Source organism: Lactococcus sp., assembly GCF_036648155.1.
In the GTDB taxonomy this organism is placed as follows: Bacteria; Bacillota; Bacilli; order Lactobacillales; family Streptococcaceae; genus Lactococcus; species Lactococcus cremoris.
In genome coordinates, this window is record NZ_JAVXIY010000001.1 from 1 (window position 1) to 57,671 (window position 57,671).

The 57,671-nt window shown below is 35.0% G+C and carries 47 protein-coding genes, 8 tRNA genes, 1 rRNA gene and 1 pseudogene (1 of these 57 running past the window's edge); 45 read left to right on the forward strand and 12 right to left on the reverse strand.

The genetic code is table 11. The features are described 5' to 3' along the window. The first annotated feature begins 834 nt into the window (after positions 1 to 834). The 5 genes from dnaA (at position 835) to RSC39_RS00025 (ending at position 10,742) form a co-directional block, all read left to right on the forward strand. Entirely contained in the window at positions 835 to 2,199 is a 1,365-nt protein-coding gene (dnaA, locus tag RSC39_RS00005; protein ID WP_063281598.1) for a chromosomal replication initiator protein DnaA, read from the forward strand. Between the two features lie 156 nt (positions 2,200 to 2,355). Beyond that, positions 2,356 to 3,498, forward strand: coding sequence for a DNA polymerase III subunit beta (dnaN, locus tag RSC39_RS00010; protein WP_063281597.1), 1,143 nt, complete (start codon positions 2,356 to 2,358; stop codon positions 3,496 to 3,498). Between the two features lie 105 nt (positions 3,499 to 3,603). Then, complete coding sequence (gene rexB / locus RSC39_RS00015; protein WP_332534201.1) at positions 3,604 to 6,903, forward strand: ATP-dependent nuclease subunit B; 3,300 nt, start codon at positions 3,604 to 3,606, stop codon at positions 6,901 to 6,903. Next, positions 6,896 to 10,507, forward strand: coding sequence for a helicase-exonuclease AddAB subunit AddA (addA, locus tag RSC39_RS00020; RefSeq protein WP_332534203.1), 3,612 nt, complete (start codon positions 6,896 to 6,898; stop codon positions 10,505 to 10,507). The genes rexB and addA overlap by 8 nt, the downstream gene beginning before the upstream one ends. 34 nt (positions 10,508 to 10,541) lie before the next feature. Continuing rightward, complete coding sequence (locus tag RSC39_RS00025) at positions 10,542 to 10,742, forward strand: DUF951 domain-containing protein (RefSeq protein ID WP_011675082.1); 201 nt, start codon at positions 10,542 to 10,544, stop codon at positions 10,740 to 10,742. 7 nt (positions 10,743 to 10,749) lie between these two features. Here RSC39_RS00025 and RSC39_RS00030 read toward each other — a convergent pair whose 3' ends face one another. Further along, positions 10,750 to 11,307 (reverse strand): helix-turn-helix domain-containing protein, encoded by a 558-nt coding sequence (locus RSC39_RS00030; RefSeq protein WP_063281594.1) that lies wholly within the window; start codon positions 11,305 to 11,307, stop codon positions 10,750 to 10,752. Positions 11,308 to 11,590: 283 nt separating this feature from the next. Between RSC39_RS00030 and ychF the strand changes: the two genes are divergently transcribed. The 33 genes and pseudogenes from ychF to RSC39_RS00195 all read left to right on the forward strand — a co-directional run bounded on the left by ychF (position 11,591) and on the right by RSC39_RS00195 (position 38,312). Then, positions 11,591 to 12,706, forward strand: a complete 1,116-nt coding sequence (gene ychF / locus RSC39_RS00035; protein ID WP_011675084.1) for a redox-regulated ATPase YchF — start codon at positions 11,591 to 11,593, stop codon at positions 12,704 to 12,706. Between the two features lie 111 nt (positions 12,707 to 12,817). Further along, positions 12,818 to 13,141, forward strand: a complete 324-nt coding sequence (locus tag RSC39_RS00040) for a helix-turn-helix transcriptional regulator (RefSeq protein ID WP_011834125.1) — start codon at positions 12,818 to 12,820, stop codon at positions 13,139 to 13,141. Positions 13,142 to 13,402: 261 nt separating this feature from the next. Continuing rightward, positions 13,403 to 13,744: a hypothetical protein gene (locus RSC39_RS00045; RefSeq protein ID WP_332534208.1), complete on the forward strand. Its 342-nt coding sequence runs from the start codon at positions 13,403 to 13,405 to the stop codon at positions 13,742 to 13,744. A gap of 9 nt (positions 13,745 to 13,753) precedes the next feature. Further along, the gene (locus RSC39_RS00050; protein ID WP_332534210.1) at positions 13,754 to 14,245 is read left to right on the forward strand and encodes a hypothetical protein; all 492 of its coding nucleotides are present in this window, start codon (positions 13,754 to 13,756) and stop codon (positions 14,243 to 14,245) included. Between the two features lie 20 nt (positions 14,246 to 14,265). Beyond that, a pseudogene (locus RSC39_RS00055) lies at positions 14,266 to 15,720 on the forward strand (DUF1430 domain-containing protein); the annotation flags it as partial. 1 nt (position 15,721) lies between these two features. Further along, positions 15,722 to 16,357: an ABC transporter ATP-binding protein gene (locus RSC39_RS00060; RefSeq protein WP_063281590.1), complete on the forward strand. Its 636-nt coding sequence runs from the start codon at positions 15,722 to 15,724 to the stop codon at positions 16,355 to 16,357. A 287-nt stretch (positions 16,358 to 16,644) separates the two neighbouring features. Continuing rightward, positions 16,645 to 17,130 (forward strand): hypothetical protein, encoded by a 486-nt coding sequence (locus RSC39_RS00065; protein ID WP_332534213.1) that lies wholly within the window; start codon positions 16,645 to 16,647, stop codon positions 17,128 to 17,130. 3 nt (positions 17,131 to 17,133) lie between these two features. After that, positions 17,134 to 17,700: an aminoacyl-tRNA hydrolase gene (pth, locus tag RSC39_RS00070; RefSeq protein WP_332534215.1), complete on the forward strand. Its 567-nt coding sequence runs from the start codon at positions 17,134 to 17,136 to the stop codon at positions 17,698 to 17,700. Then, positions 17,701 to 21,240: a transcription-repair coupling factor gene (mfd, locus tag RSC39_RS00075; RefSeq protein WP_332534217.1), complete on the forward strand. Its 3,540-nt coding sequence runs from the start codon at positions 17,701 to 17,703 to the stop codon at positions 21,238 to 21,240. It abuts the gene before it with no gap. Positions 21,241 to 21,415: 175 nt separating this feature from the next. After that, positions 21,416 to 21,886 carry a hypothetical protein gene (locus tag RSC39_RS00080; protein ID WP_063281587.1) on the forward strand — a complete coding sequence of 157 codons (471 nt, stop codon included), beginning with the start codon at positions 21,416 to 21,418 and terminating at the stop codon, positions 21,884 to 21,886. 120 nt (positions 21,887 to 22,006) lie between these two features. Beyond that, complete coding sequence (locus RSC39_RS00085) at positions 22,007 to 22,276, forward strand: RNA-binding S4 domain-containing protein (protein ID WP_011675089.1); 270 nt, start codon at positions 22,007 to 22,009, stop codon at positions 22,274 to 22,276. A 30-nt stretch (positions 22,277 to 22,306) separates the two neighbouring features. After that, positions 22,307 to 22,681: a septum formation initiator family protein gene (locus tag RSC39_RS00090; RefSeq protein WP_011675090.1), complete on the forward strand. Its 375-nt coding sequence runs from the start codon at positions 22,307 to 22,309 to the stop codon at positions 22,679 to 22,681. Continuing rightward, positions 22,681 to 23,004, forward strand: a complete 324-nt coding sequence (locus RSC39_RS00095; protein WP_011675091.1) for a hypothetical protein — start codon at positions 22,681 to 22,683, stop codon at positions 23,002 to 23,004. The genes RSC39_RS00090 and RSC39_RS00095 overlap by 1 nt, the downstream gene beginning before the upstream one ends. Before the next feature lie 140 nt (positions 23,005 to 23,144). Next, on the forward strand, positions 23,145 to 24,482 hold the full coding sequence (locus tag RSC39_RS00100; protein ID WP_332534657.1) for a serine hydrolase: 1,338 nt from the start codon (positions 23,145 to 23,147) through the stop codon (positions 24,480 to 24,482). Next, positions 24,479 to 25,747, forward strand: coding sequence for a tRNA lysidine(34) synthetase TilS (gene tilS, locus RSC39_RS00105; RefSeq protein WP_332534220.1), 1,269 nt, complete (start codon positions 24,479 to 24,481; stop codon positions 25,745 to 25,747). Before RSC39_RS00100 ends, tilS begins: the two co-directional genes overlap by 4 nt. After that, the gene (gene hpt / locus RSC39_RS00110; RefSeq protein WP_011675094.1) at positions 25,728 to 26,279 is read left to right on the forward strand and encodes a hypoxanthine phosphoribosyltransferase; all 552 of its coding nucleotides are present in this window, start codon (positions 25,728 to 25,730) and stop codon (positions 26,277 to 26,279) included. The genes tilS and hpt overlap by 20 nt, the downstream gene beginning before the upstream one ends. A gap of 205 nt (positions 26,280 to 26,484) precedes the next feature. Further along, positions 26,485 to 28,572 carry an ATP-dependent zinc metalloprotease FtsH gene (gene ftsH / locus RSC39_RS00115; protein ID WP_043736930.1) on the forward strand — a complete coding sequence of 696 codons (2,088 nt, stop codon included), beginning with the start codon at positions 26,485 to 26,487 and terminating at the stop codon, positions 28,570 to 28,572. A gap of 221 nt (positions 28,573 to 28,793) precedes the next feature. Then, positions 28,794 to 28,865 (forward strand) — tRNA-Glu (locus tag RSC39_RS00120). A gap of 5 nt (positions 28,866 to 28,870) precedes the next feature. Continuing rightward, positions 28,871 to 28,960 (forward strand) — tRNA-Ser (locus tag RSC39_RS00125). Between the two features lie 10 nt (positions 28,961 to 28,970). Further along, positions 28,971 to 29,044: transfer RNA gene (locus RSC39_RS00130), tRNA-Met, on the forward strand. Positions 29,045 to 29,049: 5 nt separating this feature from the next. Continuing rightward, positions 29,050 to 29,122, forward strand: a tRNA-Phe gene (locus RSC39_RS00135). Positions 29,123 to 29,132: 10 nt separating this feature from the next. Beyond that, positions 29,133 to 29,203, forward strand: a tRNA-Gly gene (locus tag RSC39_RS00140). 15 nt (positions 29,204 to 29,218) lie between these two features. Beyond that, positions 29,219 to 29,292 (forward strand) — tRNA-Ile (locus RSC39_RS00145). A gap of 2 nt (positions 29,293 to 29,294) precedes the next feature. Further along, positions 29,295 to 29,410 (forward strand): 5S ribosomal RNA (gene rrf, locus RSC39_RS00150). 6 nt (positions 29,411 to 29,416) lie between these two features. Beyond that, a tRNA-Asn gene (locus RSC39_RS00155) sits at positions 29,417 to 29,490 on the forward strand. A 148-nt stretch (positions 29,491 to 29,638) separates the two neighbouring features. Continuing rightward, on the forward strand, positions 29,639 to 31,462 hold the full coding sequence (locus tag RSC39_RS00160) for a PTS transporter subunit EIIC (RefSeq protein ID WP_332534224.1): 1,824 nt from the start codon (positions 29,639 to 29,641) through the stop codon (positions 31,460 to 31,462). A gap of 59 nt (positions 31,463 to 31,521) precedes the next feature. Further along, positions 31,522 to 33,456 (forward strand): transcription antiterminator, encoded by a 1,935-nt coding sequence (locus RSC39_RS00165; protein WP_332534226.1) that lies wholly within the window; start codon positions 31,522 to 31,524, stop codon positions 33,454 to 33,456. Positions 33,457 to 33,502: 46 nt separating this feature from the next. Further along, a complete protein-coding gene (locus RSC39_RS00170; protein ID WP_063281582.1) occupies positions 33,503 to 33,934 on the forward strand; it encodes a PTS sugar transporter subunit IIA in 432 nt (143 codons plus the stop codon). A gap of 148 nt (positions 33,935 to 34,082) precedes the next feature. Further along, a complete protein-coding gene (locus RSC39_RS00175) occupies positions 34,083 to 35,249 on the forward strand; it encodes a mannitol-1-phosphate 5-dehydrogenase (protein ID WP_332534228.1) in 1,167 nt (388 codons plus the stop codon). 871 nt (positions 35,250 to 36,120) lie between these two features. Continuing rightward, a complete protein-coding gene (locus tag RSC39_RS00180) occupies positions 36,121 to 36,555 on the forward strand; it encodes a MepB family protein (protein WP_063281601.1) in 435 nt (144 codons plus the stop codon). 43 nt (positions 36,556 to 36,598) lie between these two features. Further along, positions 36,599 to 36,757 (forward strand): hypothetical protein, encoded by a 159-nt coding sequence (locus RSC39_RS00185; RefSeq protein ID WP_063281579.1) that lies wholly within the window; start codon positions 36,599 to 36,601, stop codon positions 36,755 to 36,757. Positions 36,758 to 37,535: 778 nt separating this feature from the next. Beyond that, positions 37,536 to 37,985, forward strand: coding sequence for a GNAT family N-acetyltransferase (locus RSC39_RS00190; protein WP_332534231.1), 450 nt, complete (start codon positions 37,536 to 37,538; stop codon positions 37,983 to 37,985). An 84-nt stretch (positions 37,986 to 38,069) separates the two neighbouring features. Beyond that, positions 38,070 to 38,312 carry a TM2 domain-containing protein gene (locus RSC39_RS00195; RefSeq protein ID WP_063281578.1) on the forward strand — a complete coding sequence of 81 codons (243 nt, stop codon included), beginning with the start codon at positions 38,070 to 38,072 and terminating at the stop codon, positions 38,310 to 38,312. Positions 38,313 to 38,410: 98 nt separating this feature from the next. On the opposite strand, the gene RSC39_RS00200 is transcribed toward RSC39_RS00195, so the two are convergent. Next, entirely contained in the window at positions 38,411 to 40,033 is a 1,623-nt protein-coding gene (locus tag RSC39_RS00200) for a SulP family inorganic anion transporter (RefSeq protein ID WP_332534234.1), read from the reverse strand. A 209-nt stretch (positions 40,034 to 40,242) separates the two neighbouring features. Between RSC39_RS00200 and RSC39_RS00205 the strand changes: the two genes are divergently transcribed. The 4 genes from RSC39_RS00205 to recO all read left to right on the forward strand — a co-directional run bounded on the left by RSC39_RS00205 (position 40,243) and on the right by recO (position 43,255). Then, entirely contained in the window at positions 40,243 to 40,764 is a 522-nt protein-coding gene (locus RSC39_RS00205) for an N-acetyltransferase (RefSeq protein WP_332534236.1), read from the forward strand. A 242-nt stretch (positions 40,765 to 41,006) separates the two neighbouring features. Further along, positions 41,007 to 41,079, forward strand: a tRNA-Lys gene (locus RSC39_RS00210). 147 nt (positions 41,080 to 41,226) lie between these two features. After that, positions 41,227 to 42,402 (forward strand): pyridoxal phosphate-dependent aminotransferase, encoded by a 1,176-nt coding sequence (locus tag RSC39_RS00215; RefSeq protein ID WP_332534238.1) that lies wholly within the window; start codon positions 41,227 to 41,229, stop codon positions 42,400 to 42,402. Between the two features lie 97 nt (positions 42,403 to 42,499). Then, positions 42,500 to 43,255 carry a DNA repair protein RecO gene (recO, locus tag RSC39_RS00220; RefSeq protein ID WP_332534240.1) on the forward strand — a complete coding sequence of 252 codons (756 nt, stop codon included), beginning with the start codon at positions 42,500 to 42,502 and terminating at the stop codon, positions 43,253 to 43,255. A gap of 148 nt (positions 43,256 to 43,403) precedes the next feature. Here recO and lpdA read toward each other — a convergent pair whose 3' ends face one another. From lpdA to trpS, 8 genes are all read right to left on the reverse strand, one after another. Next, entirely contained in the window at positions 43,404 to 44,822 is a 1,419-nt protein-coding gene (lpdA, locus tag RSC39_RS00225; protein WP_010905074.1) for a dihydrolipoyl dehydrogenase, read from the reverse strand. A 319-nt stretch (positions 44,823 to 45,141) separates the two neighbouring features. After that, positions 45,142 to 46,734, reverse strand: coding sequence for a 2-oxo acid dehydrogenase subunit E2 (locus tag RSC39_RS00230; RefSeq protein ID WP_332534242.1), 1,593 nt, complete (start codon positions 46,732 to 46,734; stop codon positions 45,142 to 45,144). Beyond that, positions 46,727 to 47,707, reverse strand: a complete 981-nt coding sequence (locus RSC39_RS00235; RefSeq protein WP_011834176.1) for an alpha-ketoacid dehydrogenase subunit beta — start codon at positions 47,705 to 47,707, stop codon at positions 46,727 to 46,729. The genes RSC39_RS00230 and RSC39_RS00235 overlap by 8 nt, the downstream gene beginning before the upstream one ends. 2 nt (positions 47,708 to 47,709) lie before the next feature. Beyond that, positions 47,710 to 48,834, reverse strand: a complete 1,125-nt coding sequence (locus RSC39_RS00240; RefSeq protein ID WP_332534244.1) for a thiamine pyrophosphate-dependent dehydrogenase E1 component subunit alpha — start codon at positions 48,832 to 48,834, stop codon at positions 47,710 to 47,712. Between the two features lie 88 nt (positions 48,835 to 48,922). Then, complete coding sequence (locus RSC39_RS00245) at positions 48,923 to 49,924, reverse strand: lipoate--protein ligase (protein WP_332534246.1); 1,002 nt, start codon at positions 49,922 to 49,924, stop codon at positions 48,923 to 48,925. Positions 49,925 to 50,116: 192 nt separating this feature from the next. Next, a complete protein-coding gene (locus RSC39_RS00250) occupies positions 50,117 to 50,971 on the reverse strand; it encodes a glycerophosphodiester phosphodiesterase (protein ID WP_332534248.1) in 855 nt (284 codons plus the stop codon). Positions 50,972 to 51,049: 78 nt separating this feature from the next. After that, positions 51,050 to 51,700: an HD domain-containing protein gene (locus RSC39_RS00255; protein WP_332534250.1), complete on the reverse strand. Its 651-nt coding sequence runs from the start codon at positions 51,698 to 51,700 to the stop codon at positions 51,050 to 51,052. 192 nt (positions 51,701 to 51,892) lie between these two features. Next, complete coding sequence (trpS, locus tag RSC39_RS00260; RefSeq protein ID WP_011834182.1) at positions 51,893 to 52,918, reverse strand: tryptophan--tRNA ligase; 1,026 nt, start codon at positions 52,916 to 52,918, stop codon at positions 51,893 to 51,895. Positions 52,919 to 53,417: 499 nt separating this feature from the next. On the opposite strand from trpS, the gene RSC39_RS00265 reads away from it, so the two are divergent. The 3 genes from RSC39_RS00265 to RSC39_RS00275 all read left to right on the forward strand — a co-directional run bounded on the left by RSC39_RS00265 (position 53,418) and on the right by RSC39_RS00275 (position 55,738). Beyond that, positions 53,418 to 53,855: an OsmC family protein gene (locus RSC39_RS00265; RefSeq protein ID WP_063280270.1), complete on the forward strand. Its 438-nt coding sequence runs from the start codon at positions 53,418 to 53,420 to the stop codon at positions 53,853 to 53,855. 161 nt (positions 53,856 to 54,016) lie between these two features. Beyond that, entirely contained in the window at positions 54,017 to 55,330 is a 1,314-nt protein-coding gene (locus tag RSC39_RS00270) for an APC family permease (RefSeq protein ID WP_063281567.1), read from the forward strand. 57 nt (positions 55,331 to 55,387) lie between these two features. Next, the gene (locus RSC39_RS00275; protein ID WP_332534254.1) at positions 55,388 to 55,738 is read left to right on the forward strand and encodes a hypothetical protein; all 351 of its coding nucleotides are present in this window, start codon (positions 55,388 to 55,390) and stop codon (positions 55,736 to 55,738) included. Positions 55,739 to 55,796: 58 nt separating this feature from the next. On the opposite strand, the gene plsX is transcribed toward RSC39_RS00275, so the two are convergent. Both plsX and RSC39_RS00285 read right to left on the reverse strand, forming a co-directional pair. Further along, positions 55,797 to 56,792, reverse strand: a complete 996-nt coding sequence (gene plsX, locus RSC39_RS00280; RefSeq protein WP_332534256.1) for a phosphate acyltransferase PlsX — start codon at positions 56,790 to 56,792, stop codon at positions 55,797 to 55,799. A 102-nt stretch (positions 56,793 to 56,894) separates the two neighbouring features. Then, on the reverse strand, positions 56,895 to 57,671 hold the 3' portion of the coding sequence (locus RSC39_RS00285; protein WP_011834187.1) for a Cof-type HAD-IIB family hydrolase. It continues 36 nt past the right edge of the window; only the last 777 of its 813 coding nucleotides appear in the window; its start codon lies beyond the right edge, outside the window — the gene reads right to left on this strand; the stop codon is at positions 56,895 to 56,897.

Consider the following 57,671-nt stretch of genomic DNA (forward strand, 5'->3'; position numbering starts at 1 on the left):
CGTTCGTCCTGAGCCAGGATCAAACTCTCAAATAAAGTATTTAAGTCACCGAAGTGACTGGCTTGTCTTTCATTATTGATTGACAGATTTTTGATGTATTCCTACATCACATGAGTCATTCTTCTTTATTCAGTTTTCAATGGTCTAGCTTGTCGCGCTTCGACGCTCGTCTCTCGCGACAACTATTATATTCTATCAAACCTATCTCTCCCTGTCAAGAATTAACTGTCACTTTTTAGGATTTCTTTACCTTTTGTTCGTTTTAACCTGCTTCTGTATCCGTTTTAACTTAAGCTATCACTCGCTTGGGCCTTTTCTTATTATTTTTATATTTTCTAATTAGATTAGTGCTAAAAGCTTCATAAATTTCATAGAATGCCCCTTTTCTTTTAGGGTGATTTCCTAGATTAGTAATTTTTTTTGTAGCAGTCTTTTTGATATTTAATGCTTATATTTCATTCTTTATATAGTAGAAAGTTAAAATTATGATAATTTCTTCCTTCTAATGCTAATAGTTTGGTTGATTTATCAAATATCCACAAAATGGGTTGGGCTTGTCAAAAAGCTGTGATTAATCTTTTTCCATTTTTGGGTTTTCCACAGGTGTTTTGCTCCTACTTTTGCTCTTTTTATCTTTGGGGATAAGTCTGAAAAACATTACTATTATTTGCTATTTCCTGTGGATAAAAAAAGTTTTACACATTATCCACATATTTGTTAATAACTTTTTCAGATGGTGGAAAACTTTCTTTTATTAATTTCAACAGACTGTGGAAAAATATAAAGTGAAATGATATAATGAGTTATCAACAAACTAAAAAGTAAAGGAGTAATATGGCATCCCTTAATGAAAATCAAAAATTTTGGGCCCGTGTAACCGAGCTGGCTAGGCAGAGTATCGGTAAACAAGCTTATGATTTTTTTATTGAGCCTGCTCAATTAATGTCTGTCGAGCAAGATACTGCCAATATCTTGCTTGATAGTGGAATGAAAAAAGATTATTGGAAAAAACAGTCCGATTTGATCACAACGGCAGGATTTGAAGTCTTTGGTCGGATGATTGATTATGAACTTTATGCGAATGATGAACTGACTGATATTGAACTACGTCGTTTAAATAATCAATCACCGGTTGATGAACCTCTTTCCGTTGCCAAGCCTACTTCCCCTTTGGTTAGTGGACTTAATGAGAAATATAATTTTGAAAACTTTGTCCAAGGTCCTGGTAACCGTTGGACTTTAGCCGCTGCAATTGCTGTTGCTGATAAACCTGGTGATACTTACAATCCATTGTTTATCTATGGTGGCGCTGGTTTAGGTAAAACCCATTTGATGCATGCAATTGGGAATCAGATTTTAACTGATAATCCTACGGCTCGAATCAAATATGTTTCATCAGAGAATTTCGTTAACGATTATGTTAATGCAACACGTAAAAATCAGATGGAAAGTTTTGAGAATACTTATCGTAACTTAGACTTACTTCTATTAGATGATGTTCAATTTTTTAGTGATAAAGAAGGTACGAAAAACGAATTTTTCAATACTTTTAATGCACTCTACGATAAAGGCTCTCAGATTGTTTTGACTTCTGACCGAATTCCTCAGGAATTAAATAACTTGGAAGATCGTTTGGTTTCACGCTTCTCTTGGGGCTTGACTACTGATATTACAGCCCCTGACTATGAAACACGGATGGCTATTCTACTGATAAAATCAGAATCAAGCCATTTAGAATTTCCTAGTGAGACTTTATCTTATATTGCTGGTCAAATCGACTCAAACGTCCGTGAACTTGAAGGCGCTCTTAATCGAGTAGAATTTGTGGCTCGTGCCAATGGGATTTCAATAGTTGATATTGAGACAGCAAGTCAGGCTCTCCGTTCTTTAAAGAATGCAGCCCAGCAATCCCTATCAAACCTGACTATAAAAAAAATACAAGATGAAGTTGCTAATTATTATCATATTTCATTTTCCGACCTTGTCGGACCTAAACGACCTAAAGAGATTGCTTTTCCTAGACAAATTGCAATGTATCTTGTCAGAGAACTTTTAGGTACGAGCCTTCCAGCAATTGGAACTGCTTTTGGAGGTCGCGATCATACAACAGTAATGTATGCTTATAAACAAATTTCAGATAAAATGAAAAATGATATGGATGTCCAAAAAGATATTGATAGCATTAAGCGTAAATTTTAGAACTGTGGAAAACTCGCGGACTTATAAAAGCCTTATTCTTTAATTATCCACAGGGGGAAACCTTACGCCTCTAAGAGGGTTTGTCTTATACAGATTATCCACAGGACCTACTACTATTACTATTATATTTATAAAAAGAAATTATAAAGGAAACTCATGATTAAATTTTCAATTAATAAAACTGCCTTTCAAAATGCTTTGAAAATTACCAAACAAGCAATTGGTTCTAAAGTTACAATTCCTGCTTTAACAAAGTTAAAAATTGAAGTTGAAGAAAAAGGAATTACCTTAATTGGTTCAAATGGTCAAATTTCAATCAAAAACTTTTTGCCAGCTGATAATAAAGATGCAAGTATGCTTATTTCAGGAACTGGTTCTGTCTTATTAGAAGCTGCTTTCTTTGAAAATGTAGTAAGTCAACTTCCTGAAGTTACTTTGGAATTTATTGAAAAAGAACAAAAACAAGTTTTGTTGACTTCTGGTAAATCAGAAATTACTTTAAAAGGTTTAGATTCTGAAATTTATCCGCATTTACAAGAAATCTCTGAAGGTTCTTCTTTAAAAATGAAAGTGAAAGTTTTGAAAGAAATTTTCACAGAGACTGTTTTTGCTGTAAGTACTCAAGAAAATCGTCCAATTTTCACAGGGGTTCACTTAGAAACTTTGTCAACGGGTGAATTAAAAGCTGTAGCAACTGACTCACATCGAATGAGCCAACGTTTATTGCCTTTAGAAGAGTCAGACTTAAAATTTGATGTAATTTTACCAAGTAAATCAATTAATAGTTTTAAAAATGTTTTCACAAATGATGAAGAAGAGATTGAAATTTTCATCAGTGGAAGCCAAATGCTTTTCCAAAATGAAACAATTAGTTATTATAGTCGTTTGATTGAGGGTTCTTATCCTGATACTAATCGTTTGATTCCAAATGAAGCCGATTATACTTTAGATTTGGTTTTTGATGCTGCGCAATTGCGTCATACAATGGATCGTGCACGTTTATTGACAGTAATGACAACCAACGGAACAGTAAAATTGACTGTTTCAGGTGATTCTGTCGTAACCACAGCAAACTCTCCTGAAGTAGGTTCTGTTCATGAAGAACTGACAGCCTTGTCAAAAGAAGGTAATGATTTATCTATCAGTTTCAATCCTGAGTATTTGATTGATGCTTTGAAAGTGATTAAAGCACCTGAAGTTCGAATTCGTTTCATTTCTAACGTTCGTCCGTTCACTTTGCAACCACGGAATGAAGAATCTGGATTTGTTCAATTGATTACACCAGTACGTACAAATTAATTTTACTGACAGCTCTTTTGTCAGCTTAGATTTACTGACGAAAATGTCTGTCAGTAAATTTAGATTTTGTTATAATGGACTTAACGAAAGTTAGGTCTATTTTTTATGGAAATTTTATATACTGAAATTACACAAGATTTGACGGAGGGATTATTAGAAATTGCTCTTGAAGAACTTGAAATAAATCGGAAAGTTTACTACATTGTGCCTTCTTCAATGTCATTTGAGAAGGAGAAAGAAATATTAGAACGCTTAGCAAAAGGTAGTGATACAGCAGTTTTTGATTTACTTGTTACGCGGTTTAAACAACTGCCTTATTACTTTGACAAGCGTGAAAAAGCAACTATGAAAACAGAGTTAGGCACGGTGGGGCTTTCGATGCTTTTTCGGCGTGTTTTGAGAAGTTTTAAAAAAGATGAAATTCCGCTTTATTTTTCTTTGCAAGATTCAGCCGGCTTTTTAGAGATGCTGATTCAATTGAGAGCAGAATTACTGACAGCCAATCTGTCAGTAGAAAATTTGCCAGATAATCCTAAGAATCAAGAATTGAAAAAAATTCTAGCAAAATTTGAAACTGAATTATCTGTGGAATATGCGAATTACTCAGAATTTGGAGATTTTACAAATCGACTTGCTGATGGAGAATTTGATCAGCAGCTTAAAGATGTGACAATTATCATTGATGGTTATACTCGATTTTCTGCGGAAGAAGAGTTATTTATTGAAAGTATTCAAGAGAAAGTTGCCCGCTTTGTTGTTGGAACTTATAGTGATGAAAATTCACTGACAGCTGGTTCGGAGACAATTTACGTGGGAACGAGTCAGATGATTACTCGCTTTCGAAATAAATTTCCAGTAGAATTAAGAAAAATAGCTTCTTCATCTGTCAATGAAGTTTACAGTAAGTTGACAAGGATGCTTGATTTAGATTCTCGTTTTGTTATTACTGATGAAAAAATTGAATTAAAAGCAGAAGATGAAAAATATTTTAGAATTTGGGAAGCTGAAAATCAAAAAGTTGAAATTGAACGAGTGGCTAAGGAAATTAGACAAAAAATCAGCCAAGGGGCTTTTTTCAAAGATTTTACTGTTTTAGTCGGTGATCCAGCAGCTTATGAGATTACTTTGAAAGAAATTTTTGATCTCTATGAGATTCCATTTTTCTATGCTCAAGAAGAATCCATGAGCCAGCATCCTTTAGTGATCTTTTTTGAAAGTCTATTTGCCATCAAAAAAAATAATTATCGAACAGATGATGTTGTCAATCTTTTAAAAAGTAAAGTTTACACAGATGTCAACCTTGATGAAGAAGTTATTGATTACTTTGAATACTATGTTCAAAAGTATAAGATTTCAGGTCACAAGAAATTTACAGAAGAATTTATTGAAAGCGAATTTTCTCAAATTGAATTAGTTAATGAAATGCGGGAAAAACTACTTGGAAGTGAATCTCCTTTACAAGTATTTTTAGGGAATAATCGACAAAAAACAGGAAAAAAATGGGTTTCTGATTTACAAGGTTTACTTGAAAATGGAAATGTAATGGCAAATATGAATGCCTATTTTTCCGCTGCCGAATTACAAAATGAACATCAAATGGCTGATAAACATGAACAAGTCTGGCAAATGTTAATTTCAACGCTGAATGAGTTCTTAGCTGTTTTTTCTGATGAGAAATTGAAAAGTGTAGAGTTTTTAGATATCTTATTGGCTGGTTTGAAAAATGCAAAATATCGTCAAATTCCAGCAAATGTTGATGTTGTTAATGTTAAAGACTATGAACTTGTTGAACCCAAAACAAATAAGTATATTTATGCTATTGGTTTAAGTCAAACGAATTTCCCTCGAATAAAGAAAAATTCGACACTCTTATCAGATGAAGAGCGATTAGAAATTAATCAGACAACTGATGAAAATCAATTTATTGAGCAACTTAATGTTGCCAACTATCAAAAAAATCAGTTTACAGTCTTATCTTTGATTAACTCGGCAAAAGAGAGTTTAGTTTTATCAATGCCACAGATTATGGCCAATGAACAGGGAGAATTTTCGCCAGTTTTTCAATTGTTTTTAAAAGATGCTGATGAAAAAATCCTTCAAAAAATTCAAGGAGTTAATCTTTTTGAAAGTCTAGAACACATTGGAAATAGCCGTTCAGTCATTGCCATGATTGGACAAATTGAACGTGAATTAGTTGAATCTGAGGAAACCAGTGAGGATAAGCGAGTTTTTTGGTCTAGTATTTTTCGGATATTAGTGAAATCAAATGCTGATTTTCAAAAAATATTACTCGATTTAGCTAAAGATATTGACACTGTAAATTTAGCTCCAGAAACGCTCGAACAAATTTATGGTGATAAAATTTATGCTTCTGTCAGTTCTTTTGAACGTTTTTACAATTGTGAATATCAGTACTTTTTAGAGAATACACTAAGTCTGGAAACTTTTGAAAATATTGATATTAATTCTAAAATTGTTGGGAATTTTTTCCATGAAGTTTTTGAAAAAGTCATGAAAGAGACTGACTTATCAGCAGAAAATTTTGATGAAAAGTTGACACTTGTTTTACAAGAAGTTGACAAAAACTATTCACGCTATTTTACACAAGATGCAACGGCAAGATTTACTTGGAGTAATTTAGAAGAGATTGTCAGACAAACGGCGACTGTTTTGAAAGCAACTGTTTCTACTGATGAACTAAAAACTTTACAGACAGAAAGTAGTTTTGGTTTACCTAAAAGTGAGTTAGGAAATTTTTCAGTTGATGATATTTATTTACGAGGAAGAATTGACCGTCTTGACCAACTTTCTACAGATTACTTAGGGGCGATTGATTATAAATCAAGTGCGCATTCATTTAAATTGCAAGAGGCTTATGATGGACTAAGTTTACAATTTATGACCTATTTAGATGTGATAAAACAGGCTTTTCCTAATCAAAAAATCTGGGGTGCGCTCTATTTACAATTTAAAAACCAGCCGATTAACCTGTCAGAAATTAATCAGTTGTCGGAAATTGCTAACATTTTGAAAGAATCAATGCGTTATGATGGATTAGTATTAGAAGATGCAGCAGAGCAAATAAAAGGTATTGAAAATATTGCTTTAAAAAAGACTAATATTTATAATGAAGAAGAATTTGAGCAACTTTTAAAATTAAATGAGGAACATTACCGGGCAGCTGGTCAGCGATTGAAAAAAGGAAAAATTGCAATCAATCCAATAATGAAACGCTCAGAAGGGATTGATCAGTCTGGAAATGTCCGCGGTTGTCGATATTGTCCTCTCAAATCGATTTGTCGATTTGAAGCAAATATTCATATGAATGAGCACAGCCGTGAAATCGGACAAAAATCCCAAGCAGAAATCCTAGCAGAATTAAAAGGAGAAGGGCGAGATGAGTGAAGTAAAATTAACTCCGGAACAAAATGAAGCCATTCATAGTTCAGGTAAAAATATATTAGTCTCAGCTAGTGCTGGGTCCGGAAAAACTTTTGTTATGGCGCAAAGAATTGTTGAAAAAGTCAAACAAGGTATTGAAATTGATCGACTTTTTATTTCAACTTTCACTAAAAAAGCGGCTAGTGAGTTGCGAATGCGACTTGAAAGAGATTTGAAAAAAGCGCGTCAAGAAAGTTCTGATGATGAGGAAGCTCACAGATTGACACTTGCTTTACAGAATCTTTCAAACGCAGATATTGGGACAATGGATAGTTTTACTCAAAAATTGACAAAAGCTAATTTTAACCGTGTAAATATTGATCCAAATTTTCGAATATTGGCTGACCAAACAGAAAGTGACTTGATTAGACAAGAAGTTTTTGAACAATTGGTTGAGTCTTATTTATCAGCTGATGAAAGCTTAAATATTTCAAAAGAAAAATTTGAAAAATTGATAAAAAATTTCTCTAAGGACAGGAATATTCTTGGCTTTCAGAAGGTGGTTTATACTATTTATCGTTTTGCGTCAGCAACTGAAAATCCAATAAGTTGGTTAGAAAATCAATTTTTAAAAGGTTTTGAGACTTATAAATCACTGACAGACTTATCGGAAGACTTTACAGTGAATGTAAAAGAAAATTTACTGACATTTTTTGAGCTGTTAGAAAATTCACTGACCAATGGTGTGATTGCTAAAAAAGGAGCTGGTCGTGATAAGGCAAATCTAATTTTAGATAATAAAAATGAACTTTTAGAAGCAATAAGTAAAAAAGATTTTGTAACTTTCACAGCATTATTTTTATCAATAGATACTGATATTCGCGTCGGTTCTTCAAAAGATGAAACACTTTCTGCCTTAAAAAAAGATTTTTCAGCTCAAAAACAAGATTTAGTAGGTTCAAAATCAAAACCCGGAGAACTTCGGAAGTTTGTTGATAAAATCAAACATGGCCAATTAATTGAAAAATATCAAAATCAAGCTTTTGAAATTGCCAGTGATTTAAAAAAATTCATTATTGAGTTTTATAAAACTTATCTAGAGCGTAAGAAAAATGAAAATGCCTTTGAGTATTCTGATATTGCTCATTTTGCCATTGAAATTTTAGAAGAAAATCCAGATATTCGTGAAAATTTACGTGAGCATTATGATGAAATCATGATTGATGAGTATCAGGATACTAGCCATACACAAGAACGAATGCTCGAACTTCTTTCTAATGGCCATAATCTTTTTATGGTAGGGGATATTAAGCAGTCGATTTATGGTTTCCGCCTAGCTGACCCAGGTCTATTTTTAGAAAAATATAAAAGTTATGATCAAGCAGAAAATCCTAATCAACTGATTCGCTTGAAAGAAAATTTTCGCTCACGAGGTGAGGTTTTAAATTTCACAAATGACATCTTTAAACACCTAATGGATGAAAAATTAGGTGAAATGACTTATGGAAAAGAAGAGGCCTTAGTTCAGGGGAATATTTCTGATTATCCAGTGGAAGCGGAGAAAGATTTTTATCCAGAGCTTCTTTTGTATAAAGAGAATACAAGCGAGGAAGAAATAGAAGACTCGGAAGTAAAAATTTCGGATGGAGAAATCAAAGGGGCAGCACAAGAAATAAAGAAACTGATTGAATCTGGAGTTGAACCAAAAGATATCGCAATTTTAGTCCGTTCTAAATCTAATAATAATAAGATTGAGGATATTCTACTCAGTTATGATATCCCAGTTGTTCTTGACGAAGGACGAGTTGATTTTTTGAAATCAATGGAAGTTTTAATCATGCTGGATGTCTTGAGAGCAATTGATAATCCACTTTATGATTTATCTTTGGTTGCGATGCTGAGGTCTCCTTTGTTTAGTTTTAATGAAGATGAATTGACTCGCATCAGTGTTCAAGGAAGCCGTGACGTTCGTTTTTGGGATAAAATTCTCTTGTCATTAAAAAAAGAAGGGAAAAATCCTGAACTTATAAATTTGTCATTAGAACAAAAATTGAAAGCATTCAATCAAAAATTTACAGAGTGGCGTAAACTTGTCAACCAAATTCCAATTCATCGCTTACTTTGGAAAATTTATACAGAAACCTATTATTTTGATTATGTAGGAGCTTTGAAAAATGGGGAAATGCGGCAGGCAAATTTACAAGCTCTCTCTGTTCGAGCAGAATCCTATGAAAGTTCCGGTTACAAAGGCTTATTTAAATTTGTAAGACTTATCAATAAATTTATGGAACAAAATAATGACCTAGCTTCTGTCAATATTAAACTTCCTCAAAATGCTGTTCGTGTCATGACTTTTCATAAATCTAAGGGACTTGAATTTGATTATGTTTTCTTGATGAACTTACAGTCTCGTTTCAATGATCGTGACCTGAAAGAAGATGTCATTTTAAGCCGCGAGCATGGTTTGGGTATGAAATATATTGCAGATTTGAAAGCAGAACCTGATGTCATTACAGATTTTCCTTATGCCCTGGTAAAAATGGAAACATTTCCCTACATGGTAAATAAAGACTTAAAACAAAGAGCCGCACTTTCAGAGGAAATGCGAGTGCTTTATGTCGCTTTTACTCGTGCAAAGAAAAAACTCTATCTTGTCGGAAAAATTAAGGATACAGATAAAAAAGCAGGACTTGAACTTTATGATGCTGCTACTTTGGAAGGAAAAATTCTATCTGATAAGTTCCGCAATTCAAGTCGTGGTTTTCAACACTGGATATTGGCTCTTCAAAATGCTACAAAACTCCCAATGAAACTCAATGTTTACACAAAAGACGAATTAGAAACAGAGAAACTGGAATTTACAAGTCAACCTGATTTCAAAAAATTGGTCGAAGAATCGGAAAAATTTGATAATATCATGTCATTTTCTGATGAAATTAAAGAAGCACAGAAAATCATGAATTATCAGTATCCTCATCAAGCTGCCACAGAACTTTCAAGCATTCAAACGCCCAGTCAGGTAAAAAAACGCAGCTACGAGAAGCAGTTACAGGTAGGTGAAGTTCAACCAGTCAGTGAGTTTGTTCGAGTAAAAAACTTGGATTTTTCTGATTTTGGACCTAAGAAAATTACTGCTGCAGAAATTGGTTCAGCAACACACAGCTTTATGCAATATGCTGATTTTTCTCAAGTCGATTTATTTAGTTTTCAAGCAACTCTTGATGAGATGGGATTTGATGAAAAAATAAAAAATCAAATTGATATCACTAAAATTCTAACTTTATTTGATACTGAATTTGGACAATTTTTATCAGAGAATGTGGATAAAACAGTCAAAGAAGCTCCATTTTCAATGTTGAGAACAGATGAATTTGCCAAAGAACAATATATTGTTCGAGGAATTTGTGATGGATTTGTGAAACTTGCTGACAAGATTATCTTATTTGATTATAAAACTGACAGATTTACAAATGTGTCAGCAATTTCCGAAATAAAAGAACGTTATAAAGATCAAATGAATCTTTACAGTGAGGCCCTTCAAAAAGCATATCATGTCAACCAAATTGACAAGTACCTGATTTTATTAGGAGGACCCAGAAAAGTTTTTGTTGAAAAACTAGATGACTAGAAAGATAAAAAGTAGCTGTTAGGGAGGAAAAACAATGCTAGATTACAAAATAGGCTCAATTGTCGAAATGAAAAAACCTCATGCCTGTACAGTCAAAGCAACTGGGAAAAAAGCCAATGCTTGGGAAATTACAAGGCTTGGGGCTGATATCAAAATTAAATGTACAAACTGTAACCATGAAGTGATGATGAGTCGTTTTGACTTCAATAAAAAAATAAAAAAAGTGCTCAAGTGAGCACTTTTTAATTATAAACTGATTTGAGATTAAACTTGAGATATTTAAGGAGCCAAAAATATAGTAATTTTGTGAATCGCCAAATAAATGGACTAACAAGAACCATCAGTGAACAAGCGATAATCGCAACTAACCAATACCACCAGTCAAAACCTGTTGCCCCTGTTACGTTTCCAAAGGTAATATGAGGGTTATGAGTAAGGACAGCAAATATCATGATAAATGGGGCAAGGAATAAGGCTAGGACAATCGCATAAAAAGCTAAAAGGATTAGAGCAGTAGCAATAAACAACCAAACCCCAAGGACAAAGTTGAAAAATAGCAAACCAAAGCCAGCAAAAAGATTGATATGTTTTTTTCGTTTTTGAGGTTCGATTCCTTTTGCAAAAGCCAATAAATCTGAATCATATAATTCTGCTAAGGCAATTAACGTTTCAAGATTTGGTTCAGTTTTGTTAGATTCCCAACGGGAAATCGCTTGACGACTAAAGTATAGTTCTTTTGCGACTTCCTCTTGAGTGAGGTTTTTAGAAAGACGAGCTTTCTGTAGATTTTCTCCGAGCATTTTTTCTCCTTTAAACACGACTATTTTAATTTAGTGATTTGTTTCTGATTTCATTATCAACTAAAGCGAAGCTAAAAGCAAGAACAGAAGTGGAATTTTAGGGTAACATTTTGTGGCAATCCTTTAAACTAAAGGGATTCTACAATAACATTTCTTGTTTACAACTACTCTGTAAACTTGTAAATGTAGTGATTATCTGGTATTTTCTGAGCCATTATTGTCTTTTTGAGCGATTTACAGTATAATTAGTACTAATTAATCTTAATTTTGGAGAATATAAAACATGGCTTTAACAGCAGGTATCGTTGGTTTACCAAACGTTGGGAAATCAACACTTTTTAATGCAATTACAAAAGCAGGCGCGGAAGCTGCAAACTATCCTTTCGCAACAATTGACCCAAATGTTGGGATGGTAGAGGTACCAGATGAACGTTTGAACAAGTTAACAGAGTTGATTAAACCTAAAAAAACTGTTCCAACAACTTTTGAATTTACTGATATTGCAGGGATTGTAAAAGGAGCTTCTCGAGGAGAAGGTTTGGGAAATAAATTCCTGGCTAATATTCGTGAAGTAGATGCAATTATTCACGTTGTTCGAGCTTTTGATGATGAAAATGTAATGCGTGAAAATAATCGTGAAGATGCTTTTATTGATCCAATGGCAGACATTGAAACAATTAATCTTGAATTAATTTTGGCCGATTTAGAATCAGTCAATAAACGTTATGCGCGTGTAGAAAAAATTGCTCGCACAGCAAAAGATAAAGATGCGGTCGCAGAATTTAATGTTTTGAAAAAACTCAAACCTGTTCTTGAAGACGGAAAATCAGCGCGAACAATTGACTTTGATGAAGATGAAACAAAGGTTCTTAAAAGTTTATTCTTGTTGACAAGTAAACCAGTTCTTTATGTGGCCAATGTTTCAGAAGATGAAGTTGGCGAACCTGATAACATTGAGTATGTGAAACAAATTCGTGATTTTGCGGCGACTGAAAATGCTGAAGTTGCGGTGATTTCTGCTCGTGTTGAAGAAGAAATCTCAGAGTTGGAAGATGATGAAAAAGCAGAATTCTTGGAAGCAATCGGTTTAAAAGAGTCTGGGGTTGACATGTTGACTCGTGCAGCTTATCACCTTCTTGGTCTGGCGACTTATTTTACAGCTGGAGAAAAAGAAGTGCGTGCTTGGACCTTCAAACGTGGAATGAAAGCTCCACAAATGGCAGGAATTATCCATACAGACTTTGAAAAAGGCTTTATCCGCGCAGTAACTATGTCTTATGATGATTTGCTTAAATACGGCTCAGAGAAAGCGGTACGTGAAGCAGGTCGTTTGCGTGAAGAAGGAAAAGAATATGTTGGTCAAGATGGCGATATTATGGAATTCCGTTTCAACGTGTAAACCTTGTAAATGAAATGCTGAAATGCACCGAATCGGTGCATTTTTGCAACCTAAAAATGCTTGAGTCAAACAATAAAAAGCGATAGTCTTAAAGCATGAAAGGAAGGCAACATGGAAATATCCGAAATAATCAAAGAAAATCGTAAACTCAAAAATCTCAGTCAGGAAGAGTTAGCAAAGGAACTACACATCTCTCGTCAATCTATCTCCAAATGGGAGACAGGAAAATCACTTCCCACCACAGACCAACTTATCTTACTCAGTGAAATTTTCGATTGTTCTTTGGACACGTTGCTCAAAGGTGACAAAAAAATGGAAGAAAAAGTAAAACATGAAATTGATGACAAACGGACCTTAAAGTTAATTTATAAGGTTGGTTGGGGTTTTATTGTTCCCTTACTTTTTATTTTGAAATTTGTTTTACATTTGTTTTGAGGAAAGTTTAAAAGACCGCTTAGGTCTTTTTTTGTTATTATTAAATTCATGATATAGAATACGAAATCAATACATAGATTACGTATAATTCTTTTGGATTAAAATATTGACAAATAAAAAACTTAAGAGTATACTGAAAATTAAGAAAACGCTGACAATTCCAAAAAAAAGTATTGTACTATTCTATCAGGAAAACAATTCTAGCGCTCTGATGGGATAATTTAGCTAGGTCATAAATATGGTCCAAAAGGAGGGAACAAAATGAATTTTACAATGACACGCGCCTCGATTAGACGTAATAGCTTTAAGAAAAAAGTATCAGTATTATTGGTATCATCTGTTTTTATCTCTGGAACAGTATTTGCTTCGGCACAGGTTTTTGTTTCTGGCGGCTGGAATACGAACTATGTTGAACGGTTTAATCCAACGATTGGTCAAGCAACAGGTTATGATAATGCAAAGATTAATCAAAGACACTATAGTTGGGTAAAAGTTGGTAGTAAAAAATCCTCTAGCTCTTGGGTTGGATACAATAAAATTGCCTACTCTAGAGTTATTGGTGCTTGGAATGCCCCATTAAGTGGTTGGTATGTCAAAGGATAAGGAGAAACGATGAATAAGGTAATTAAATTTGTACTCCTTGTTCTATTTTCTGTAATTTCATTTTCTGCAGCCAATATCACTAAAAATGAATTGGCAGATTCAAAAATTACAAAAATATATAATGTTCAAAGTTATAGACAAATTTTTCTCCCATCATCCGTTGACACCAATAAAGAGTTTGTTTCTCTTGTAAAAGGTGTATCAGAAAAAACTGGTACACCTTTTCTTTTTAGGAGTGTGTATATTGGGACTGAAAATAGCAATAATGGAACTCCAAATCTATTAAAAGGTAAGAATGAAGTTACATTTTTTAGAACTAATAGCTCTCCACGTGATAAAAAAATCATTTTATCTCATGGATTTACCTATGAATTTTTGAATGAAGCTTTATCTAAAATATCGTCAGTTCAGCTTGAAAATAGTGATTTTTACATTTCAAGTAAAAATCTAAAAAAAACCTTCAGGAGTTTTCAAAGGAACTTAATCAGAAATATAATTTAAAAACGAACCCACAAAAATTAACTATCCGTCCTAATGATTATCCTCCGACAAGTTCTGCCGATTTTATATCTTATGATAATAGTAATTTGATTTTCTTTATAACTGTCTCTATGATCTTTTTCACTATATTTTTGTACGTTTGGCTTGTGGATAACAATAGAACAATTTCGATTTATCGATTAAACGGTCTGAGTGCTTATAAAATTGGACGACAATTGTTTTTAAAAGAATTTACTTTTGTTTCTTTAGTGACCTATATGATAGCAAGCTTGATAGTTTTTAGATCTTTTAATTTTGACTATACGATTCAAATGTTGTTATTTAGTGCATTGGTGGTTGTTCTTTCATATGTTTCAATAGCAGTAGTATCTAGTTTTTCTCTTATAAATCAACTTAATTCTAAGCCCTTTTTCAAATACAGCTACTATATTCTTTACGCTGTAAAAGCTTTTGTCTTCTTAGTGACTGTTTCTACTACTGCATCATTGCTTTATTTCGTGAATGCTAATATAGCGACAACCTCAAAAATTGGACAAGAATATGCTGTTCTTTATCCAGAATATGTCGGTTATGGTTTAAATAGCACTAAAAAACCGTTATCTTTTAAATTATTTGAGTATGCAGAGAACCATAAAGGACTTTATGTTAATTTAATGTCTGCCAATGGTGGAAATGATGATGTACTACAAGTAAATGATAATTATCTTTCAAAGTTTGCGATAATTTCTACTGATAATAAAAGGATAAAAATTAATCCTCAAGAAAAATCAGGAATTGTCTTGATTGCTGAAAAAGATAAATTAAAACTATCTCAGATAAAAAAAGAATATAGCTTTGTTGATTCATTTAATAGCTCTAAGATTAAATACTATTTTATTAAAGATAATCAAAAAGTAGAACTTTTAGATGGTAAGAGTAGGAAAACTCGTCCAGATATAACGAAAGTTTTTACCTCACAAAATGTGCTAAAGGATACTGACTTTTTAGATAATGCAGTCTTAAAATTCAAAATTGACGATTCAAAAGTTAAAACTTATAAAGAAATTACACCATTTTTGAAAGAAATGGGAGAGGTAGAAACTCACCCCTCAATCGTAACGGTAAATAGTATGAACAAAGCAACTGCTTTATCAATAGTTGGAAATGTATGGAGTTACGTTGTTATAAATGGATTGATTATTATCATTTTTCTTTCGATGATTTTGGCAACTACTACATTTTATTTTGAAACTTATAAAAAGAAGATTGCAGTAAAAAGGCTGTACGGAATGTCTTTCTTTGAAACCTATAAATCTCTTTTTGGAATAGTGGTTGTGCAGGGAACTTTATACTTTGTTTTTGCTTTGGTCCAAACTAACGTTGGTATAACTTTGGAAGCATTAGGAATTTATTTTGTCTTAGAAATTTTGATTATTATTTTGATATTGCTAAAACTACAAAAAGGACTATTTTTGAATGTCTTGAAAGGAGAATAGAATGATTGAGATTGAAGAACTGACCAAAAGTTACAAAGGGCATATTATCTTTGATAAATTAAATTTAAAAATTCCAGAAGGGAAAATGACCGCAATTTATGGGACAAGTGGTGCGGGGAAGTCAACACTTTTGAATATTATCGGTTTAATTGAGGATTATGATGATGGGAAATATTATTTTAACGGTCAGTTTGCACCACCTTTTAATAGTTCCTTAGCTTTAAAGATGAGGAGAAATAAAATTTCCTATCTTTTTCAAAACTTTGCTTTATTGGAAGATGAAACAATCGAAAAAAATTTAGAGATAGCACTGATTTATTCTAGAATTTCCAAAAAAGAAAAACGAAAAAAGATGAAGAATTTGTTACTCCAAGTAGGCATAAATCATCGATTGAATACAAAAGTTTATAGTCTTTCTGGTGGAGAGAAACAAAGAGTAGCAATTGCACGGGCTTTATTAAAAGAAAGTCAGCTGATTTTGGCAGATGAACCAACAGGTTCGCTTGATACAGAAAATAGAAATGAAGTTATTGCTCTTTTGCGTCAAGAAGTTGATAAGGGAAAGACGGTTGTCATTGTGACACATGATTCTTATCTGAAAGAAATTAGTGATTTAGTTATTGAGATTGGGGAATGATCTGTGATGAAAATTAAAAAGGCTCAATAGAAATATTGGGTCTTTTTTTTGCTCCTCTAGGTAAATAAACATGTTATAATAAACTTAATTGCTGATTTTTATGAATCGGCCTTTTGGCTTTTATTGAAATATTTACTGATAGATAAAAAGTGGTAGATAAAAGATTAGTCAGCGAGTCTGACAAGTCTGTCAGTAAAAAGCGACTGAATAATGAGCTTTTTATCGGTGAATAAAGGGATTGTCAGCGTAGCTGACAAGTCTGTCAGTATTTTTGGTAGGTTAAACTAATGAAAATCTATATTGTTGGGACAGTTGGTTCTGGAAAATCAACTTTAGCTAGGAAATTGAGTGAAAAAAGTTCAATAGGTGTCTTTCACTTGGATAGTGTTGTCCATGATGGTGAAAGACATCGAACAGATAAAGAGATTTCCGAGTCTATTGAGTGTATTTTTAAAAATAACGATTTTATTATAGAGGATACATTGCGTGAGCAATTCATTCCGCTATTATCAAAAGTTGACAAGATTATTTACTTGGATTTACCTAAAACTTTGTTGAAATATCGAGTGATTAAAAGATATTTAAAACAAAAAATAGGACTTGAGAAATCAACTTATCGACCAAGTTTACAGGTGTTAAGACAGATGTTTATTTGGCAAAAAATTGACCGAAGTGAATTGATAAAAGCACAAAAAAAGACTATTATTTTAAAAAATCAAAGAGAAATTCGGCAATTTATAAAAAAGTTTTCAAAAATAGAGAAGAAAGAATAGAAAATGACAAAAATGATTGTTGGCTTGGGAAATCCAGGCGATAAATATGAAAAAACGAAGCATAACATGGGTTTTATGGCACTTGATTTACTGGCAAAAGAGCTAAATGTAGATTTTAAAGAGGAAAAACCTTTTATGTCGCTTGTCGCGTCAACATTTGTGAATGGTGAAAAATTGTTTCTCGTGAAACCTTTGACTTTCATGAATGAATCAGGTCGCGCAGTGGCGCCACTTTTGAAATATTATAATATAGACGAAGCAGATTTAACGATCATGCATGATGATTTGGATTCACCAGTTGGGCGCGTGCGTCTAAGACAAAAAGGGTCATCAGGTGGTCAAAATGGGATAAAATCAGTTATTACACATGTAGGAAGTCAAACATTCAACCGTGTAAAAATTGGGATTGGCCGTCCAAAACATGGGATGACAGTTGTGAATCATGTACTCTCTGGTTTTGACAATGAAGATAAGGAAATCGCTCAAGATGGAATTTTCAAAGCTGTTGATGCAATGAAATTCTATCTTGAAAATGGTGATTTTCAAAAGACAATGAATAAATTTAACTAAATGAATATTATTGAATTTTTTGACCAAAATTGGCAACTGCAAAAATGGCAACAAGGATTTTCAAAGCGTGAGCGAACTTTACTGACAGGTTTGTCAGGAACAGCAAAGAGCCTAGTGATGGCGAATGCTTATGAAAATGTTGCTGACAAATACATTATTGTTACTGACAGCCAGTTTCATGCGAATGAACTTTATGATGAACTGTCAACTTTGCTTGGTGAAGAAAAAGTTTTTCAATTTTTCTCTGATGATAATATCTATGCAGAGTTTGCACTAGCATCTAAAGACCGCATTGCTTACCGACTTGAGGCACTTAATTTCCTACTTGACGAAAGGGCAACAGGATTTTTGGTTGTGCCTTTTTTGGCATTACGAAGCTATTTACCAAGCCCCGAAAACTTTTTAGAAAATTACCTTTTACTGACCTCTGGAGATGAATATGACTTATCAAATTTAGTTAATTTACTATCAAAGGCAGGTTATGAAAAGACACAGCGCGTGATGACGCCGGGTGAATTTTCAATGCGAGGAGATATCGTTGATATTTATCCTTTGGACGCGGAAAATCCAGTCCGTTTAGAGTTTTTTGGTGATGAAGTTGATACGATTCGTTCATTTGATGTAGAGAGTCAACGTTCACTGACAAGTCTTGAGCGTTTGGAAATTTATCCGGCTAGTGATTTTATTTTGACTGACAATGAGTTTGATAAGGGTGCAAAATCACTGACAGAAATGACAAATTTGCTGGGTGACCAAACTAGCCTATCCGTAAGCGAGCAAGCTCACAACGGCTCCGCTATGACAGACCCGTCAGCAAAATCATATATGGAAGAAGTGATTTCGGCAGCTCAAAATCACTATTATCACAAAGACTTACGAAAATTTGCCGAGTATTTTTATGATAAAAAAACTTCACTTTTAAATTATTTTCCAAAAAATGTTCAAATATTTATTGATGATTTTCAAAAAGTAAATGAAATGAATAATAAGTTAGAAATGGAATTAGCAGATTTCATTTTATCTGAAAAGGCCATGGAAAGAGGGTTTGAAGGGCAAACTTATTTGCTAGATACAATGGCAAAAGTTAGAAATTATAAGCCTGCTACCTTCTTTTCAAATTTTCAAAAAGGACTTGGAAATCTCAGATTTGAACAACTTTATAATTTCAAACAACATTCAATGCAACAATTTTTCGGTCAATTAGAACTTTTTTACACCGAAGTTGAACGATTTATCAAACAAGAGTTTACAGTTGTTCTAGCTGTATCATCAGAAAAACTCCGTAAATCACTCCATGAATTAGATTTAAGTTTACAAGAGGTTGACAGAGAATCTATTCAAGTGGGTAAAGTCAATCTGATTGATTTACAATTATCCAATGGATTTAATTTCCTTGATGAAAAATTAGTCGTCATGACTGAGCATGAAATATTTGGCAAAATGCGTAAGAAAAGGGCACGCAAGCTAAATATTACAAATGCTGAAAGACTCAAAGATTATAATGAACTCGCGGTTGGTGATTTTGTTGTCCATAAAAATCATGGGATTGGGAAATATTTAGGTTTACAAACGCTTGAAGTCGGAGGAATGCATCGTGATTATCTGACCATTCAATATCAAAATGGGGATACAATTTCTGTTCCAGTTGACCACTTAGATTTACTCAGTAAGTATACAGCCGGTGAAGGAAAAAGCCCTAAAATCAACAAATTGAATGATGGGCGCTGGCGTAAAACCATGTCTTCTGTCAGTAAACAAGTGGAAGATATTTCGGATGATTTGATTAAGCTTTATGCTGAACGTCAGGCCAAGAAAGGTTTTGCCTTCTCACCAGACGATGCAAGTCAAGAAGAATTTGATTCTGGTTTTTCATATGTTGAAACGGAAGACCAAATCCGTTCAATCAATGAAATTAAGCATGATATGGAACTTGAACGCCCAATGGATCGTTTGTTAGTCGGTGACGTTGGTTTTGGTAAGACAGAAGTTGCGATGCGAGCAGCTTTCAAATCTATAAATGATGGGAAACAAGTTGCGGTCCTTGTGCCAACAACAGTCCTTGCTGAACAGCATTTCAATAATTTTACCGAACGTTTTATTAACTTTGGAGTGAATGTTGAGGTTCTCAGTCGTTTTCAAACCAAAACACAACAAACTGAAATTCTAGCTAAATTGAAAAAAGGACGAGTTGATTTAATTATTGGAACCCACCGTTTGCTTTCTAAAGATGTTGAATTTTTTGATTTAGGTTTGATGATTATTGATGAAGAACAACGTTTTGGAGTTAAGCATAAAGAGCGTCTGAAAGAATTGAAAACTCAAGTTGATGTTTTGACATTGACAGCGACACCTATTCCTAGGACACTCCATATGTCAATGCTTGGAATTCGTGATTTGTCAGTTATTGAAACACCACCAACCAACCGTTATCCTGTTCAAACCTATGTCATGGAAACAAACTACGGTGTGGTTCGTGATGCCATTTTGAGAGAAATATCTCGTGGTGGACAGGTTTATTATGTTTACAATAGAGTTGACACGATTGAGCAAAAGGTTTCACAATTAGAAGAATTAATCCCCGAAGCTAGAATTGGCTTTATACATGGTCAAATGACCGAAGTACAGCTGGAAAATACTTTACTTGCCTTTATTGCTGGCGATTATGATGTACTTGTTGCAACAACAATCATTGAAACAGGTGTTGATATTCCAAATTCTAATACACTTTTCATCGAAAATGCGGATATGATGGGCTTGTCACAACTTTATCAACTGCGCGGTCGTGTGGGACGTTCAAATCGGGTGGCTTATGCTTACTTTATGTACCGACCTGAAAAGATATTATCCGAAGTTTCGGAAAAACGTTTAGAAGCAATTAAAGGTTTTACTGAATTAGGTTCAGGTTTCAAGATTGCTATGCGTGATTTGTCTATCCGTGGGGCTGGTAATTTACTTGGGAGTGAACAATCAGGATTTATTGATTCTGTCGGTTTTGATTTGTATTCACAACTCTTAGAAGAGGCTATTCATACCAAACTTGGCACAAGTAAGCAAAAACGGACCTCAAATGTGGAAATTTCTTTGGAATTGGATGCCTTTATTCCTGCTTATTATATTTCTGATGAACGTCAAAAAATTGAAATTTATAAACGAATTCGTCAGATTGATAGTCGTGAGATTTATGAAGAACTACAAGAAGAATTGGTTGACCGTTTTGGAGAATATCCAGATGAAGTCGCTTATCTTCTGGAAATTGGTCTCTTAAAACATTTTGCTGACAATGCTCTAGTCGAAAAAATTGAGAAATCTCGATTTGAAATAACTGTCACTTTAGAAAAAGTAGCTAATACAACCTATGATCCACAAGATTATTTTAAGGCTTTGGCCAAAACAAGCATGAAAGCTTCTGTTGGTGAAAAATATGGCAAAATGACTTTCCGCTTGAAAATAGAAAATAGAAATTCCGTTGTGCTTTTGAGTGAAATAATGAATTTTGTAGAAGAATTATCAACAATAAGAGACCATTACGACAATATATAGTAATTGTTTTGTAAAATAAAGATAATTATGATACAATATTTTTATATAATACTTAAAAAATATAGTTTAAAAACTTTTTGGAAATAAAACATATTAAAGAGGAATAAATCTTGATATGTAATTAAAAATTTTTGATAAAAGTAATAACTCTTGCCTTGAAGGAGATTTTATAAAAGTGGATTTAAAAACAGCTAAAATGGAATTAAAAGAAAAAAGTCGCCCCTATCAAACCTATTCGTATTATCTTACGATTCCTATCTTTATTTTAATTGTTTTTCTACTTTCTTTCATAGGTTACAATAGAGGAAGTCTTGGAATAATCATTTTTGTTTTTGTTATATTTGCGCATGTTTGGGCTAGTAAGTTGGAGTTAGTCCGAAATAGGAAACATGTGGCTCCAATCTTGATGTATATAGCTCAAGCTATGGGCGTAGTTATTACAATTTTGCTGGTCAGCGAGATATCATCTGGGGGAACAGGAGAAATTTCACTTGGGGTTGCGAGTCTTATTGTACTTCCTATTGAAATCATTGCAATTGTTTTTTTCTTTATTTCAGCAAGTGATATAAAGAAAGCATACCCAACAATGAAACAAGATGCCAAGGCTGCACGAGCAGAGTATTTGGCCTTGAAACGTTCAAAATAATTAAGAAAATAGACTGATTAACCTGTCAGTAAAATAATAAAGCTCTGTCATTACTGATAGAGCTTTATTATTATAAATAAAGGCATTTTCAAACAAAATGAAATATGTTATAATCTATCCATGAGATTAGATAAGTTTTTAAAAGTTTCGCGCTTGATTAAACGTCGTCCAGTTGCGAAAGAAGTTGCCGACAAAGGTCGGATTAAAATTAATGGAAAGTTAGCGAAATCTTCGTCCGATGTAAAATTCAATGATACGATTGAAATCCGTTTTGGAAATAAAATCGTTGAAGTTCGAGTGACTGAATTAAAAGAATTTACACGTAAAGAAGATGCTGATAAAATGTATGAACTCATCAGTGAAACACGCATAACAGAAGAAATAGAATGATTATCATCACAAAGTGGATTGGAGGGTGTCATGGCAAAACAAGTGATTCAACTAAATAATAAATATAGTCAAAATCAGAAAAAAAGAAATCTAACAGTAGTACCAAAAAGAAAACACTTGGGACTTATTTTGATTGTGGCAATCTTACTTTTCAGTCTAACAAGTATGAGTTTGATAAAATCATATGAAACTTTGCATAAGCAAGTGGCTTTAGAACAGAATGCAAAGAAACAATATGAAAGTCTTTCTAAAGAAGTAACAATAAAAAAAGCAGAAATCAATAAACTGCAAGACCCTAACTATCTGCAAAAATTTGCTCGTAGTGATGGGCAAGAATATTCTCAAAGTGACGAAAAAGTTTTCACTACCGACAGTCCTTTAATTGGAAATAACGGGTCAAATTAATGATTGGACAAGTTGAAAATATTACAAGATTTGGACTTTTTGTAAAAATTTCTGCTGATGAACTTACTGACGAAATCAAAAAAAGTACTGACAAAACTGTCAGTAAAAATAGTGGACTTTTGCGTTGGTCACAGTTTCCAAAGAATCATCCAAAAGTTCAAATTGGTGATTTGATTGGTGTTGAAGTTTTCAAAGTACATGAAGATGGAAAAATCGATTTAAACTACCAAGAAAAAAATTTCAAAAATGTCTATGCTGAATTTTTGGAAAGTAGTCAGCAAAGAATTACAGAGCTTGAACAAAAAAATCGCGAATTAAACTAAATAACTTTCTTACTTTTAGAAAGTTATTTAGTTTCTTCTTTGATTATTCTATTGACTAAAAATAGCACCTATTTTATGAAAAATTCTAGGAATTAAAAAGATAAAGATTACAACAGAAATTATTCTATGGAATGAATAAGATGTTGGGCAAGGTTTTAATCATGCAAAAACAAAGAATAAAAATTAATAGCGGGGTAGCCTTGGTGATGCTTTTGATGATCATTCCGGGCTTTTTTGCTTTCCCGCAATCAAGATATTTTGCTGACAAAGCGGTCAGTAAACCTAAAAATATTGTCGTAGCAGATAAAGTTACAGAAAAAGAAACTTGGGACTCAATTCCTCCAAGAGCCGTGGCTCTTCAAGACCTAGAACTCTATGAAGATGAACAATTGACAAAATCTGTAGGAAAGCTTTCCGCTAAAACGCAGTTAGATATTTCAGAAATTGCTGGGAAAGCTTTTAAACTCAAGGATGGAAAATATATTTTAGCTGACAAGAAAAATATTATCTCAGATGTCACTATTTCTCGGGAAAATACAAATAGAACTATCTATACTAATAAAAGTGTCAACGTATTTTACAATCCAGTAACCACTTACGATAACCAAGTAATGACAACGCTGAATGGGACACATCAAATTTTGGCGGACAAAATCGCTAAAACTAACTGGGGAACTTATTATGAAATTTCATTGGAGAGTGGTCAAAAAGGCTGGGTTTCAGAAGATGATATTTCCTTAGAAAATCCTAAAATACAGCAAGTTCAAACCCTACTAAATAAAAAATATAATGATAAGAAATATTCAATTTATGTAAAAGAACTTAATGACAAGTTTACAGCTGGTGTAAATCAAAATCAAGAAATGTATTCAGCAAGTCTTTCTAAAATTCCAATTCTTTATTGGACTCAGAAAAGGCTCAATGAAGGATTGGCTTCTCTTGATGACAAACTTTTGTATACACCAACCATTAATACTTTTTATGGAAGTTACAAACCAGAAGGGACAGGAAACCTGCCAAAGACAGCAGACAATAAATATTATAGTCTGCAAGACATCATAAATAGAACGGCAAAACTTTCAGATAATGTAGGAAGTAACATGCTTGCTTACTATGAAACCCAAGAATTTAATCCAAATTATCAAAAAGAAATCAACAAAATTGCTGGACAAGAATGGAATCCAAAAGAACGAAATGCTTCTGCTCAGATGGTTGGTAAAATGTTAGAAGCGCTTTATAATGAAGGAGGAGCTTCATTTAATGCTCTATTTGATACTGATTTTGATGATGTAAAAATAAAAGCAGCTATTCCTAAAAATGTTCCAGTAGCACATAAAATAGGTGGTGCGGATACAGATAATCACGATGCAGCCATTATCTTTACAAGTGAGCCCTACCTTTTGGTCATTGAAACAAATGGTGGAAGTGATGATGAAATAAAGAATATTTCACAAGATGTTTATGGAGTTATGAAATGACACCAGCTCAACTTAAATTTCTAAAAATAGTAACTAAAGAAAAATACTTTGCGGAAAATTCGAAAATTTTACTGGCTTTATCAGGCGGTAAAGACTCAATGACCCTCTTTAATTGGCTCTATGAGCTTAGAGCAAAGCTCCATATAGAATTGGGAATAGCTCACATTAATCATGGCTTACGACCCGAATCAGACTTTGAAGAACAAGCCTTACGTAAAATGGCCAGTGACCTAGAGATTCCAATTTTTGTTGACAGATTTACAGGAGAGTTTACAGAGCAAAAAGCTCGGGAGTTTCGCTACCACTTTTTTGAAAAAATAATGATAGCTGAAAATTATGATGTTCTTCTGACTGCACACCATCAAGGCGATGTCGTTGAAACTGTATTAATGCGTCAAATTACTGGACGTCCTTTGAGAAGTTTACAGGGAATTGCTGACTGTCAACCTTTTGCTAAGGGACAGTTAATTCGCCCTTTACTCAAATTTACAAAAGAAGAGCTTGATGCGGCGGTCTTTTATGAAGATTCGACCAATCAAGGAGTAGATTATTTTAGAAATAGAATACGTAATCAGCTTATTCCCGAATTAACAAAAGAAAATCCGCAATTTTCTCAGGCAATCAGTGATTTAAGCTCAGAAATAAAAATGGCCTTAACAGTGATTAATCAAAGAATTTCGGAACTTGAAATTATTGATAAAAAAATCTCTTATCACAAATTTATTTCTCAAACAAAAGAATTACAGCACTTCATTTTACAAGCATTTTTTGCTCAGTACCCAGAAATAAAAGTAAGTAAGAAAAAATTTGAAGAAATCTTACATATTATCAGACGTCCACAACAATATTCTGCTCAATTGAATAAAGATTTTCAGTTTGTGAAGACCAAAGATTACTTTTATATTGAAAAAAGGCGGATAATCACACCTTCACTCGAAATTTTAAGTGAAAATCCTAACGATGCAAGTTTTATGGAAGTATACTTACCTTTAGAAGGGCGATTAGAAATTCGCAAGCGACAACCTGGTGATCAAATATTGATTAATGGTCACCATAAAAAATTACGAAAGTTTTTTATTGACAATCATGTTCCCTTACAAGCACGTGAGAGCCCTCTCATCTTTGTCGAAAAAAAACTTTACGCAATCGTCGGAGTCGCATGCTCTGATTTGAGTAAAGCGCTCAAAAATGATAAAATTAGAAGAATATTATGGGTCAAACCCAGTATAGGAGAGGAAATCAACGATGCTCGAAAAAAATCTTGATAAGGCCATTGAAAAAGTACTAGTTTCAGAAGAAGAAATTATTGAAAAATCCAAAGAACTTGGAGAAATATTAACAAAAGAATACGAAGGGAAAAATCCTTTAGTTTTAGGGATTCTTCGTGGGTCAGTTCCTTTCTTAGCTGAACTAATCAAACATATTGATTGTCATCTTGAAACTGATTTTATGACCGTATCAAGCTATCACGGAGGAACAAAATCTTCTGGTGAAGTAAAATTGATTTTAGACGTTGATACAGCGGTTAAAGGTCGTGAAATCTTGATTGTTGAAGATATTATCGACACAGGTCGCACTTTAAAATATCTAAAAGAACTTTTGGAACATCGTGGAGCAAACGTAAAAATTGTAACACTTCTTGACAAACCAGAAGGAAGAATTGTTGAAATTAAACCAGATTATTCAGGATTTACCATTCCAAATGAATTTGTTGTTGGCTTTGGTTTGGACTACGAAGAAAACTACCGTAACCTCCCATATGTCGGGGTTTTGAAGCCTGAGGTTTATAGTAAATAATTCATTGATTTAAGTAGGTTAAAAATTTTCTCAGACTAAAGTATGAAAAAATCTCTGACCAATACTTACTATTAGCATTCCAAAAGGAAATATGCTATAACTAGGTATAGCTGTTATTGATTAGCTTGTATCCTTTATTACCAGTGATACTAAGAAGTAAATTCTTGGCTTTTCTAATAATAAATAAACAAAAGATAAGGAAAATATGAATAACAACAAACAACCAAGACAAGGAAATTTTGTAAAAAATATCTTAATGTGGGTTATATTGGCTATTGTTGTTGTTGTCGGTTTCAATTTCTTCTTCAGTAGTAATCAATCAGGAGTGGATAAAATTAGCTATTCACAATTGATGACTAAACTTGATGATAATAATATTGAAAACGTCACAATGCAACCATCAGATAGCTTAATTACTGTAACAGGTGAGTATAAAAAACCTGTAAAAGTAAAAGGAACAAACAATTTCCCACTTTTAGGTAACACTACAAGTGAAGTTAAAAACTTCCAAGCTTATATTATTCCAACTGACAGTGTTGTCAAAGATATCCAAAATGCAGCTAAAAGTAATGATGTAAAACTTAGTGTCGTTCAAGCGTCATCAAGCGGTATGTGGGTTCAAATTCTCTCATATATCATCCCAATGCTTTTATTTGTTGGTATCTTCTGGCTCATGATGGGTGGAATGGGCGCTCGTGGCGGAGGCGGCGGTGGAAATCCGATGTCCTTCGGTAAATCTCGTGCTAAACAACAAGATGGTAAAACATCTAAAGTTCGTTTTGCTGATGTTGCCGGTTCTGAAGAGGAAAAACAAGAGCTTGTTGAAGTTGTTGACTTCCTTAAAAATCCGAAAAAATATCATGATTTAGGTGCTCGTATCCCAGCAGGTGTTCTCCTTGAAGGCCCTCCGGGTACAGGTAAAACTTTGCTTGCTAAGGCTGTTGCCGGTGAAGCAGGAGTTCCTTTCTATAGTATCTCAGGTTCTGATTTCGTTGAAATGTTTGTCGGAGTCGGAGCTTCACGTGTTCGTGATTTATTTGAAAATGCGAAGAAAACTGCTCCATCAATCATTTTCATCGATGAAATTGATGCTGTTGGTCGCCAACGTGGTGCAGGTTTAGGTGGGGGTAATGATGAACGGGAACAAACCCTCAACCAATTGCTTGTTGAAATGGACGGATTCCAAGATGATGGAAACTCAGTAATCGTTATTGCTGCAACTAACCGTTCAGATGTGCTTGACCCAGCGCTTTTACGTCCAGGTCGTTTTGACCGTAAAGTTTTGGTCGGAGCACCAGATGTTAAAGGTCGTGAAGCTGTCCTTAAAGTCCATGCTAAAAACAAACCTTTAGCAAGTGATGTTGATTTACACACTGTTGCTACACAAACTCCTGGTTATGTCGGAGCTGATTTGGAAAATGTTTTGAATGAAGCTGCTCTTGTTGCTGCACGTCAAAATAAAAAAGAAATCAATGCTGCTGATATTGATGAAGGAATGGACCGTGCAATGGCTGGTCCTGCTAAGAAAGATCGTATTCAATCAATGCGCGAGCGTGAAATCGTGGCTTATCACGAAGCAGGTCATGCTATTGTTGGTCTCGTTCTTGAAAATGGATCTACTGTTCGTAAAGTTACCGTTGTCCCTCGTGGACGTATCGGTGGTTACATGCTTGCTCTTCCAGATGAAGAAATCATGCAACCAACTAATCTTCATCTCCAAGATCAACTTGCCAGCCTTATGGGTGGACGACTTGGTGAAGAAATTGTCTTTGGTGTAGCTACTCCAGGTGCATCAAATGACATTGAAAAAGCAACACACATTGCTCGTTCAATGGTAACTGAATATGGGATGTCTAAGAAACTTGGTATGGTATCTTATGAAGGAGACCATCAAGTATTTATCGGTCGTGACTATGGTCAGACTAAGACTTACTCAGAAGCTACTGCTGTTATGATTGATGATGAAGTGCGTCGTATTCTTGGTGAAGCTTATGACCGTGCTAAAGAAGCAATTGAAACACATCGTGAACAACATAAAGCAATTGCGCAAGCTCTGCTTAAATACGAAACGCTCGATGCGAAACAAATCATGTCGCTCTTTACAACAGGTAAAATGCCTGATGAAGCAGCTGCAGCAGAAGTACCAGAACCAAAAACATTTGAAGAATCTCTCAAAGATGCAAATGCGAATGTTGATGATTTTTCAAACATTAATATCTATAATGGTGAAGAAAAAACAGATTCTAAACCAGAAGAAAATAAGGAAAAATCGGAAGATGAAACAGCCAATTAAGGCTGTTTTTCTTTTTTTTTATGCTTTAGAATAATTCATTTAGTTTATTCTTGACAAAAAATATTATTTTGATATAATTAAATAGTTGTCGTTTGAGACGACTGACTTTCTTATTATGAATTAAATATATTATTTTGAAAAGTTAACACAGTTTATTCTTGACAAAAAAATATAAAAGTGTATAATAGAAAAGTACTGTTTGAGACAGCACAACAATATATGGTCCGTTGGTCAAGGGGTTAAGACACCGCCTTTTCACGGCGGTAACACGGGTTCGAATCCCGTACGGACTATATCTGGAGGATTACCCAAGTCCGGCTGAAGGGAACGGTCTTGAAAACCGTCAGGCGTGTAAAAGCGTGCGTGGGTTCGAATCCCACATCCTCCTTTTTAATTATCGCGGGATGGAGCAGCTAGGTAGCTCGTCGGGCTCATAACCCGAAGGTCATAGGTTCAAATCCTATTCCCGCAATTAAAGGCTCGGTAGCTCAGTTGGTAGAGCAATGGATTGAAGCTCCATGTGTCGGCGGTTCGATTCCGTCTCGCGCCATTCTTTGTTAGCGGATGTAGTTTAATGGTAGAACCCCAGCCTTCCAAGCTGGCTACGCGAGTTCGATTCTCGTCATCCGCTTAGTTAACTTAATATGGGAGTTTAGCTCAGTTGGTTAGAGCACTGTGTTGATAACGCAGGGGTCCCAGGTTCGAATCCTGGAATTCCCATATTTGGTATTAATTGCATAGGAGATATACCTGTTCCCATGTCGAACACAGAAGTCAAGTCCTATTGCGCTGGAAGTACTTGGGGGTTGCCCCCTGGGAGATAAAGACGATGCCAAGTTTACATTGCGGATTAGCTCAGTTGGTAGTAGCGCATGACTGTTAATCATGATGTCGTCAGTTCGAGTCTGACATCCGCAGTAACTAAGTCACCTAAGGGTGACTTTTTTATTTTATAAATTTCATTAATAAATCTTGGCACGTCCTTTTGTGTCAGGATTTTTATTTACAGCCTTATTGATAGCGATTACAATATAATTATATTAGTTACTATGTAAAGGAGTCTGAAATGACTGATACTGTAAGCTTAAAAGTACGAGTTCAAAAACTTGGTACTGCATTATCTAATATGGTAATGCCCAATATTCCTGTTTTAATTGCCTGGGGGGTGTTGACGATGTTCTTCATTCCTGATGGTTTTACACCTAATAAAATTTTTGCAGCGATGGTTAGTCCCATGCTTGCTTTTCTTATTCCCTTAATGATTGGTTATACCGGTGGGAAAAATATTTATGAGCACCGTGGAGGAGTAGTTGGTGCGATTGCAACCTTTGGTTCAATAATTGCGACAGCTAGTATTTCTGTAGGTGGTCTGAATGCTAAAGGAAATGTTCCTATGATTTTAGGAGCGATGATTTTAGGACCTTTTGGCGCTTGGTTAATTAAAAAATTTGATGAATATATTCAACCACATATTAAAGCGGGCCTTGAAATGCTTATAAATAACTTTTCAGCAGGCTTAGTGGGATTTGGTTTATCTCTTTTTGCTGTTAAAGTGGTTGGCCCACTTGTGGCTTGGCTAACAGATGTGATGGGACATGGCGTAGACTTTTTAATCTCTAACCATTTGATTCCTCTTGCTAATCTTTTTATTGAGCCAGCGAAAATTTTATTTTTAAATAATGCAATCAATCAGGGAATCTTATCACCTTTAGGAATTCAACAGGTTTCTGAAAATGGGAAATCACTTCTATTTTTATTGGAAGCTAATCCCGGTCCAGGGCTTGGAATTCTGATTGCCTTTATGCTTTTTGGTAAGGGTTCAGCTAAAGCAACAGCACCTGGTGCGATTTTAATTCAATTTGTTGGTGGAATCCATGAAATTTACTTTCCTTATGTCATGATGAAACCTGCTCTCTTTTTTGCCGTCATGGCTGGCGGGGTGTCTGGAACTTTAACAAATAACTTATTAGGTTCTGGTCTTGCAGCTCCTGCTTCACCTGGTTCGATTATTGCAATCACGGGAATGGCATCTGGTAAATCAGCGGGTGGCTTTGCAAATGTTCTTTGTGTCTGGGCAGGGATTGCTGTAGCAGCAATTATCTCTTTTCTTGTAGCAGCCTTCATTTTAAAACGAGATAAATCGATGATTGATGATTCTGCTTTTGAAAATGCCAAAGTAGGAGTAGCTACTGATAAGGCTGTCAGTAAGGGACAAGACTCTGTCAGCAATATTGTTACTGACCATGTCGATTTTTCTGCGATTAAACACATCATTTTTGCTTGTGATGCGGGAATGGGTTCATCGGCCATGGGGGCTTCTATTTTGAGAAATAAAGTCAAAAAAGCTGGTTTGGGGCAAGATGTTACGAATGTCGCCATTGCTAACTTAAAAGCCGGTTCTGACACAATTGTCGTCACACAAGAGGAACTTGCGCCAAGAGCTGCGACAATGGCTCCTGATGCTCATAGATATTCAGTGGCTAATTTCCTTAACTCACCTCGTTACGATGAAATTATCAGTAATCTAATGAATACTGACGAAGCTTTCAGTGAACCTATCATTGCTGACGACTTGGTCAGTAGAGAAGAGATAGATTTGAATCAAATTGATGAAGTTGTTTTCGCTCATGATGGTTTACACATTGGTTCAAGTACTATGGGCAAAGAAACCTTACAGGCAATTTTTAGCAGACATGATGTCAAGATTCCTATTTCTGATGTTGAATTTATTGGATTAGGCGCATTTAATGCTAAAAACATCATGATCGTTACAAAAGAAGAATTCACGACAATAGCAAAACAGAAAGCTCCAAATGCTCAACATCTTTCCGTTGAGTCTTTGATTACTACTCCAGAATACATCAATATGGTAAATCGAATGAACAAATAAAAAATCAATTGATTAGCTGATTAGTGAATAAGTAGAAATCAAAACAAAAAGGAATATTTATGTTTTTAACAAGTCGTGAGCAAAAATTAATCCATACATTTTTGAAACGTGGAACGCTTACGATATCAGAAATGATGGAAATAACAGGAACAAGTCGCAGAACCCTTTATCGCGATTTAAATAACTTACAAAAATCTTTACCAGAAGAGATAAGTTTACAAACTTCTGAGGAAGGATATTTTATAAAAGGAGATATAAAGCAACTTTCTCAAGCTCATGAACTAGTAGAATATACGATGACTGAGCGCTTGTACGGTGAGATACTTTTATTGATTGAAAATAAAGCATCCATTTTGTCATTGACGGATTATTTTGGTATTAGTCAGCCAACGGTCACGAATGATTTGAGACAATTAGAACAGACCTTACTTGAAAATGAAATTTCATTAATAAGGGAGCGGGGCCTAAAGATTGAGGGATTAGAAGAGAATATTCGGTCAGTATTTGTGGCTGCAATATATAATTCTGCATCGCTTCAAGAATTGATTAGTAATCAACTTTCAGACAATAAACTTTTAAGTATCTTGGACTTAGATAAATTTAAGCAAGCTTATGATGCTTTTGAATCCCTAATCTTGCCAGAAGATATGACAGATAAAGTGAGAGTGCTGATGGAACTCTTTCTTGTAACAACTCTAATCCGGATAGACGAGGGATATTTCATCACAAGTGAGAGTCTTAGTAGTCCAAGCAAAGGAGCGTTGAACTTTGTTAATAAATTACTGACAGAGCTGTCAGTAACAAAATTTGTTGTATCTGAGATTACTTATCTTGCTTCGGTCTATGAAATTTTATATTTTGGATTTGGCCGAGAATTATTATCTATGGAAAAATTTGATACAGATTTCTCCTATAAAATTCGTCAGATTATTGATCGGGTTTCCACAAAACTTGAGATTGAATTTGGAAAAGACGACCGATTGTATGGTTTGCTTTATGCTCATCTCAAAGAATCAGAGATGTTACCCATTCTTTTTCCTAAAAAAGAAAATGATTTTATCAAAAAAATTAAGAAAGATAATCCAGAAATTTATAAAGCCGTCAATGAATCATTGAAGCTGATTTTTGATAAAAATTTTTCAGAAATGGAAATCACTTTTGTAACCCTTCATTTTGTGTCAACCTTGGAAAGAAGTGACCTTGTTTTACCATTGCGTTCAGCACTCGTAAGTAATCGTGGGCGGATTTCATGTGAATTTGTCATGAGTAACTTAAGGAAAAATTTTCCATTCTTAAAAAAAATAGACCTCATTCAAAATTCTGTGAAAGTTGTCAAATCCCAATATGATGTTATTTTTACTACTGAGAAGGAGTTTGATTATCTTTATATCAATCCAATGTTAGATCAAAAAAATCTGGATAATATTCGTCATCAATTAAGACATATTCAACAAAAATCGCGAACGCTAACTATTGATTCAAAAGAGCAAAGAAACTTTTTAAATCTTAATGACATATTTACGACTGGTAATGAAATTTTAAGCACTTTTGAAATTAAGACACTTTCAAACCAGCCAAAGTTGAGCGATACTGTAAAACAAATCGCTAAAACTGTAAATGAAGATGATGGAGAATTAGCAGAACTAATAGAAGAAAGATTTCGGGAGACACATCTGGCAATTCCTGAAACCAATATTGCTCTTTTTCATGCAGTTCATTCATCGATTTCAAGTCCACTATTCAAGATTTATGAGCTAAGTCAGGAAATTGAGGGGATGGCAATGGACCATCAAATGATAAAAATTAATCGTGTTTTACTACTTTTGGCACCTCCAGAAGTACCAGAATATGTTTCATATTTACTCGGAAAACTTTCAAGTTCGATTATTGAAAATAAGCTTTATACAAGAATATATGATTCCGGTAACTATGAAATTGTTAGTGAGTTGCTAAGGGAAATAATCATAGAAGCTGTTAAACAGTATGGTGATTAGGTTTACGGCGCGTGTAAACCTAGTAAACCAAGAAAGGTGAAGAAAAATGGAAATCCAAAAAGAGCTTATTAAAATCAATCAAAATTTTTCAAATAAGGAAGAAGCAATTAATTATTGTGGAAAATTGTTGGTTGATGGAGGATACGTCAACTCAAATTATGTTTCAGCGATGCTTGATAGAGATAAAGAATTATCGGTTTATATGGGTAATTTTATTGCGATTCCTCATGGGACGGATTCAGCAAAAAAAGAAGTTTTAAAAACAGGAGTCGTAATTGTCCAAGTTCCTCGAGGAGTAAATTTTGGAACAGAAGAAAATCCTAAACTAGCAACGATGCTTTTTGGAATCGCAGGAATAGAAGATGAGCATCTTGATCTCATTCAAAAAATCTCAATTTTTTGTGCTGACGTTGACAATGTTGTAAAGCTGGCTGATGCTCAATCAGTTGAGGAGATTGCAAAATACTTTGAAAATTAATCGATAAAATCAAAAAAATGGCACAACTTTCGGTGCCATTTTTTATATTTACCACCACAATGTAAAAGCTTACAATTGCTTATGTAAAGGAATTTTAGAAGATTCTATTTGAACTTTTTACTATCTAAATAAAGGAGCAGTAAGTAAGATGAAAAAAGCAGTACATTTTGGTGCAGGAAATATTGGTCGTGGTTTTATTGGGGAAATTCTAAGTAAAAATGGCTTTGAGATTTACTTCGTTGACACGAATAAGGCGATAATTGATGAACTTAATACTCGTCATTCTTATGAAATTGGTATCGCAAGTAGTAGTCCTGAAAAAATTTCTGTTTCAGGAGTATTTGGGATTAACAATGGTGAAAATCCTGAGGATGTAATTGAGGCAATTGCTCAAGCTGATATAGTAACGACAGCAATTGGACCAAATATTTTGCCTTATATTGCTGAGCTTGTTGCCAAAGGTATTCAAAAACGTAAAGAAGAGAATAAGCAAGTCCAAATAGATATTATTGCTTGTGAAAATATGATTGGGGGCTCAGAGTTTTTAGAAAAGAAGGTGGCTGAATATTTATCAGACTCTGATAAAGTTTACCTTGCAAACTACGTAGGGTTTCCTAATGCTGCCGTTGATCGCATTGTACCTGGTCAAAAGCATGAAGATCTTCTTTATGTTGAAGTAGAGCCCTTTTGTGAGTGGGTGATTGACGAGAGTCAGATAAAAAATAAAAATTTTAAACTTGAAGGCGTTCATTATGCCAGTAATCTTGAACCTTTCATAGAGCGTAAACTTTTCTCTGTAAACTCAGGACACGCTACAGTCGCTTATTCTAGCGCATATAAAGGTTATAAAACAATTTTGGAAGGTTTACAGCACAAAGAGATTTTAAGTGCTTTAAAGGGTGTACAGAAAGAAACACGCGCTTTACTTTTAGCCAAATGGCCCCAATATTTTACGGAAGAAGATTTGATTAGCTATCATCAAATGATTATCTCTCGCTTTGCTAATCCAAAAATTATTGATGAGGTGACGCGGGTTGCACGAACACCTATTCGAAAGTTAGGTTATGACGAACGCTTTATTCGCCCTATTCGTGAATTAAATGAACGTGGTCTCTCTTATCAAAATCATTTAGATATTGTTGGAAAAATTTTTGCTTATCAGGATGAAAATGATAGTCAGTCGGTTCAACTTCAAGAAAAGCTTAGCACAATGGACCTTCAAAGGCTTATTGAAGAAGTCACGGGCCTATCAAATAAAAAAATAATTTTGGAAATCGAACTAGTGATTAAGAAATATAAAAATGACAGCAAGTAGAAAGAGAACTTTTTATCAATGGATTTTCTGACTTGAAATTTAACCGCTTTCTCTTGAAAAAAAAGATAAAAAGTGTTATTATAGAACCATAGAAAAGCACTGGAATGTGCGAGCTCTTTCATTTTTTTGACCGACTATATTTGTATTGCATAGGGGTTCATGAGACATTCGGTAGCGTAATACCTCGAACGAAAGTAGGGGAAGCTGATGCGAAGCGAGAACACCCACCTAGCGTTTTAGCGGGTTCAATACACGGAGGAGCACACGGCATTCAATCAGTGTTTTTTTGCTATCTAAAACTCTTAGAGATAGAATTGTATTATAAAAAAACAGAAAAAAGTGTTAGTTTAAAAAGTATACCCTAGTGAATTGAGAGAATGTATGGTAATTTTCCTAATATCTAAATAGATTGATTTATAGGTTAGTGCGACCTACTTATTTCACTGCTACATCAAGGGTTATTATTGCAGTTGTATATTTTAAACCTAAAAAATATATTATTCTCTATCTTTAATTTCTGTGATTGGTTTTTTTCTAACCTTGCTAATCGTCTTTAACTCTAACAGAGTACTAAAATTTCAAAAGGTATTTCTTGTTTAATACTGATGTTATAAGAATTATGCTGAATCACTAAAGCTTCAAAACTTTATCATTCCTGTGTGTTGAACTTGGATGAATAACACACAGAAATAGTACACCAGGCGTAAATTCACTAATACAAAGGACACATGGTGAAAGATTGGGTAAGTATGTCACATCTAGATTTGTAACGTTTTTTGCGCACCTACCCAATCTTGGCGTTTTCAGAAAAAGCATGGTAAAATACACTAAGTTTGAAAATACAAAATGTGTTGGGAAAAATTATAATTTTATGAAATCTATAAATATTTTAAAACGTGAACTTGGGGAATTTGAGTTTCTTGGCTATGAGAATCAAAACAGTGAATATGAAGGGATGGTTATTCAACTCACTAGTAATAAAAAAATTGTACGTTCTCGACTAGCCAAAAAAACATCGAAAAAAGATGGATATTTTGTTGCATTTTGGGAAAAAAACAGTCTCAATGTTAATTGCCCCTTTACAGAAATAGATAGTCCAGAAGAGTTAGCGATTTTAATAGTTGATGAAGAAAAACAAGGGATATTCTTAATTCCTAAAGAAGTTGCTGTCAAAAATAAAATTTTAGCTAATAAAAATCAAAAAGGGAAAATGGCTATGAGGTTTTATCCATCTTGGTGTAAAAATTTAAATCCTACGGCCAAAAAGACTCAGAGCTGGCAGATTATTTATTTTAAAGAATGTTGAGGTAGCTCAAGTCCAATTTAGTAAATCAGAAAGGATTCACATCATGAAAAAAGGGGATATCATCATTTTATCTGATGGACAGAAAGCTACTGTTATATTTGGGGATGAATCAAATTATCAATACAGTTGCATTGTAAAATTAGAAGATGGTCAGTTAAAAGTAGTTGAAGGAAAAAGCTTATCTTTATCTCTATTAAATTAACACATCACATGCCCAAAAACTAAGAATCGACTTGAAAAGATTTATAAAAAAATTTCAAATTGAGAAAGAAGTTTATGAATAAAGACAGAGTGTCTATTATCATAGAAATAATTTTTATTTTATTACTCATTGTTTATGCTATCCATCAGCTAAACTATTAATCATTTATGGAGAGGGATATCCTGAAAAAAGACGCTAGCGGTGACCAAATAGTATTATATACGGTTAATCTAGCTTAACTAAGTATAACGATATTCTAAACATAACTACTGAACCATACTAAAAGTTGAATTATATTATTTGAGATATTGTTTTTGTATAATTAAGAACTAAATCAGAACACTTGTTTTAAATGTAAAAGCTTTATCTCATTAATATGCAGATTTGGTTTTATTTGTTATTAACCTTTGTTAATCTATTGATTGAGATATTTTTGTAAAATAAAAGTACCTCAAAAATGTGCCTATCTGACAACCACAATAAAAGGTCAGTCTAACTTTGTTTGTACCTGGATATGTGCCAAAACTATCTTTCGATTTTATAAACCCATAGTTTAATTTCTATGTGTTTTTTTTATTTATTAATTTAAAGATTTAGGAAAGAATAAAAATTAATATTACAAAAACGGACAAAATATAACTTTATGAAATTATTTGTGTGATTTCTGTTATAATATTAGGTGAAGCAAATTTATTATTGATTCTTGTTTAAAAATCAAGTGTCTGAGTTGATAAATTTGGATAAGAAGATAATAAGTAAGACTAGAAAGTGGATATTGTTGATTATTAGAGACTATAAGCCAAAAGATTTGGAAGAAATTATCAGGCTTTTTAAAAAGACTATTTTTGAGATAAATATTGCTGACTATGATTTAGCTCAAGTAGAGGCTTGGTCGAAAGTCGATAAGCTAAGCTTTAATGATAATTTGTTGGCTACGAATTCAAGGCTTGTAGTTAATCAAGATGAGATAGTCGGTTTTGGTAATATTGATGATAGAGGTTATATTGATTTGTTTTACATAAGTGCAGATTATCAAAGGCAGGGAGTTGGTCAGCAATTGTTAAAGGATTTGGAAAAAAGTTCTCAGGCTCTTATGTTTAGCGTTAATTCTTCGATTACAGCAAAAGCTTTTTTTGAAAAAATGGGTTATAAAGAATTGAAACAGAATCTTGTTTATTTGAGAGGACAAGAATTTATTAACTACACCTTACTAAAAAAGGCTAAATAATTTAAGCAAAATTTTTAATTTAAAGATTTAATCAAACTACGTGCAAGCGCTGAGCCATGATAAAAGCTGACAGGAGTTATTATTATGACAACGAAAACAGTCAATAAACATCTATTTGTCTGGTTGGGAAGTTTCCTATTTGGCGGACTTGGAGTCGACCGTTTTATGCGTGGACAAATTGGAGTTGGAATTTGTAAATTGTTATTCAACGGGTTTACTTTTGGGATTTGGTCTTTAGTGGATTGGATTATAGCAATGGTAAAAGCTTATAGTACTTATAATGACACGGAAGATATTACTTTTATTAATGGGGGCTACTCTAGATAAAGGCAAGTTTTTCTAAATGTATTCAATAAATTAAAAATAATTGATGATTGGATTTATAAATAAAAAAATAGATCCATATCATGGGTCTATTTTTTTATTTAATTCTTTTTATCTACCAAATCTAAAAGGAATTCATTGACACTTGGATAGATAGCTTCTTCACCAACTAGATTGATAAGTCCTGTTCTTCTAAAGGATTCTTTTAATTTCCCATTCATTGAAGCAAAGACAATTTGGCGATTTTCTTCATGGAAAACGCTATAAATATCAATCAGTAACTTAATGGAAGTGACATCAATCATTGGAACACCTCTTAGAGAGAGGACAATGTTTGTGTTTGTAGGAAGGGCATCAATGACCTGTTTTAGCTTACTGCTATTTAAAAAGAAAAGTGGGCCAGAGATATAAATGACAGTCCATTCGCTAAATACTTCATGATGATTTTGACTAATTCGTTCGGGTTCGATTTGAGAACTGTTAATTTCAATTTGGGAAATTTTTAAGATGAAAAGTAAGAAGCCAACGATGATTCCGGCTAATATTGCAGTACTCAAATCAAAAATAACCGTAATAATCATAGTTACAAAGAACTCAATCATCCCACTCTTTAATTTATTTTTGAATAAGAAACGAATTGCTTCCCATTCATTCATTCTTAGGGCAGTCATGATAAGAACACCAGCAAGGGCACTGAGTGGGATGTGTGTCATAAATGGGGCAAACAAGAACATTGATAAAAGTAAAATGAGCGCGTGAATAATACCAGTTAAGCGAGTTTGCGCTCCAGCCTTAATTGCCACACTTGTTCGAGCGATTGCGGCTGTGGCTGGAATACCTCCGAAGAAGGGGATAAAAATGTTCCCAATTCCTTGAGCGACAAGTTCTTGGTTATTATCCATTGGATGGTTAGTAGCACGTCCAGCAGATGCTCCACATAGGAGACTTTCAGTCATTCCAAGGACGGTGATGCTTATGGCTGGAATAAGGAGGGTCTTCATATCTTGAAGATTTATTTCAGTTAAACGAAGATGTGCTTGGGGAATGAGTGTTGTAGGGATTTTTCCTACGACTGGGACATTTAATTTTAAAGCAAGGACCGCAAGGGTTGAAAGAAGGATAGCCAATAAAGAAGCTGGAAATTTTTTCCCCCATGATTTGGGATAAAAAATCATTAATAAAATCGTTAAAAGTCCAATAATTGTTGAGGGATAATCAATATGTAACCCTCCGATAAATTTCATTAAATCAAAAAAAGAACCTGTAAAGTGTTCAATCCCGAAAAAGTTTTTAATTTGTCCGCTAGCAATAATGATTGCAATTCCTGAAGTAAAACCTGTAATGACTGGAGATGGAATGAGTGAGATAAGGTTTCCTAAACGGAAAATACCAGCAAGTAAGAGAAAGATCCCAGCCATGAAAGTGGCTATAAAAATCCCATTCATTCCGTATTTGCCAATGAGTGAAATTAAGATAGCGGCCATCGCTCCTGTTGGGCCTGAGATTTGATAAAAGGCTCCAGAAAAGGAACTAATAATTAGGCCTGCGACAATCGCTGTGATTAGTCCGGCTGCTGCCGTTGTTCCACTGGACACACCAAAAGCAAGGGCTAAGGGGAGAGCAACGGCTGCTACGGTAATTCCTGCCATCAAATCTTGCAAGAATTTTCGTCGATTGTAGTCTTTGAACTCTGAGTTAATAATACCTAAAAATTGTTTAATCATAATAATTCCTTTATTTTTTTATCACAATATTCTATGATAGCAGAGATAAGTGATCTAATCAAATAATTATCGGAATCGAAATAAAATCAAGATTAGATAGATTTCTTGTAATTAAAAAACCAGAAAATAAATTTATTACTAATATCTAATGAAAAACTGAAGAATAACTGTTAAAATAATGATAGAGATTTTATTAGGAGAGGAAGATAATGATAATTAAAACAATAAATTTAGAAGACTATAAAGAAGTTGCTGAACTTATTCGTGAATCTTTTAGTCAGTCAGAACATGGTTATGGTAATGAGGCTGAACTTGTTGATAAAATTCGTAATGAAGAAGGCTATATCAAAGATTTGGAAATTGTTGCTTTTGAAGATGGTAAAATCACGGGTCATGGGCTTTTAAGTGAGGTGAGTATTGTCAATCAGAGTCAGAGTTTTAAAGGTTTGGTATTAGCTCCTCTTGATGTTTTGCCTGCCTATCAAGGAAAAGGAATTGGAGCTGCAATACTATTAGAGCTTGAAAAAAGAGCCAAAATTTTGGACTATTCCTTTATCAGCATTTTAGGTCATGAAAGTTATTATCCTAGATTTGGCTATGTTCCAGCAAGTCAATATCAAATCCAAGCACCCTTTGAAGTTCCAGATGAGAACTTTATGATTAAAGAATTAATTGAGGGTGGATTAGAAGGAAAATCAGGAGTAATTCAATACTCAGAGGCCTTTAACTAAGGAGTAACTGTCTTTCAAAGTCTTGGGGGCTGGCTTGATATTTTTGAGTCAAGATAATAAAAATTCTTGCATTTTTGTCTATAAATCGGTATAATAAGCTAGTAAGTTGGCCCAGTAGCTCAGTTGGCTTGAAGCACTGCTTCAAGGTTGCAGATAGAAAAATTGCGAAGCAATTTATCATTACTACCACAGAATTTTAGAATTCTAGAAGTGGTCACAAAATATTCAACTTTTTATAGGTTGGCCCGGTAGCTCAGTTGGTAGAGCAGTAGACTCTTAATCTATGGGTCCAGGGTTCGAGCCCCTGCCGAGCCATAAATAGTAAAAGCACTCTAATTTTAAAAATTTAGAGTGCTTTTTTTACTGACAGGTTTGTCAGTAAAGTAAATAGTCTGAAAATAGTGTATAATATTGTCAAAAGATTTCTGTCAGTAGAACAGGATGGTAAGTAGAGGATGTTTTATGGATTTATTAAAAAAATTTAACCCTAATTTAGATAAAATTGAAATTTCACTCATTCGTCAATTTGACCAACAGGTTTCATCTATCCCTGATATTATCAAGTTGACGTTGGGAGAGCCTGATTTTTATACACCTGAACATGTCAAGCAAGCAGGAATTGCGGCGATTGAAAATAATCAAAGTCATTATACTGGAATGGCTGGTTTATTAGAATTACGTCAGGCTGCTAGTGAATTTTTGCTAAAAAAATATGGTTTATCTTATGCTGCTGAGGATGAAATATTAGTCACTGTTGGAGTGACCGAAGCCATTTCTAGTGTTTTGCTGTCAATTTTAGTTGCGGGTGATGATGTTTTGATTCCAGCCCCTGCATACCCTGGCTATGAGCCTTTAATTACGCTTGCTGGCGGTTCTTTGGTCGAAATTGATACCAGAGCTAACGATTTTGTTTTAACGCCTGAGATGCTTGATCAAGCGATTATTGGGCGTGAGGGAAAAGTTAAAGCTGTTATTTTGAATTATCCCGCAAATCCTACAGGAGTAACTTATAATCGTGAACAAATCAAGGCTTTAGCTGAGGTTTTGAAAAAGCATGAAGTTTTTGTAATTGCTGACGAGGTTTATTCTGAATTAAATTATACTGACCAACCGCATGTGTCAATTGCTGAATATGCCCCTGAGCAAACGATTGTTCTTAATGGTTTATCAAAGTCACATGCGATGACCGGTTGGCGAATTGGATTAATCTTTGCGGCGCGTGAATTAGTGGCACAGATTATTAAGACGCACCAATATTTGGTGACTTCGGCTTCCACTCAGTCTCAATTTGCTGCGATTGAGGCTCTAAAAAATGGAGCTGATGATGCCCTGCCGATGAAAAAAGAATATCTTAAACGTCGTGATTATATTATTGAAAAAATGTCAGCTCTTGGTTTTAAAATTATTGAACCAGATGGAGCTTTCTACATTTTTGCAAAAATTCCAGCTGATTTGGAGCAAGATTCATTCAAGTTTGCGGTTGATTTTGCAAAAGAAAATGCAGTTGCCATTATTCCCGGTATTGCTTTTGGTCAGTACGGTGAGGGATTTGTCCGCTTGTCTTATGCGGCTTCAATGGATGTCATTGAGCAGGCAATGGCAAGGTTAACAGATTATGTAACTAAAAAACGTGGCTGAGAAATCTGTCAGTAAAATTAAAATCACTGATGGCAATTGCAAGAGTTGTCAGTGATTTTTTTGATATAATGAAGTAACTTATTGAAAGGGGAAAATCATGCGTGATGCCGAAACTCAAGGTTTAGTACTTTATAGTCGTAATTACAAAGAAAAAGATAAATTGGTCAAGATTTTTACAGAGTCTTTTGGTAAGCGGATGTTTTTTGTCAAAAATTTTGGAAAATCTCCTTATGCCAGTTCCTTACAAGCTTTTACTGATGGAAAATTGACTGCAACAATTAATGACGGAGGATTTTCTTTTATCGAAGATGTCAGTGAAGTCGTTGTTTATAAAAATATTAGTGCAGATATTTTCATCAATGCTCATGCCTCTTATATCATAAGTTTAGCTGATGCAGCCATTTCTGATAATCAATACGACCCAGCACTTTATGGATTTCTAAAGCGAAGTTTGGAACTTTTAGACCAAGGATTTGATATGGAAGTCGTGACTAATATTTTTGAATTACAAGTTCTTCATCGTTTTGGGGTTTCATTGAACTTTTCAGAATGTGCTTTTTGTCATAAAACAGTAGGACCATTTGATTTTTCATATAAATTTAGTGGCTGCCTTTGTCCAAGGCATTTCGATGAAGATTTGCGAAGAAGTCATCTTGACCCTAACGTGATTTATTTAATCAATCTCTTCCAAGAAATTTCTTTAGATGAATTAAAGAAAATTTCGATAAAATCAGAAATGAAAGCGAAAATTCGTCAATTTATTGATGGACTTTATGATGAATATGTTGGGATTCATTTAAAATCCAAAAAATTCTTGGACGAAATGTCTGGTTGGGCGGATATTATGAAATAAACCTGTGGATAAGTCGCTGGAAGTTCTGTCAGTAAACTTATCCACAGTGGAAAACTTAAAATTACTGACAGAAATATTTAGAGAGTTTTGCCAGTAAATTTTCCACAAAAAAAACCACTGATAACTCGTCAGTGGTTTTTTTATTTTATTAAACGTGAATTGGCAAGCCATCAGCCAATTCAGCTGTATCCATAATCGCTTCACCAAGTGTTGGGTGAGGTTGGATGGTTAATGAGATATCTTTAGAAGTCAAACCATTTTCAATCGCTAGTGATAAACCAGAGATCAAGTCAGATGCGCCAGGACCAACGATTTGAGCACCAATTAAGGCCCCTTCTTTAGTTTCGGTAATCAAACGTAAGAAACCAGTGGTATCATTCATTGAAATGGCACGACCATTTGCAGCAAATGGGAACTTAGAAATCTTGACATCTTTACGGTCTTTAACTGATTCAGGTGTTTCTCCAACTGTTGCTAGTTCAGTTGTTGTATAAGCAACGGCTGGCAAAGCAACGTGCAAGTCCACATCATCTTCAGCTCCAGCAATGGCCGCTGCAGCAACTTTAGCTTGGAAAGAAGCTTTGTGTGCGAGCATTGGTCCAGGAACCACATCACCAATCGCGTAAATATGAGGAACATTTGTTGCATAAGAATCGTCAACTTCAATCAAACCACGGTCAGTCAATTTGACATCAGTATTGTTCAAGCCAATCAAATCAGTATTTGGACGACGTCCAACAGAAACGAGTAAATAATCACCGGTTACTGTTTGTTCTTTTCCGTCAACTTCAAAAGTTAAAGTCACATCTTTATCGGTTTGAGTAGCTGATTTAGCCATCGCCGAAGTAAAGATTTCAGAACCAGCAGATTTCACACGATTCGCAATGATATCAGACATTTCTTTATCAAAACCGTTCAAAATGTGGTCCAAGCCTTCAACAATTGTAATCTTAGAACCGAGCATACGGTAAGCTCCACCAAGCTCAGAACCAATAACGCCACCCCCAACAATAATCAAATGTTTAGGCACTTCTGGAAGTGACAAAGCACCTGTTGAGTCAATAATACGACCACCAAATGGGAAAGATGGGATTTCAATAGGACGTGAACCAGTTGAGATAATTACATCGTTGAACTGCAAAAGTTGGAAACCATCTTCTTGTTCAACATTGATTGTATTGTTATCAATAAACTCAGCTGTTCCTTGAATTACGTCAACTTTGTGTTTTTTAAGTAGCATTTTAACGCCACCTGTCAACTGGTTGACAACTTTATCTTGTTTCCATTTTTGGGCAGATTCCCAGTTTAATTTAACATTTCCGACAGAAAGTCCAAAAGGATTTTCACCCTTTTCTTCTTCCAAAGATTCTTGATAATGATGACCGATATTAATCAATGCTTTTGATGGGATACATCCAATATTTAAACAAACCCCACCGACATTATCTTTTTCAATAATCGTAACTTTTTTACCAAGTTCAGCCGCACGGATGGCCGCAACATAACCGCCAGGGCCTGAACCAATAACAACCAAATCAACTTCTGTTGCTTGTGCACCAACAACCATTTTTTATTCCTCTTTTCTTGTAAACTTCAATGTCAACTAGGATTTACAACGTTGTAAACTTACTGACAGACTTGTCAGCAAATAAATTATATTTTTGTCAGTAAAAACAGAACAAATCAACCTTTTAAATCACTGACGAAATGATATTTTCACTATTTTTCCAAGTCGAGCCTTGTCCTAAGAATTTTATTTAAAAACTATGACGAAAAATTATGAAAACGATATTTTTTCATAAGTTTTCTAATAAGACGATTAGCGAATGTCCGCTAGGAATTCGCGTGTAATGAATAGGGGCTTCAGCACCATTCATTACATCGTATTAAATTTCCATCAGCATGAACTCAGGGTCAGCCAAAAGTGATTTCAAGTAGTTAAGTGATGTTTGACCCAACATCCCATCAATCAAACGGTGGTCATAAGTCATAGACAATTTCATGTTTTGTCCGACAACGATTTCACCTTCACCATTGACAATTGGTTCTTTAACAATTGAACCCAAGCCTAAAATCACAACATCAGAACCGTTGATGATTGGTGTAAACCAAGAACCACGAGCAGAACCAATATTTGAAATTGTAATCGTTGAACCTTGCATTTGTTGAGGTTTAAGCGTTCCTTCACGTGTAGCAGTCGCTAATTCAGCAATTTCTTTTGCAATTTCAAGAATTGATTTAGTTTCAGCTTCATGAATGACTGGGACATATAAACCAGTTGGGGCATTTACAGCGATTCCAAGGTTGACATGTTCATGATAAACAATTTCTTGCTTATCATAGTCAACAGAAGCATTAATTTCTGGGAACTTATGAGCAGTAGTTGCCAAGGCTTTAGCAACATAAGCAAGGTAAGTCAATTTGATATCTTGTTTTGCTGCTACTTCTTTGAAGACGGCGCGATGTTTAACAAGTTTAGAAACTTCCACTTGATCAAAGTTTGTTACTGGTGGAATATGAGTGTGTTGAGCAGTCATAACTTTAGAAACAACTTTACGAGTTGGATTCATTGCTTCACGACGATCTCCAGCCACAGATTTAACAGTTGGGGCTTTTTCCGTAGCTTTATCGGCTTTAGGTGCAGGTGCCACAGGAGCTGATTCTGGAGCCACAGGAGCAATTGGTGCAACACTACCAGATTCAAAAGCTTTAACGTCAGCCAAAGTTGTATGCCCATGACGACCAGTTGCAGGTACTTGAGTTAAATCAATTCCCGCTTTATGAGCATAATGACGGACAGATGGCATGGCAAGAATATGTCCAGTAGAAGTTGTTTTTGTCAATGGCGCATCAGTAGGTGCAGCGGCTGCTTTAGGAGCTTCCGCAATTGGCGCAGGACTAGCAGCAGGCGCAGGATTACTTGAAGATTCACCATTTCCATTGTATTCAATCAAAGGAGCACCAACTTCTACAGTTGTTCCTGCTTCGACGAAAAGTTTTGTGACTTTTCCAGAGTAAGGAGAAAGAATCTCTTGCATGAGTTTATCGTTTTGAACTTCTGCAACAGGATCATCTTCTTTAATTTCATCTCCAACTTTAACGAGCCAGTTGGCAATATCGCCTTCATGCATTCCTTCACCAATATCAGGCATGGTGAAGATTTGAGCATTGCCAGAAGGAGCATCAGAACTTGCTGTTTCTTGAGCGGAAGGAGTAGGAGCAGCTGCAGAAGTTCCTGAACCGTCTCCATCAAACTCAACCAAAGGAGAATCAACTTCTACAGTTGTTCCTTCTTCAACGAAGAGTTTTGTTACAGTCCCAGAGTAGGGAGAGAGAATTTCTTGCATGAGTTTATCATTCTGTACTTCAGCAATTGGATCATCTTCTTTAACAACATCTCCAACTTTAACTAACCAGTTGGCAATGTCCCCTTCGTGCATTCCTTCGCCAATATCAGGCATTTTAAAAATCTCAGTCATAATCAACCACCTCTTTAACTTTATTCACTATATCTTCAGCTTTAACTGCCCAATCATTTTCCGCTTGTGCAAATGGGAAAATTGAGTCTGGACCAGTTACGCGTCCAATAGGTGCTTTAAGATTCAAGACAAAACGTTCTGAAATTTCAGCCATTACATTTGCCGCAATACCAGCGGTACGCTGAGCTTCTTGAACAACAACAACACGTCCAGTTTTTTCAACTGTTTTACCGATTGATGCGATGTCAAGAGGAGCAACAGTTCTAAGGTCAATAACTTCAGCTTTGATTCCATCTTTTTCAAGTTGTTCAGCAGCTTTGAGAGCAAGAGGAACAGTTCCACCATAAGCAATGATTGAAACATCAGAACCCTCTTTAGCCACGGCTGCTTGGTCAAGCGGTGTTGTGTAGTAACCCTCAGGAACTTCACCTTTTAATGAACGATAAAGGTGGAGGTTTTCAAGGAATATAACAGGGTCATTATTTTCAATTGATGCGAGTAGCAAACCTTTAGCATCCGCTGGATTTGAAGGCATAACCACACGTACCCCAGGGAGTTGTGAAAACAATCCTTCGATTGAATCAGCATGCATTTCAGGTGTTTTAGTTCCGATACCATAAGGCGTACGCACGACAATATTATTTGAACGAGTGTTATTAAAACGATAACGTGTCCGGCTCATTTGTCCGGCAATCGAGTCGAAAACTTCAAAGATAAAGGTCCCGAATTGGATTTCCATAATTGGGTGGAAACCTTGTGTTGCAAGACCAATTGCCATTCCACCAATTCCTGATTCTGCGAGTGGAGTATTGAAAACGCGGTCTTCACCATATTTTGCTTGAAGTCCGTCAGTGGCACGGAAAACCCCACCATTTTGTCCGACGTCTTCACCAAAAATGAGTGCATCTTTGTCTTTTTCAAGCGCCAAATCAAGCGCTTCTGTAATTGCTGCAATATAAGTTTTTACTGCCATTCTTATTTGCCCTCGCTTTCAAATTTTGCAATTTGTTCTGCCATTGCTTGGCTTGGCACTTCAAGTGTATTTTTAATGAAGCTTGAAATTTTTTGTTTTTCAACATTATTTGCTTTCTTGATATCAGCATCAATACGTGCATCAAGCTCAGCAACATAAGCTTCTTCTTTATCTGTATCCCAAAGTCCTTTTTCAGTTAAGAAATTACGCATACGGACGAGTGGTTCTTTTTTCCACCAAGCTTCAATATTTTCTTTAGTACGATAACGAAGTGGGTCATCACCAGCCGTTGAATGGGGTTCAAGACGGTTTGTAATAGCTTCAATAACAACCGGACCATTTCCAGCTACTGCCCAAGCACGAGCTTCTTTAGAAGCAAGATACATGGCAATTGCGTCCATTCCATCAACAACGATAGACGGAGCGCCGGCAGCCCAACCTTTAGCGGCCAAATGAGGAGCAGCACTTTGTAGGCTACGAGGAGTCGAAATGGCATAACCATTGTTTTGGATAAAGGCAACAAGTGGGGCTTTATAGGCACCAGCAAAGTTGATTCCTTCATAAGTGTCCCCTTGTGAAGAACCCCCATCTCCAGTGTAAACGAAGGCTACAGCATCTTTTTTACGTTTTTTAAGTCCGAGTGCGACACCAGCGGCCTCAACGTATTGAGCACCGATAATAATTTGTGGAAACCATGAGTTTACAGGTTTACCATCATCAGTGGTGTATTCATTACCAAGTTGATGTCCACGAGACCAAAGAAGCCCTTTCCAAATTGGCCAACCTTTAGCGTAGATTTGTGGCAAATCACGATAACCTGGGAAAAGCCAGTCTTCCTCAGTGAAAGCAAAAGCTGAGGCCATTTGAGAAGCTTCTTGACCAGCGTGAGGTCCAAAGAATCCCATACGTCCTTGTTTAGCTAATTTCATTGAGCGAATGTCAACTTGTCGTGCAAAAAGCATGCTTTTAAAGAGTTCAACGAGTTTTTCATCAGAAAGTCCTGCACGTTTAAGACCTTCTTCGTCAACAATTTTTCCTTCTTCATTAAGAATTTGTAGCATTGGAAATGCGGTGTCTTGCAGTGATAGCTGCGCTTTGAAATCTAAGATTTGTTCTGAATTTGACATAATAGATTCCCTTTCTATTTTATGTGTCTATAATTAGAAATTTATCATTTTTTGGAGAAATTTCCTAAGGTTATGCTTGTGAAATAAGTTAGTCGACTCGATAGTCGGCTTTGAACATTTCAGAAAGTTCGGTATTTTGAATTGTTCCAAAATATTGCCCGTCCTTATTTGCTTCAAGGACTTGTAGGACGGCTGCGGGTTCAAATTCGACACCAATAAATTGGTCTTTAATATCCCGCCAGTCGCGAACCCCCAAGAAATCTCCTTGGAAATTAATTTCGGTAATTTTACCATTTTCAACATTGACTTGAATATCAATGGCTCCGCCAGTAAATTTAGCGTGGTTTTGGAAGGAGAATTTTGGTGATTCACCATAATTCCAGTCCCATGTAGCAAATTGTTCATCACGTATTTTTTTGATGGAATCAAGTTGCTCATCAGTTAAGACCAGTTCGCCATCTTTTCCTTCGTCAGTGAGGTAGTATTTCAAGGCTTCAATAAATCTATCTAAGCTTAATTCATCAGGTGCAAAATCTTTAATATTTCCCACACGAGCGCGAACTGATTTAGCCGCTTTACTGACAAATTTTTCATCAGAAACATTGAGAGAACGAATCATAGCTTCAACATCAGTGTCCCAAAGGAGGGTTCCGTGATGCATGAGATAACCTCCGGCATAGCGTTGCGCATTCCCTGAAATCTTTTTGCCTTCAACTTCAAGGTCATTACGTCCGGTGATTTCTGCTTTAATTCCTACAGCATGAAGTGCTTCATACATAGGCTGAACAAACTTTTTAAAGTTTACAGAACCAGAATTTTCAACTGGAACAAAAAAGGTGAAACAAATGTTACCCTCATCATGATAAACAGCGCCACCGCCAGATACCCGACGAACAACTTGGACCTCATGACTGTCAATGTAGTCCTGATTTACTTCGGCAAAAGTATTTTGGTTGCGCCCAACAATAACCGCACGTTTGTTTTGCCAGAGAGCAAAAACAGGCTCAGTTGGCTTTAAGTTGTAAAGAAGCCAGCTGTCCATCGCGATATTGGTGTAAGCGTCTTGACCTAGATAGTTAATAAATTGCATATTTATGCATCCCTTCCAAATCCTTGTGCTTATTTTGTCAAATAAGTTTGACAAAATAACACGCACGATTTAATTATACCCTTTGTGAAACAAAATGTAAAGAAAAATGCTTCACGCTTACAATTGCTACACTATGTGATTTTATCTTCAAAATTTTGTGAAGTAGATATCATTTATGGACAAAAAAGCAGCCTATTTTGGCTGCTCTTGAATTTGTTGACGAATTTTTAAGGCTTGTTCAGGATAATCGGTAATGATTCCAGCTACATTTTGTTGAAAAGCTTTGCGCATTTCAGACTCTTGATTAACGGTCCAGAGGCGAAAGGGTCTATTAGAAGCTTTTAGAAGAAGTGGGTGCTTGAGTGCGTAATTTCTGCGGGGATGAATTCCGGTGATAAAGTCGGTCAATATTCCCTCTTGGCGTTTTTTTAAGTGTAAAATATTTTTTGTTAAATAATTTATTTCAATCTTAGGCTCAAGTTCGTGAATTCTTTTTAAGGACTGCAAATTAAAGGAGCTATAAATATAAATAAAAGGCCATTTACTCTCTGTCATTAATTCAGATAATTTTTTTTCAATTCCAGGATAGTTAAATTTATCGGTTTTAATTTCAATATTTAAATAACCGCTAAAGGATAAATCTGTCAGTAATTTTAATACTTCTGAGAGGCGAGGAATTTTTTCGTCAGCAAAATTAGGATGATACCAAGAGCCAGCATCAAATTTTTGTATATCAGCAGAAGTCATTTTTCTAACTAAGCCTTTGCCGTTTGTTGTCCGGTCAATTTTTTCGTCGTGGATGACGATTAATTCATTATCAAGCGATAAATGGACGTCTAACTCGATTCCATCAGATTGAACGCGGATGGCTTCACGAAAGGCAGCAAGTGTATTTTCTGGATTATTAGATTTTGAACCACGATGCGCAAAAACTAAGGTTTTTGAATTCAAGTTTGGCTTGAGAGGTTGCTCAGTTTTGAATTTATTTACTCTTTTTTTATCAAGTTGAGTAAGTATTTTATTGAATACACTGGATAAGAAATTCATCAGATATTGCCTTTCAATTTTTGAATTAATTTTGCTGACGAAGATTCAAAAAATCCTCTGACAAACTTGTCAGCAAATTTATAAATGAGATTCTTCATATTCTTGCTCAATTTCACTGACAAAAAGATGCATGATTTTATCGCGTTTTTCGCCCAATCGTTTTCCTTCTGTGGTATTCAATAAATCTTTCAACAAAAATAATTTTTCATAGAAGTGGTTGAGTGTTGAGTTATCTTGCTGAGCATGATAATCCTCTTTAGACTTATAGGTCAAAGGCTGAAGATTTGGGTCATAAATGACTCTATTTTTTGCCCAACCATACTCAAGTGTACGAACAATCCCCCAGGCTCCCATCGTATCCAGGCGGTCCGCATCTTGGACAATCTGTCCATTCAAAGTCAGTGCTTTTTTTTCACTTAAATTACTTGAAAAACTCATGTTGTCAATAATCGAAAATATTTCATCACTAACTTTTTTACTTATTCCAATGTCATTTAAAAAATTGAGGACTTTTATCTTTTGTTTAGGAACATCAGTCGTTAATTTTTCGTCATAAGTATCGTGCAAATAGCAAGTGGCAAGGACAAGCTCAGAATCTGCTGCTGGTTCTGTCAGTAGAATTTTTTGAGCAAGATTCACAACCCGCTCGATATGATCAAAACCGTGTCCATCATTGCTGCCACTATGAATTTTTCGCGCAAAATTGGCAATTTCTTCTAATTTATTCATGAATTTCATTATAACAAAAAAACGACTAGAGCCGTCTTTTTGGTTTTTATTAAGCTTTCTTTCCGGATTTGAAGAAAGCAAACAAAGTGAATTGTTTATAAAAGATCGCCTATGAGGGAATATTTTCAAAATTTTATCATTCATTAATGGGCATAAACATGTTGGAAAATAAGATAAGTTTCAAAATACTACTTATCTAAAATAATTGATTCCCATTGCATTCTTGACTTCATCAAGCGTTTGGCTAGCTACAGCTTCGGCTTTTAAAGAACCAGCCTTGAGCATATCGTAAACATAATCCATATTTTGCGCAAATTCAATACGTCGTTCGCGAATTGGTGAGAGTTCACGTTCAAGCACTTCAAGAAGGAAACGTTTTGTCTTCACATCGCCAAGACCTCCCGCTTGATATTGGGCTTTCATTTCGGCGATTTGTTCAGCATCTTCAGCTTTACCGAAAACATCAAGATAATGGAAGACCATGTTCCCTTCGATTTTACCAGGATCTTCCACTTTGATGTGGTCAGGGTCAGTATACATTGACATGACTTTTTTCTTGAGTGTATCCATGTCATCAGCAAGGAAAATTCCGTTACCGAGTGATTTAGACATTTTGGCATTTCCATCAAGTCCAGGCAAGCGACCGGCAGCTTCATTCTCAGGGTAAATTCCTTCTGGTTCAACCAAAATATCAGTATGGTAAGCATTGTTGAATGAGCGAACAATCTCGCGTGTTTGCTCAATCATTGGTTTTTGGTCATTTCCGACTGGGACATGAGTGGCTTTGAAAGCAGTAATATCAGCAGCTTGAGAAACAGGGTAAACCAAGAATCCCGCAGGAATTGATTCCCCAAAAGCTTTTTGGGCAATTTCTGTTTTTACAGTAGGGTTGCGTTCAAGTCGAGCAAGTGAAACTAAGTTCATATAATACATTGAAAGTTCAGCTAATTCGGGAATTTGACTTTGAATAAAAATCGTTGATTTTTCAGGGTCAAGTCCTGCTGCTAAATAGTCAAGAGCAACATCGCCGACTGATTGACGAATAAGTTCAGGGTCTTTGGCATGGTCAGTCAAAGCTTGTTGGTCAGCTAAGAAAACAAACATATTGTATTTATCTTCATTTTGCATCTTGACACGATTTTGTAGTGAGCCAACATAGTGGCCAATATGAAGTTTTCCCGTTGGACGATCGCCGGTTAAAATAGTTGGTTTTGTCATTTTTTTCTCCTTTGTAGATGAGTTTAGTTTGTTTATTTGAACAGTGTAAACTGGTTTACACCTAATAAAAAAAATAAAAAAAGCGCCCGTAGAACTATAAAAAGTCCTACGGGCGCTTTTGAGCGCGGTGCCACCGTAATTTTAAAATCAAATGATTTTCTTAAGACCTGTCAGTAAACAGGTTGCTGTGTAACGGAAGCGGCCGTGATTCATTATTTTTTTAAATCAAATTCATTAATTAATAACAAGCCCATTCACCTTGCTGAAAACGTTGGTTTACACAACCACCAACTTCCTAGAGATTTCAAAATCAAAGTTACTTTCTTGTTGTTATAAATTTTACACTTTTTGACTAAAAGTGTCAAACTAAAAAAGTAGAAAATCAATTTCTTGAATTAGCAAAGGCAAAAAGCTATACTCAGATTAGAGTAAAGATTTAAAAATAAAACATAGGAAACTCAAAATAGAAGGATAGCAATAGCTATTTTAGGAGGAAAATATGGCAAATATATCAAAAGCATCAGCACATTGGGAAGATACCCTAGAAAACGGTTTTGGAACAATTTCGGCAGAAAGTTCTCAAATTTTTACAGAAACTCCTTATAATTTTAAGGCTCGTTCTGAAAGTCAAGCGCACATCACAACTCCAGAAGAACTCTTAGGTGCCGCTCACGCTGCCTGTTTTAGTATGGCCTTTTCAATGGTTTTGGGGCAAAAAGGCTTGGTAGCAAAAAGTATTGACACAACAGCGGATGTCACTTTTGAAACGACAGCAGATGGTCCAGCGATTACAAAAATTAAATTAACTAATCATTCGGTAATTCCCGGAATTTCTGAAGCAGATTTTCAAGAAATTGCAAAGATTGTGAAAGAAAGTTGTCCAGTTTCTAAGGCATTAGCCGCTGTAAATATCGAACTCGAAGCTACTTTGGGATAAGTTCTCTTTGAAATATTAATCTAAAAACTAAGTTATCTTAAATAGCTTAGTTTTTTTGCTTATACTGGGGAAATAATGAGAAAAAAGGGGAGCTTTCTGATATAATTTAACTAATAAAAATTTTAATAAAGTCTTATCTTATTAAAGTAAGAGAGGTTTCGATGAAAGAAAATAAATTATTATCACCGGCTGCCATTTTTTTGTTGGGAGTGAATTCCATAATTGGCTCAGGTATTTTCTTACTTTCTGGAAAAATATATGAAGACGCTGGGATTTGGAGCTTGCTAGCCATTTTATTTGCTGGTCTATCCATTTTTGTAATTGCTTTTGCTTATGCAAATATGAGTAAGATTTACTCAAAAAATGGTGGAGCTTTTGTTTATGCCAAAGAAACATTTGGGCGCTTTCCGGGTTTTATCGTTGGAATGGTGACTTGGTTATTGGGGACAGTGACATTGGCAACGGAAGTTTCAGCCTTGCTTACCGCCTTGAAAATGATTTTACCAAATCTTAATAGTCGATTAATTGGCTTGATTATTATTTTAGCTCTGGGCTTGATTTCCTATTTTGGAAGTTCAATTATTGCTGGTTTAGATAATCTGACTTCATTTGTAAAGATAGTCTTGGTTCTTGTTTTTGTCTTTACTTGCTTGTGGCTGGTGCGTGGTGTCAATTTTTCAACTACAAGTTTACTGACAAGTTCATCAGCAAATTTAGGTGGTTTCAAAGGATTTTTATCAGCTTATGGGACTGTTTTCTTCTTTTTCACAGGCTTTTCATTTCTGCCAGTCAACGCAGAAAAGATGAAAAATCCAGCAAAAAACTTACCTAAAATGATGTCACTGGTGATGCTCACTTGCTTAGCGGTCTATTTGATTATTCAAGCAATTACAATTGGAGCGCTTGGTCCTGAATTGACTAAAACATTGGTTCCAGCGGCAACGGCTTTTAGTAGAGTTGTAGGGGCAATCGGGATTCCACTCTTTGTCATTGGGATTTGTTTTTCAATTTTTGGTGTGATTGTAGCAACTACGTTTAATACACCAACTATCCTAGCAAGTTTAGCTCAAGCACATGAAGATGTTCCAATGTTTGTTGCGAAAAATAATCGCTTTGGAACACCAAGTTGGGCGATTATTTTGACGACACTGTGTGCCATGGGTCTTTTTCTAAGTGGTAACTATGTTTTTCTGAGTGGTTTAACCGTATTTATGAGTTTTGTTCAATATTTATCAACCGGTCTTGCCAATATTAAGAAAAAATTCCTGTGGATTGGAATTGGTTCAGTACTTTTTTCTCTTGTTTTACTGACAAGTTTTACTTTGTCTGTTCTACTTTTAGGTCTAGGAATAATAATTTTATTAGTGATTATTTATTTTGTCGTCAAACTAGATGATGACGAACGTGAAAAATGGCTTAAAGAACATCAAGAAAAATCAAAAGCTGCGGATGTTAATACTGTTAAGCGTTTATAAGTGATTTTTAGATATTTTATTTTACTGACAGCTTTGTCAGTAAGGTCAGGAGAAAATATGACTAACAGAGAATACACTTTTTGGTTACTGAGCAGCATTTTTTTAGTGATTGGTTTAATATTTCTGTTCATTTCGACCCATTCAATACAGAATTATGGTTTTGTTTTTTTGGTAATTGGCTTGATTTTAGTTTTTTTCATCAAGGACAAAAATGCCCAAGGAAAACTAGTACCTAAAAAGTTTTATCAGAAAAAAATTTTTTGGACATGGATTTTCATTCCAGTGCTTGTGATTTGGTTTATTTATGTTGTCATTTTAAAAAATGGCTCCTCTTATAATTTTGTAATGGTTATTTTAGTTGCTGAGACGATTATTTTTAACTATTTTGGTACAAAATATAACTGGTAAAGAAAAAATTACTGACAGGTTCAGTCTGTCAGTAAAAAAACTCGGTTTCCCGAGTTTTTTATTTGTCCATATTTTCAAAATGTTTGACTAACTTACCAGAAACATCTGACTCTAACATTTTGTGAATTTGTTTCAAAGCAGAGGCAATCGCAAATTCACTTGAATTTCCGTGAGCCTTGACAACCGGTGCTTTAAGTCCAACAAAAGCAGCTCCACCAGCTCCGTCTGTGCTCATTAAATCTTTAAGTCCAGACAAAGGTTTTTTGATTAGAGCTCCACCGATTTTAGTGGTGACACTTCCGGCCATGATTGCTGATTTTATTTCTTTCATGAGAACAGTCGCTGTCCCTTCGATTGCTTTCAAAATGGCGTTTCCCGTGAAACCATCAGTTACTACAACGTCAGCTCCACCAGAGAGTAAATCACGTGATTCAATATTTCCAATAAAATTAATTTCAGTCATTGCTGACAAAATTTCATGTGCTTCTTTGACAGTTGGCGAACCTTTAGATTCTTCCGAACCATTTGAAATTAAAGCTACTCGTGGTTTTTCGATTCCGCGAACATTTTCAGCGTAATAAGAACCCAAAATGGCAAAATCAACGAGATGATGTGCAGTATTTTCAGTATTTGCTCCTAAATCAAGCATATCAAACCCACGTCCATCAGCCGTTGGTAAAGTTGACATCAAAGCTGGTCGTGAAACTTGTTTAATTCTCTTGACTAACATTAATCCAGCTGTTAAAAGGGCGCCCGTTGAGCCCGCAGAAAGGACAGCATCGGCTTCCCCTTTTTTCACAGCAGTCACTGCCCGAACGAGTGAACTGTCTTTTTTTGATTTGATGGCAGCAACCGGATCATCATGAAAATCGATGACTTCAGTGGTTTCAATAATTTCAATATTTGTTTCATCGTCTAAAAATTGACGAATTTTCGCTCCATCTCCGTAGAGTTGGAAAGTAACATCAGAAAGTTCTTTCTTTGCCAAGTTTACACCTTTGACAATATTTTCGGGAGCAAAATCTCCTCCCATTGCATCAATTGCAATTTTCATATTTTTATTTTCTCCAAATCAAATAATATCTCATTAAAATTATAACAAAAAAAGTGGCTGGATAGTCACTTTTTTTCACAATAGATAATCTATTGAAGTAATTTACTGCTCATTTAAAATATTTTCAATTTCAACAAGGACAGCATCTTCGTCATTAGAAAGAATGACTTTGTCAGCCAGAGCAAGAATTTCAGGTGCTGCGTTGCTGACAGCAAAAGAAGAACCAGCGTATTCAAACATTTCCAAATCATTCATTTGGTCACCAAAAACAGCTAAATTTTCAGGGAGCCAATTAAAATGTGCCAACAAATGTGCCAAACCTGAGGCTTTAGAAATTCCATTTGGTACGATATCAATACTAGTAAAACCAGTCGTTGTCGCTCTGACAAAAGAAAGACGGTCAGTAATCCATTGCTCACAGTCCCGAACATGGTCCTCAGGAAAGTTTGTGGTAACCTTGAGAAGTTTGTCATCAATTTCATCTAATTGGTGATAAAGTTGACAGTTAGGATAGTAAAGTTTGGCATGTGTCAGGTATTCTTTAGAAATTCCTTCAGGGTAATAGGCCCCTTTGAGACCAGAAATCAGATAATCACTTTTAGGACTGAATGGCATTTCTTGCAAGTCATCAATCAATTCTTGCGTTTGGGCAACAGTCAAATCTTTGGCAAAGAGGATTTCTCCTTTATAAGCAACGACGCCACCGTTTTCGGCGACAAAAGCCATCTGGTCTTTATATTCAGCAAAAACCTCTGTTAAACCAAGTAAAGAACGGCCAGAAGAAGCGGCAAAAAGAAGATTTCTATCTTGAATTTCTTTAATTAGTTCCGCAAGTTTTTTATGATTATAAGAATGGTCATTGCGCAGAAAAGTTCCGTC

Excerpts from the sequence above, each read along its gene's own strand:
- dnaA (WP_063281598.1), top strand. The coding sequence starts at position 835 with ATGGCATCCCTTAATGAAAATCAAAAATTTTGGGCCCGTGTAACCGAG.
- dnaN (WP_063281597.1), top strand. The coding sequence starts at position 2,356 with ATGATTAAATTTTCAATTAATAAAACTGCCTTTCAAAATGCTTTGAAA.
- rexB (WP_332534201.1), top strand. The coding sequence starts at position 3,604 with ATGGAAATTTTATATACTGAAATTACACAAGATTTGACGGAGGGATTA.
- addA (WP_332534203.1), top strand. The coding sequence starts at position 6,896 with ATGAGTGAAGTAAAATTAACTCCGGAACAAAATGAAGCCATTCATAGT.
- RSC39_RS00025 (WP_011675082.1), top strand. The coding sequence starts at position 10,542 with ATGCTAGATTACAAAATAGGCTCAATTGTCGAAATGAAAAAACCTCAT.
- RSC39_RS00030 (WP_063281594.1), bottom strand. The coding sequence starts at position 11,307 with ATGCTCGGAGAAAATCTACAGAAAGCTCGTCTTTCTAAAAACCTCACT.
- ychF (WP_011675084.1), top strand. The coding sequence starts at position 11,591 with ATGGCTTTAACAGCAGGTATCGTTGGTTTACCAAACGTTGGGAAATCA.
- RSC39_RS00040 (WP_011834125.1), top strand. The coding sequence starts at position 12,818 with ATGGAAATATCCGAAATAATCAAAGAAAATCGTAAACTCAAAAATCTC.
- RSC39_RS00045 (WP_332534208.1), top strand. The coding sequence starts at position 13,403 with ATGAATTTTACAATGACACGCGCCTCGATTAGACGTAATAGCTTTAAG.
- RSC39_RS00050 (WP_332534210.1), top strand. The coding sequence starts at position 13,754 with ATGAATAAGGTAATTAAATTTGTACTCCTTGTTCTATTTTCTGTAATT.
- RSC39_RS00060 (WP_063281590.1), top strand. The coding sequence starts at position 15,722 with ATGATTGAGATTGAAGAACTGACCAAAAGTTACAAAGGGCATATTATC.
- RSC39_RS00065 (WP_332534213.1), top strand. The coding sequence starts at position 16,645 with ATGAAAATCTATATTGTTGGGACAGTTGGTTCTGGAAAATCAACTTTA.
- pth (WP_332534215.1), top strand. The coding sequence starts at position 17,134 with ATGACAAAAATGATTGTTGGCTTGGGAAATCCAGGCGATAAATATGAA.
- mfd (WP_332534217.1), top strand. The coding sequence starts at position 17,701 with ATGAATATTATTGAATTTTTTGACCAAAATTGGCAACTGCAAAAATGG.
- RSC39_RS00085 (WP_011675089.1), top strand. The coding sequence starts at position 22,007 with ATGAGATTAGATAAGTTTTTAAAAGTTTCGCGCTTGATTAAACGTCGT.
- RSC39_RS00090 (WP_011675090.1), top strand. The coding sequence starts at position 22,307 with ATGGCAAAACAAGTGATTCAACTAAATAATAAATATAGTCAAAATCAG.
- RSC39_RS00095 (WP_011675091.1), top strand. The coding sequence starts at position 22,681 with ATGATTGGACAAGTTGAAAATATTACAAGATTTGGACTTTTTGTAAAA.
- RSC39_RS00100 (WP_332534657.1), top strand. The coding sequence starts at position 23,145 with ATGTTGGGCAAGGTTTTAATCATGCAAAAACAAAGAATAAAAATTAAT.
- tilS (WP_332534220.1), top strand. The coding sequence starts at position 24,479 with ATGACACCAGCTCAACTTAAATTTCTAAAAATAGTAACTAAAGAAAAA.
- hpt (WP_011675094.1), top strand. The coding sequence starts at position 25,728 with ATGCTCGAAAAAAATCTTGATAAGGCCATTGAAAAAGTACTAGTTTCA.
- ftsH (WP_043736930.1), top strand. The coding sequence starts at position 26,485 with ATGAATAACAACAAACAACCAAGACAAGGAAATTTTGTAAAAAATATC.
- RSC39_RS00160 (WP_332534224.1), top strand. The coding sequence starts at position 29,639 with ATGACTGATACTGTAAGCTTAAAAGTACGAGTTCAAAAACTTGGTACT.
- RSC39_RS00165 (WP_332534226.1), top strand. The coding sequence starts at position 31,522 with ATGTTTTTAACAAGTCGTGAGCAAAAATTAATCCATACATTTTTGAAA.
- RSC39_RS00170 (WP_063281582.1), top strand. The coding sequence starts at position 33,503 with ATGGAAATCCAAAAAGAGCTTATTAAAATCAATCAAAATTTTTCAAAT.
- RSC39_RS00175 (WP_332534228.1), top strand. The coding sequence starts at position 34,083 with ATGAAAAAAGCAGTACATTTTGGTGCAGGAAATATTGGTCGTGGTTTT.
- RSC39_RS00180 (WP_063281601.1), top strand. The coding sequence starts at position 36,121 with ATGAAATCTATAAATATTTTAAAACGTGAACTTGGGGAATTTGAGTTT.
- RSC39_RS00185 (WP_063281579.1), top strand. The coding sequence starts at position 36,599 with ATGAAAAAAGGGGATATCATCATTTTATCTGATGGACAGAAAGCTACT.
- RSC39_RS00195 (WP_063281578.1), top strand. The coding sequence starts at position 38,070 with ATGACAACGAAAACAGTCAATAAACATCTATTTGTCTGGTTGGGAAGT.
- RSC39_RS00200 (WP_332534234.1), bottom strand. The coding sequence starts at position 40,033 with ATGATTAAACAATTTTTAGGTATTATTAACTCAGAGTTCAAAGACTAC.
- RSC39_RS00205 (WP_332534236.1), top strand. The coding sequence starts at position 40,243 with ATGATAATTAAAACAATAAATTTAGAAGACTATAAAGAAGTTGCTGAA.
- RSC39_RS00215 (WP_332534238.1), top strand. The coding sequence starts at position 41,227 with ATGGATTTATTAAAAAAATTTAACCCTAATTTAGATAAAATTGAAATT.
- recO (WP_332534240.1), top strand. The coding sequence starts at position 42,500 with ATGCGTGATGCCGAAACTCAAGGTTTAGTACTTTATAGTCGTAATTAC.
- lpdA (WP_010905074.1), bottom strand. The coding sequence starts at position 44,822 with ATGGTTGTTGGTGCACAAGCAACAGAAGTTGATTTGGTTGTTATTGGT.
- RSC39_RS00230 (WP_332534242.1), bottom strand. The coding sequence starts at position 46,734 with ATGACTGAGATTTTTAAAATGCCTGATATTGGCGAAGGAATGCACGAA.
- RSC39_RS00235 (WP_011834176.1), bottom strand. The coding sequence starts at position 47,707 with ATGGCAGTAAAAACTTATATTGCAGCAATTACAGAAGCGCTTGATTTG.
- RSC39_RS00240 (WP_332534244.1), bottom strand. The coding sequence starts at position 48,834 with ATGTCAAATTCAGAACAAATCTTAGATTTCAAAGCGCAGCTATCACTG.
- RSC39_RS00245 (WP_332534246.1), bottom strand. The coding sequence starts at position 49,924 with ATGCAATTTATTAACTATCTAGGTCAAGACGCTTACACCAATATCGCG.
- RSC39_RS00250 (WP_332534248.1), bottom strand. The coding sequence starts at position 50,971 with ATGAATTTCTTATCCAGTGTATTCAATAAAATACTTACTCAACTTGAT.
- RSC39_RS00255 (WP_332534250.1), bottom strand. The coding sequence starts at position 51,700 with ATGAATAAATTAGAAGAAATTGCCAATTTTGCGCGAAAAATTCATAGT.
- trpS (WP_011834182.1), bottom strand. The coding sequence starts at position 52,918 with ATGACAAAACCAACTATTTTAACCGGCGATCGTCCAACGGGAAAACTT.
- RSC39_RS00265 (WP_063280270.1), top strand. The coding sequence starts at position 53,418 with ATGGCAAATATATCAAAAGCATCAGCACATTGGGAAGATACCCTAGAA.
- RSC39_RS00270 (WP_063281567.1), top strand. The coding sequence starts at position 54,017 with ATGAAAGAAAATAAATTATTATCACCGGCTGCCATTTTTTTGTTGGGA.
- RSC39_RS00275 (WP_332534254.1), top strand. The coding sequence starts at position 55,388 with ATGACTAACAGAGAATACACTTTTTGGTTACTGAGCAGCATTTTTTTA.
- plsX (WP_332534256.1), bottom strand. The coding sequence starts at position 56,792 with ATGAAAATTGCAATTGATGCAATGGGAGGAGATTTTGCTCCCGAAAAT.